At 66.0% G+C, this 56,117-nt stretch carries 51 protein-coding genes and 1 pseudogene (2 of these 52 running past the window's edge); 34 read left to right on the forward strand and 18 right to left on the reverse strand.

Translation table 11 applies throughout. The annotated features are described in order from the left end of the window. A protein-coding gene (tsf, locus tag WCE05_RS06040; protein WP_225787332.1) for a translation elongation factor Ts crosses the window boundary here: on the reverse strand, positions 1 to 588 show its 5' portion. 279 nt of this gene lie to the left of the window's left edge; the window shows 588 of its 867 coding nt (coding positions 1-588); it begins with the start codon at positions 586 to 588; the stop codon falls past the left edge of the window. A gap of 189 nt (positions 589 to 777) precedes the next feature. Beyond that, positions 778 to 1,515, reverse strand: coding sequence for a 30S ribosomal protein S2 (gene rpsB, locus WCE05_RS06045; protein WP_084854358.1), 738 nt, complete (start codon positions 1,513 to 1,515; stop codon positions 778 to 780). Between the two features lie 347 nt (positions 1,516 to 1,862). On the opposite strand from rpsB, the gene map reads away from it, so the two are divergent. The 3 genes from map to dapC are packed head-to-tail and all read left to right on the forward strand — an operon-like array spanning position 1,863 to position 6,605. Next, entirely contained in the window at positions 1,863 to 2,645 is a 783-nt protein-coding gene (map, locus tag WCE05_RS06050) for a type I methionyl aminopeptidase (protein WP_225787331.1), read from the forward strand. Positions 2,646 to 2,683: 38 nt separating this feature from the next. Beyond that, entirely contained in the window at positions 2,684 to 5,386 is a 2,703-nt protein-coding gene (locus WCE05_RS06055; protein WP_368815599.1) for a [protein-PII] uridylyltransferase, read from the forward strand. Between the two features lie 22 nt (positions 5,387 to 5,408). Then, positions 5,409 to 6,605, forward strand: coding sequence for a succinyldiaminopimelate transaminase (dapC, locus tag WCE05_RS06060; RefSeq protein ID WP_225787329.1), 1,197 nt, complete (start codon positions 5,409 to 5,411; stop codon positions 6,603 to 6,605). Between the two features lie 33 nt (positions 6,606 to 6,638). On the opposite strand, the gene WCE05_RS06065 is transcribed toward dapC, so the two are convergent. Further along, positions 6,639 to 8,285: a Na+/H+ antiporter gene (locus tag WCE05_RS06065; protein ID WP_253079935.1), complete on the reverse strand. Its 1,647-nt coding sequence runs from the start codon at positions 8,283 to 8,285 to the stop codon at positions 6,639 to 6,641. 284 nt (positions 8,286 to 8,569) lie between these two features. Between WCE05_RS06065 and WCE05_RS06070 the strand changes: the two are divergent. The 5 genes and pseudogenes from WCE05_RS06070 (at position 8,570) to WCE05_RS06090 (ending at position 12,032) form a co-directional block, all read left to right on the forward strand. Continuing rightward, positions 8,570 to 8,805, forward strand: a pseudogene (locus WCE05_RS06070) (HigA family addiction module antitoxin). Positions 8,806 to 8,916: 111 nt separating this feature from the next. Beyond that, positions 8,917 to 9,264, forward strand: a complete 348-nt coding sequence (locus WCE05_RS06075; protein ID WP_225787462.1) for an ArsC family reductase — start codon at positions 8,917 to 8,919, stop codon at positions 9,262 to 9,264. Positions 9,265 to 9,306: 42 nt separating this feature from the next. Then, positions 9,307 to 10,341 (forward strand): 2,3,4,5-tetrahydropyridine-2,6-dicarboxylate N-succinyltransferase, encoded by a 1,035-nt coding sequence (gene dapD, locus WCE05_RS06080; RefSeq protein WP_225787327.1) that lies wholly within the window; start codon positions 9,307 to 9,309, stop codon positions 10,339 to 10,341. A 78-nt stretch (positions 10,342 to 10,419) separates the two neighbouring features. Continuing rightward, positions 10,420 to 11,625: a cysteine desulfurase gene (locus tag WCE05_RS06085; RefSeq protein WP_368815600.1), complete on the forward strand. Its 1,206-nt coding sequence runs from the start codon at positions 10,420 to 10,422 to the stop codon at positions 11,623 to 11,625. Then, on the forward strand, positions 11,622 to 12,032 hold the full coding sequence (locus tag WCE05_RS06090) for a SufE family protein (protein ID WP_225787325.1): 411 nt from the start codon (positions 11,622 to 11,624) through the stop codon (positions 12,030 to 12,032). Before WCE05_RS06085 ends, WCE05_RS06090 begins: the two co-directional genes overlap by 4 nt. Before the next feature lie 113 nt (positions 12,033 to 12,145). Here the strand turns inward: WCE05_RS06090 and tcdA are convergent, their stop codons facing one another. Then, positions 12,146 to 12,967: a tRNA cyclic N6-threonylcarbamoyladenosine(37) synthase TcdA gene (gene tcdA, locus WCE05_RS06095; protein ID WP_225787324.1), complete on the reverse strand. Its 822-nt coding sequence runs from the start codon at positions 12,965 to 12,967 to the stop codon at positions 12,146 to 12,148. Positions 12,968 to 13,241: 274 nt separating this feature from the next. On the opposite strand from tcdA, the gene WCE05_RS06100 reads away from it, so the two are divergent. The 4 genes from WCE05_RS06100 (at position 13,242) to WCE05_RS06115 (ending at position 18,326) form a co-directional block, all read left to right on the forward strand. Continuing rightward, entirely contained in the window at positions 13,242 to 15,833 is a 2,592-nt protein-coding gene (locus WCE05_RS06100; RefSeq protein ID WP_225787323.1) for a glycosyltransferase, read from the forward strand. A gap of 133 nt (positions 15,834 to 15,966) precedes the next feature. Continuing rightward, positions 15,967 to 17,118 (forward strand): succinyl-diaminopimelate desuccinylase, encoded by a 1,152-nt coding sequence (dapE, locus tag WCE05_RS06105; RefSeq protein WP_225787322.1) that lies wholly within the window; start codon positions 15,967 to 15,969, stop codon positions 17,116 to 17,118. Further along, complete coding sequence (locus WCE05_RS06110; RefSeq protein ID WP_225787321.1) at positions 17,118 to 17,930, forward strand: putative RNA methyltransferase; 813 nt, start codon at positions 17,118 to 17,120, stop codon at positions 17,928 to 17,930. The genes dapE and WCE05_RS06110 overlap by 1 nt, the downstream gene beginning before the upstream one ends. Positions 17,931 to 17,948: 18 nt before the next feature. Continuing rightward, complete coding sequence (locus WCE05_RS06115; RefSeq protein ID WP_225787320.1) at positions 17,949 to 18,326, forward strand: hypothetical protein; 378 nt, start codon at positions 17,949 to 17,951, stop codon at positions 18,324 to 18,326. A 97-nt stretch (positions 18,327 to 18,423) separates the two neighbouring features. Here WCE05_RS06115 and WCE05_RS06120 read toward each other — a convergent pair whose 3' ends face one another. Further along, positions 18,424 to 18,633, reverse strand: a complete 210-nt coding sequence (locus WCE05_RS06120) for a cold-shock protein (RefSeq protein WP_225787319.1) — start codon at positions 18,631 to 18,633, stop codon at positions 18,424 to 18,426. A gap of 233 nt (positions 18,634 to 18,866) precedes the next feature. On the opposite strand from WCE05_RS06120, the gene plsB reads away from it, so the two are divergent. From plsB to WCE05_RS06135, 3 genes are all read left to right on the forward strand, one after another. Then, positions 18,867 to 21,353 carry a glycerol-3-phosphate 1-O-acyltransferase PlsB gene (plsB, locus tag WCE05_RS06125; protein ID WP_253090625.1) on the forward strand — a complete coding sequence of 829 codons (2,487 nt, stop codon included), beginning with the start codon at positions 18,867 to 18,869 and terminating at the stop codon, positions 21,351 to 21,353. Between the two features lie 75 nt (positions 21,354 to 21,428). Continuing rightward, positions 21,429 to 21,827, forward strand: a complete 399-nt coding sequence (locus WCE05_RS06130; RefSeq protein WP_225787317.1) for a YbaY family lipoprotein — start codon at positions 21,429 to 21,431, stop codon at positions 21,825 to 21,827. Between the two features lie 33 nt (positions 21,828 to 21,860). Beyond that, on the forward strand, positions 21,861 to 22,550 hold the full coding sequence (locus tag WCE05_RS06135; RefSeq protein ID WP_225787316.1) for a DUF4197 domain-containing protein: 690 nt from the start codon (positions 21,861 to 21,863) through the stop codon (positions 22,548 to 22,550). Between the two features lie 78 nt (positions 22,551 to 22,628). Here the strand turns inward: WCE05_RS06135 and WCE05_RS06140 are convergent, their stop codons facing one another. Continuing rightward, positions 22,629 to 25,694 (reverse strand): efflux RND transporter permease subunit, encoded by a 3,066-nt coding sequence (locus tag WCE05_RS06140; protein ID WP_225787315.1) that lies wholly within the window; start codon positions 25,692 to 25,694, stop codon positions 22,629 to 22,631. Between the two features lie 6 nt (positions 25,695 to 25,700). Further along, the gene (locus tag WCE05_RS06145; protein WP_225787314.1) at positions 25,701 to 26,801 is read right to left on the reverse strand and encodes an efflux RND transporter periplasmic adaptor subunit; all 1,101 of its coding nucleotides are present in this window, start codon (positions 26,799 to 26,801) and stop codon (positions 25,701 to 25,703) included. Between the two features lie 169 nt (positions 26,802 to 26,970). Between WCE05_RS06145 and WCE05_RS06150 the strand changes: the two genes are divergently transcribed. The 8 genes from WCE05_RS06150 (at position 26,971) to WCE05_RS06185 (ending at position 34,493) form a co-directional block, all read left to right on the forward strand. After that, positions 26,971 to 27,615 (forward strand): TetR/AcrR family transcriptional regulator, encoded by a 645-nt coding sequence (locus WCE05_RS06150; protein ID WP_317235041.1) that lies wholly within the window; start codon positions 26,971 to 26,973, stop codon positions 27,613 to 27,615. Positions 27,616 to 27,718: 103 nt separating this feature from the next. Continuing rightward, positions 27,719 to 28,814 (forward strand): peptide chain release factor 2 gene (gene prfB / locus WCE05_RS06155; protein ID WP_225787312.1). Its coding sequence is split into 2 segments (ribosomal slippage): positions 27,719 to 27,790 and positions 27,792 to 28,814, totalling 1,095 coding nucleotides; the frame shifts between segments, so codons are not numbered across the junction. A gap of 123 nt (positions 28,815 to 28,937) precedes the next feature. Next, complete coding sequence (lysS, locus tag WCE05_RS06160) at positions 28,938 to 30,440, forward strand: lysine--tRNA ligase (RefSeq protein WP_253079931.1); 1,503 nt, start codon at positions 28,938 to 28,940, stop codon at positions 30,438 to 30,440. Positions 30,441 to 30,673: 233 nt separating this feature from the next. Beyond that, complete coding sequence (locus tag WCE05_RS06165; RefSeq protein WP_368815601.1) at positions 30,674 to 31,378, forward strand: TetR/AcrR family transcriptional regulator; 705 nt, start codon at positions 30,674 to 30,676, stop codon at positions 31,376 to 31,378. 46 nt (positions 31,379 to 31,424) lie between these two features. After that, entirely contained in the window at positions 31,425 to 31,973 is a 549-nt protein-coding gene (locus WCE05_RS06170; protein WP_225787309.1) for a hypothetical protein, read from the forward strand. A 24-nt stretch (positions 31,974 to 31,997) separates the two neighbouring features. Further along, positions 31,998 to 33,275, forward strand: a complete 1,278-nt coding sequence (locus WCE05_RS06175; RefSeq protein ID WP_225787308.1) for a flavohemoglobin expression-modulating QEGLA motif protein — start codon at positions 31,998 to 32,000, stop codon at positions 33,273 to 33,275. Further along, entirely contained in the window at positions 33,247 to 34,170 is a 924-nt protein-coding gene (locus tag WCE05_RS06180) for an alpha/beta hydrolase (RefSeq protein ID WP_225787307.1), read from the forward strand. Before WCE05_RS06175 ends, WCE05_RS06180 begins: the two co-directional genes overlap by 29 nt. Beyond that, positions 34,167 to 34,493: a hypothetical protein gene (locus tag WCE05_RS06185; RefSeq protein ID WP_225787306.1), complete on the forward strand. Its 327-nt coding sequence runs from the start codon at positions 34,167 to 34,169 to the stop codon at positions 34,491 to 34,493. The genes WCE05_RS06180 and WCE05_RS06185 overlap by 4 nt, the downstream gene beginning before the upstream one ends. 142 nt (positions 34,494 to 34,635) lie before the next feature. Here the strand turns inward: WCE05_RS06185 and WCE05_RS06190 are convergent, their stop codons facing one another. The 3 genes from WCE05_RS06190 to WCE05_RS06200 all read right to left on the reverse strand — a co-directional run bounded on the left by WCE05_RS06190 (position 34,636) and on the right by WCE05_RS06200 (position 36,499). Further along, positions 34,636 to 35,424 (reverse strand): OmpA family protein, encoded by a 789-nt coding sequence (locus WCE05_RS06190; protein ID WP_225787305.1) that lies wholly within the window; start codon positions 35,422 to 35,424, stop codon positions 34,636 to 34,638. A gap of 50 nt (positions 35,425 to 35,474) precedes the next feature. Then, on the reverse strand, positions 35,475 to 35,888 hold the full coding sequence (locus tag WCE05_RS06195) for a DUF4398 domain-containing protein (protein WP_225787304.1): 414 nt from the start codon (positions 35,886 to 35,888) through the stop codon (positions 35,475 to 35,477). Between the two features lie 263 nt (positions 35,889 to 36,151). Beyond that, positions 36,152 to 36,499, reverse strand: a complete 348-nt coding sequence (locus WCE05_RS06200; protein WP_225787303.1) for a pilin assembly protein — start codon at positions 36,497 to 36,499, stop codon at positions 36,152 to 36,154. A gap of 229 nt (positions 36,500 to 36,728) precedes the next feature. Here WCE05_RS06200 and ppc point away from each other — a divergent pair, with 229 nt between their 5' ends. From ppc to WCE05_RS06235, 7 genes are all read left to right on the forward strand, one after another. After that, positions 36,729 to 39,356: a phosphoenolpyruvate carboxylase gene (ppc, locus tag WCE05_RS06205; RefSeq protein WP_225787302.1), complete on the forward strand. Its 2,628-nt coding sequence runs from the start codon at positions 36,729 to 36,731 to the stop codon at positions 39,354 to 39,356. A 257-nt stretch (positions 39,357 to 39,613) separates the two neighbouring features. Continuing rightward, positions 39,614 to 40,264: an adenylate kinase gene (adk, locus tag WCE05_RS06210; RefSeq protein ID WP_253079928.1), complete on the forward strand. Its 651-nt coding sequence runs from the start codon at positions 39,614 to 39,616 to the stop codon at positions 40,262 to 40,264. A gap of 87 nt (positions 40,265 to 40,351) precedes the next feature. Then, entirely contained in the window at positions 40,352 to 41,026 is a 675-nt protein-coding gene (gene tsaB, locus WCE05_RS06215; protein ID WP_225787300.1) for a tRNA (adenosine(37)-N6)-threonylcarbamoyltransferase complex dimerization subunit type 1 TsaB, read from the forward strand. A gap of 130 nt (positions 41,027 to 41,156) precedes the next feature. Beyond that, positions 41,157 to 41,444: a hypothetical protein gene (locus WCE05_RS06220; protein WP_225787299.1), complete on the forward strand. Its 288-nt coding sequence runs from the start codon at positions 41,157 to 41,159 to the stop codon at positions 41,442 to 41,444. A 3-nt stretch (positions 41,445 to 41,447) separates the two neighbouring features. Next, positions 41,448 to 42,317 carry a DUF72 domain-containing protein gene (locus WCE05_RS06225; RefSeq protein WP_253102023.1) on the forward strand — a complete coding sequence of 290 codons (870 nt, stop codon included), beginning with the start codon at positions 41,448 to 41,450 and terminating at the stop codon, positions 42,315 to 42,317. A gap of 30 nt (positions 42,318 to 42,347) precedes the next feature. Continuing rightward, positions 42,348 to 43,178 (forward strand): oxaloacetate decarboxylase, encoded by an 831-nt coding sequence (locus WCE05_RS06230; protein ID WP_368815602.1) that lies wholly within the window; start codon positions 42,348 to 42,350, stop codon positions 43,176 to 43,178. A gap of 6 nt (positions 43,179 to 43,184) precedes the next feature. Then, positions 43,185 to 43,874, forward strand: a complete 690-nt coding sequence (locus WCE05_RS06235; RefSeq protein WP_368815603.1) for an extensin family protein — start codon at positions 43,185 to 43,187, stop codon at positions 43,872 to 43,874. Positions 43,875 to 43,876: 2 nt separating this feature from the next. Here WCE05_RS06235 and WCE05_RS06240 read toward each other — a convergent pair whose 3' ends face one another. After that, positions 43,877 to 44,497: an energy transducer TonB gene (locus WCE05_RS06240; RefSeq protein WP_225787295.1), complete on the reverse strand. Its 621-nt coding sequence runs from the start codon at positions 44,495 to 44,497 to the stop codon at positions 43,877 to 43,879. A gap of 94 nt (positions 44,498 to 44,591) precedes the next feature. Between WCE05_RS06240 and WCE05_RS06245 the strand changes: the two genes are divergently transcribed. Then, positions 44,592 to 45,374 carry a class I SAM-dependent methyltransferase gene (locus WCE05_RS06245; protein WP_225787294.1) on the forward strand — a complete coding sequence of 261 codons (783 nt, stop codon included), beginning with the start codon at positions 44,592 to 44,594 and terminating at the stop codon, positions 45,372 to 45,374. Positions 45,375 to 45,553: 179 nt separating this feature from the next. On the opposite strand, the gene WCE05_RS06250 is transcribed toward WCE05_RS06245, so the two are convergent. Further along, entirely contained in the window at positions 45,554 to 46,279 is a 726-nt protein-coding gene (locus tag WCE05_RS06250) for a tellurite resistance TerB family protein (RefSeq protein WP_225787293.1), read from the reverse strand. Between the two features lie 197 nt (positions 46,280 to 46,476). Here WCE05_RS06250 and WCE05_RS06255 point away from each other — a divergent pair, with 197 nt between their 5' ends. Then, positions 46,477 to 47,901: a gamma-aminobutyraldehyde dehydrogenase gene (locus WCE05_RS06255; protein ID WP_368815604.1), complete on the forward strand. Its 1,425-nt coding sequence runs from the start codon at positions 46,477 to 46,479 to the stop codon at positions 47,899 to 47,901. A gap of 65 nt (positions 47,902 to 47,966) precedes the next feature. Here the strand turns inward: WCE05_RS06255 and WCE05_RS06260 are convergent, their stop codons facing one another. The 3 genes from WCE05_RS06260 to WCE05_RS06270 all read right to left on the reverse strand — a co-directional run bounded on the left by WCE05_RS06260 (position 47,967) and on the right by WCE05_RS06270 (position 51,605). Further along, positions 47,967 to 49,073 (reverse strand): NADH:flavin oxidoreductase/NADH oxidase, encoded by a 1,107-nt coding sequence (locus WCE05_RS06260; RefSeq protein ID WP_253079924.1) that lies wholly within the window; start codon positions 49,071 to 49,073, stop codon positions 47,967 to 47,969. Between the two features lie 249 nt (positions 49,074 to 49,322). Next, positions 49,323 to 51,032: a single-stranded-DNA-specific exonuclease RecJ gene (gene recJ, locus WCE05_RS06265; RefSeq protein WP_368815605.1), complete on the reverse strand. Its 1,710-nt coding sequence runs from the start codon at positions 51,030 to 51,032 to the stop codon at positions 49,323 to 49,325. Between the two features lie 30 nt (positions 51,033 to 51,062). After that, entirely contained in the window at positions 51,063 to 51,605 is a 543-nt protein-coding gene (locus WCE05_RS06270; protein ID WP_225787286.1) for a YaeQ family protein, read from the reverse strand. Positions 51,606 to 51,839: 234 nt separating this feature from the next. Here WCE05_RS06270 and WCE05_RS06275 point away from each other — a divergent pair, with 234 nt between their 5' ends. Together WCE05_RS06275 and WCE05_RS06280 are read left to right on the forward strand one after the other, a co-directional pair. Further along, entirely contained in the window at positions 51,840 to 53,039 is a 1,200-nt protein-coding gene (locus WCE05_RS06275) for a CaiB/BaiF CoA-transferase family protein (RefSeq protein ID WP_225787285.1), read from the forward strand. Positions 53,040 to 53,055: 16 nt separating this feature from the next. Next, complete coding sequence (locus WCE05_RS06280; RefSeq protein WP_368815606.1) at positions 53,056 to 53,937, forward strand: TIGR02285 family protein; 882 nt, start codon at positions 53,056 to 53,058, stop codon at positions 53,935 to 53,937. A 149-nt stretch (positions 53,938 to 54,086) separates the two neighbouring features. On the opposite strand, the gene WCE05_RS06285 is transcribed toward WCE05_RS06280, so the two are convergent. The 3 genes from WCE05_RS06285 to thrC form a co-directional block, all read right to left on the reverse strand. Continuing rightward, positions 54,087 to 54,368, reverse strand: a complete 282-nt coding sequence (locus WCE05_RS06285; protein ID WP_225787284.1) for a DUF3509 domain-containing protein — start codon at positions 54,366 to 54,368, stop codon at positions 54,087 to 54,089. 77 nt (positions 54,369 to 54,445) lie between these two features. Next, the gene (locus tag WCE05_RS06290; protein ID WP_368815607.1) at positions 54,446 to 54,886 is read right to left on the reverse strand and encodes a histidine kinase; all 441 of its coding nucleotides are present in this window, start codon (positions 54,884 to 54,886) and stop codon (positions 54,446 to 54,448) included. Between the two features lie 166 nt (positions 54,887 to 55,052). Then, positions 55,053 to 56,117 carry the 3' portion of a threonine synthase gene (gene thrC / locus WCE05_RS06295; RefSeq protein ID WP_253079920.1) on the reverse strand. Its footprint extends 345 nt past the window's final position, so only the last 1,065 of its 1,410 coding nucleotides appear in the window; its start codon lies off the right edge, out of view; the stop codon is at positions 55,053 to 55,055.

Genomic DNA, 56,117 nt, shown 5'->3' on the forward strand with positions numbered 1-56,117 from the left:
TTCCTTTTCCTTGGCAACCAGCTCTTCGGAAACGTCTTCCGGACGAACGACTTCCGGCTTCGAGGCCGCCACGTGCATGGCGATCTTCTTGGCCAGTTCTTCGTCGCCGCCTTTCAGGACGACCAGGACACCGATGCGGTGGCCGTGCAGGTAGGAACCGATCACGTCACCCTGGACAGCGGTCAGGCGACGGATGTTGACGTTCTCGCCGCACTTGGCGACCAGGGCTTCACGCGCCGATTCACGCGAGGCGATCAGCGGAGCGGCGTCGGTCAGGTTCTGCTCGAACGCTTCGTTCAGGCTGTCCTTGACGAAGCCTTTGAAGTCGTCCTGCAGGGCCAGGAAGTCGGTCTGCGAGTTGACTTCGATGATCAGGCCACGGCCGCCTTCGGCGCGAACGGCGATCGAACCTTCGGCAGCGATGTTGCCGGCCTTCTTGGCGGCCTTGATGGCGCCGGAGGCGCGCATGTCGTCGATGGCCTTCTCGATGTCACCGCCGGCAGCAACCAGTGCTTTCTTGCACTCCATCATGCCCTGGCCGGTACGCTCACGCAGTTCCTTGACCAGCGCTGCAGTAATTTCTGCCATTTCAAAATCCTCGTTGGATAGGTTTTCAACCATTCCACCCGCGCGCGGCGGGCGTTCAATTCTGCGAATCACTGCCTTCATGCCAGCGAAGCACGATGATGCGGCGCTCTTTCTGACAGCAGGATTTCAAGGTGGCAAAAAGGGGGCCAAGCCCCCTTTTCGCGTGCCAAGTCAGACGCTAGGCGTCAATCACTCGGCAGCTGGTGCAGCCGCTTCTTCAGCGTAAACTTCGGTGCCGCCGGCAACGTTGTTGCGGCCGCGGATGACCGCGTCGGCCATCGAAGTCATGTACAGCTCGATGGCGCGGATGGCGTCGTCGTTGCCTGGGATGACGTAGTCAACGCCTTCCGGGCTGCTGTTGGTATCGACAACGCCGATGACCGGGATACCCAGCTTGTTGGCTTCGGTGATGGCAATGCGCTCGTGCTCGACGTCGATCACGAACAGTGCGTCCGGCAGGCCGCCCATGTCCTTGATGCCGCCCAGGCTGCGATCCAGTTTTTCCAGGTCGCGGGTACGCATCAGGGCTTCTTTCTTGGTCAGCTTGGCGAAGGTGCCGTCTTCGGCCTGGGTTTCCAGGTCGCGCAGACGCTTGATCGAAGCGCGGATGGTCTTGTAGTTGGTCAGCATGCCGCCCAACCAGCGGTGGTCAACGTATGGCGAACCGCAACGAGCAGCCTGCTCGGCGACGATCTTGCCGGCGGAACGCTTGGTGCCGACGAACAGGATCTTGTTCTTGCCCTGGGCCAGGCGCTCGACGAACGACAGGGCGTCGTTGAACATCGGCAGGGTTTTTTCCAGGTTGATGATGTGGATCTTGTTACGAGCGCCGAAAATGAACTTGCCCATTTTCGGGTTCCAGTAACGGGTCTGGTGGCCGAAGTGCACACCGGCCTTCAGCATATCGCGCATGTTGACTTGGGACATGATAGTTCCTTGATAAGTCGGGTTGGGCCTCCACGTATCCCAATGACCAACCCGCGAACCCAGCGAGTTCGGGGCACCCAGGTCATCGTGTCGACACGTGTGTGGGTTTGGGCTTGCGGGGGACCTCCCCCGAAAGCGGCGCATTTTATACCACAGACCGCGGGCGAACGGAACCCGGATGGTGCTTCGTCCGTCAGCGGCTTTTGCAGCATGCCGGCAATCGCGCCAGAATGCTCTCGGTAGACACCGGATTTGCCGGTTTATCCCGACAGATGGGCGCCTCGCTCTGGTAGAATCCGGCCTTTCCCGTTCGTTCGCGCCCTTCCCGGCGCCGTAGAGAGCCTGTAATGACCGTCACCATCAAGACCGCAGAAGACATCGAGAAGATGCGCATCGCCGGCCGCCTGGCCGCCGAAGTCCTCGAGATGATCGAGGAACACGTCAAGCCCGGTGTCACCACCGAGGAACTGGACCGCCTGTGCCACGACTACATCGTCAACGTCCAGCAGGCCATTCCGGCGCCGCTGAACTACAAGGGCTTCCCCAAGTCGATCTGCACCTCGATCAACCATGTGGTCTGCCACGGCATCCCCAATGAGAAGCCGCTGAAGAAAGGCGACATCATCAACATCGACGTCACCGTGATCAAGGACGGCTACCACGGCGACACCAGCCGCATGTTCTACGTCGGCGAGGTGCCGGAGTGGGCCGAGCGCCTGTGCAAGGTCACCCAGGAGTGCATGTACAAGGCCATCGAACTGGTCAAGCCGGGCTGCCGCCTGGGCGACATCGGCGAGGTGATCCAGAAGCACGCCGAGAAGAACGGCTTCTCGGTGGTCCGCGAGTTCTGCGGCCATGGCATCGGCAAGGTGTTCCACGAGGAGCCGCAGGTCCTGCACTACGGCAAGGCCGGCACCGGCATGGAACTCAAGGAAGGCATGACCTTCACCATCGAGCCGATGATCAACCAGGGCAAGGCCGACACCAAGGTCCTGGGCGACGGCTGGACCGCCATCACCAAGGACCGCAAGCTCTCGGCCCAGTGGGAACACACCATCCTGGTGACCGCCAGCGGCTACGAGATCTTCACCCTGCGCAAGGACGACACCCTTCCACGCATTTCGGCCTGAGCCAGCCCCGGGCAGACCAACGACAGGAACGCGACCCGATGACCCAGGTGGATCCGGAGCTGTTCGACCGTGGCCAGTTCCAGGCGGAACTGGCGCTCAAGGCGAGCCCTATCGCCGCCTTCAAGAAAGCCATCCGCCAGGCCGGCGCGGTGCTCGACAGGCGTTTTCGCGAAGGCGGCGAGATCCGCCGGCTGATCGAGGACCGCGCCTGGTTCGTCGACAACATCCTGCAACAGGCCTGGAACCAGTTCGACTGGTGCGACCAGGCCGGTATCGCCCTGGTCGCCGTCGGCGGCTACGGCCGTGGCGAGCTGCACCCCTGGTCGGACATCGACCTGCTGATCCTGCTGGACGCCGCCGAGCATGAGCAGTACCGCGAGGCCATCGAGCGCTTCCTCACCCTGCTCTGGGACATCGGCCTGGAAGTGGGCCAGAGCGTGCGCACCGTCCAGGAGTGCGCCGAACAGGCCCGCGCCGACCTGACGGTGATCACCAACCTGATGGAAAGCCGTACCATCGCCGGCCCCGAATCGCTGCGCCAGCGCATGCTGGAAGTGACCAGCACCGAGCACATGTGGCCGAGCAAGGAGTTCTTCCTGGCCAAACGCGCCGAACTCAAGGCCCGCCACCACAAGTACAACGATACCGAGTACAACCTCGAGCCCAACGTCAAGGGCTCCCCGGGCGGCCTGCGCGACATCCAGACGGTGCTGTGGGTGGCCCGTCGCCAGTACGGCACCCTGAACCTGCATGCCCTGGCCGGCGAGGGCTTCCTGCTGGAAAGCGAGAACGAGTTGCTGGCCTCTTCGCAGGCCTTCCTCTGGCGCGTGCGCTATGCCCTGCACATGCTCGCCGGGCGTGCCGAGGACCGCTTGCTGTTCGACCACCAGCGCAGCATCGCCGCGCTGCTGGGCTACAGCGACGAAAACCCCAAGCGCGCCATCGAGCAGTTCATGCAGCAGTACTACCGGGTGGTGATGAGCATCAGCCAGCTGTGCGACCTGATCATCCAGCACTTCGAGGAAGTCATCCTCGCCGACGACGACAGCGGCACCACCCAGCCACTGAATGCGCGCTTCCGGCTCCACGACGGCTATATAGAAGCGGCTCACCCGAACGTCTTCAAGCGCACCCCATTCGCCATGCTGGAGATCTTCGTGCTGATGGCCCAGCACCCGGAGATCAAGGGCGTGCGCGCCGACACCGTGCGCCTGTTGCGCGAACATCGGCACCTGATCGACGACAGGTTCCGCCACGATATCCGCAATACCAGCCTGTTCATCGAGCTGTTCAAATGTGAGATCGGCATCCACCGCAACCTGCGCCGGATGAACCGCTACGGCATCCTCGGCCGCTATTTGCCGGAGTTCGGCCTGATCGTCGGGCAGATGCAGCACGACCTGTTCCACATCTACACGGTCGACGCCCACACCCTCAACCTGATCAAGCACCTGCGCAAGCTGCAGTACACGCCGGTCTCGGAGAAGTTTCCGCTGGCCAGCAAGCTCATGGGCCGCCTGCCCAAGCCCGAGCTGATCTACCTGGCCGGCCTGTACCACGATATCGGCAAGGGCCGCCAGGGCGACCACTCCGAGCTCGGCGCGGTGGATGCCCAGGCCTTCTGCGAGCGCCACCAGTTGCCGGCCTGGGATACCCGGCTGATCGTCTGGCTGGTGCAGCAGCACCTGGTGATGTCCACCACCGCCCAGCGCAAGGACCTCTCCGACCCGCAGGTGATCAACGACTTCGCCCTGCTGGTGGGTGACGAGACGCGCCTGGACTACCTCTACGTCCTGACCGTGGCCGACATCAACGCCACCAACCCCAGCCTGTGGAACTCCTGGCGCGCGAGCCTGCTGCGCCAGCTCTACACCGAGACCAAGCGCGCCTTGCGCCGGGGCCTGGAAAACCCGCTGGACCGCGAGGAGCAGATCCGCCAGACGCAGAACGCGGCGCTGGACATCCTGGTCCGCGAGGGCACCGACCCGGACGACGTGGAACAGTTGTGGGCGCAACTGGGCGATGACTACTTCCTGCGCCACACCGCCGCCGACGTGGCCTGGCACAGCGATGCGATCCTCCAGCAACCGGCCGACGGCGGCCCGCTGGTGCTGATCAAGGAAACCACCCAGCGCGAGTTCGAGGGCGGCACGCAGATCTTCATCTATGCCCCCGACCAGCACGACTTCTTCGCCGTGACGGTGGCCGCCATGGACCAGCTCAACCTGAACATCCACGACGCGCGGATCATCACCTCCAGCAGCCAGTTCACCCTAGACACCTACATCGTGCTGGACAACGACGGCGGCGCCATCGGCGACAACCCGCAGCGGGTCAAGGAGATCCGCGAAGGCCTGACCGAGGCCCTGCGCAACCCCGAGAACTACCCGACCATCATCCAGCGCCGGGTGCCGCGCCAGCTCAAGCACTTCACCTTCGCGCCCCAGGTGACCATCCTCAACGATGCCCAGCGGCCGGTGACCATCCTCGAGATCACCGCCCCCGACCGCCCGGGCCTGTTGGCGCGGCTGGGCAAGATCTTCCTGGAGTTCGACCTGTCGCTGCAAAACGCCAAGATCGCCACCCTCGGCGAGCGTGTGGAAGACGTGTTCTTCATCACCGACGCCGACAACCAGCCGCTGTCCGACCCGCAACTGTGCAGCCGCCTGCAGGAGGCCATCATCCAGCAGCTGCAACCCAGCCCGGCCAGCGAACCCAGCACCACCCGCGTGACTTTCTAACGATTGACGAGACCTTGCGCCGATGAACCATGCCTTGACCCAGCTTCAGCCCTACCCGTTCGAGAAACTCCGCGCCCTGCTGGGCAGCGTGAAGCCGGCTGCGGACAAACGCGCCATCGCCCTCTCGATCGGTGAACCGAAGCACGAATCGCCCGCCTTCGTGGCCCAGGCCATGGCCGACAACCTCAAGCAACTGGCGGTCTACCCGAGCACCATCGGCCTGCCCGCCCTGCGCCAGGCCATCGGCCAGTGGTGCGAGCGGCGCTTCGGCGTGCCGGCCGGCTGGCTCGACGCCGAGCGCCATATCCTGCCGGTCAACGGCACCCGCGAGGCACTGTTCGCCTTCACCCAGGCCGTGGTCAACCGTGCCGATGACGGCCTGGTGGTCAGCCCCAACCCGTTCTATCAAATCTATGAAGGCGCGGCCCTGCTGGCCGGCGCCACCCCGCACTACCTGCCATGCCTGGCGGACAACGGCTTCAACCCGGACTTCGACGCCGTGCCGGCCGAGGTCTGGCAGCGCTGCCAGATCCTCTTCCTGTGCTCCCCGGGCAACCCCACCGGCGCCCTGGTGCCGATGGACACGCTCAAGAAACTGATCGCCCTGGCTGACGAGCACGACTTCGTGATCGCCGCCGACGAATGCTACAGCGAGCTGTACTTCGACGAGGACGCACCGCCGCCCGGCCTGCTGAGCGCTTGCGCGGCGCTTGGCCGCAGCGACTTCAAGCGCTGCGTGGTGTTCCACAGCCTGTCCAAGCGCTCCAACCTGCCAGGGCTGCGCTCGGGCTTCGTGGCCGGTGACGCCGAGATCATCAAGCCGTTCCTGCTGTACCGCACCTACCATGGCTGCGCCATGCCGGTGCAGACCCAGCTGGCCAGCATCGCCGCCTGGCAGGACGAAGCCCACGTGCGCGAGAACCGCGACCAGTACCGGGCCAAGTTCGACGCCGTGCTGGACATCCTCCAGCCGGTCATGGACGTGCAGCGCCCGGATGGCAGCTTCTACCTGTGGGCCAAGGTGCCGGGCAGCGACGCCGACTTCGCCCGCGACCTGTTCGAGGCTGAGCATGTGACAGTGGTGCCGGGCTCTTACCTGTCGCGCGAGGTGGATGGGGTCAACCCGGGGGCCGGGCGCGTGCGGATGGCACTGGTCGCGCCACTGGCCGAGTGCATCGAGGCGGCCGAGCGGATTCGTGACTTCCTGAGCGAGCGCTGATGCCTCGGGGGCCGCTTTGCAGCCCCCGGCGATCTACCTGACCTGCCCCAGGTTCGCCTCGCTCATGTCCAACTCCCCGAGCACCTGGCGCACCACCTCGTCCCCGACCAGATGCTGGCGGTGCAGGTTGTAGAGCTCCAGGCGCTGGGCCCGCAACGCGCGTATGCGCAGGCGGCGCTCCAGTTGATCCATCTGCTCGGCCAGGGCCCGCGCCTCGGCGCTGTCGTTGTAGCTGGCCAGCTCATCGCGATACTCGGCCATCAGGCGCGCCTTGAGTTCGGTGGCCAAGGTCGCCTGGGCCGCATCCTGGGGGGCATTGGCATCGATGACCTCCTCGGCCTCCAGGGCGTGGATGGCCGCCTCCGCCGTACGTCGCCAGGCGTCCTGGACTTCCTGGCGCAAGCGCTCGTCCGGGCTCTTGGTCACGCCGCGCAACAACAGCGGCAAGGCGAGGCAGGCACTGACCAGCGACATCAGGATCACCCCAGCCGCGATGAAGATCAGCAGGTCACGCTCGGGGAACGCCTTACCGGCACCGATCAGCAACGGCACCGACATCACACCGGCCAGGGTCACCGCTCCCCGCACCCCGCCGAGGGTCAGCAGCAGGCAGGAGCGTGTGGTCGGCAACAGCACCAGGTCCGGCTTGCCACGCCAACGCCGGATGACACCAATCGCACGCCAGATGCTCTGTACCCAGACGAAGCGCAACAGCACCAGCGCCATGAAGATCGCCACCACGTCCAGGCAGCGCCAGGCCAGCGTCGGCCACAACGAGGTCTCGTGGCTGACCACCGCCTTGATGATGTCTGGCAGTTGCAGGCCCAGCAGCAGGAAGATCAGGCCGTTGAAGGCGAACTCCAGCAACGACCAGACACTGCGGTTGAGCAAGCGCGTACTGGTCTGCCGCGGCAACAGGTCGAGCCAGCTCTGCATCATGCCGGCAGCCACCGCAGACAGGATGCCGGATACGCCCAGGCGCTCGGCCACCACGTAGGCGGCGAACGGCAGCAGCAGCATGAACACCACATGGGTCGCCGGGTCGTCCCAGCCACGGGCGATCATCCAGGCCCGCAGGCGACCGACCAGCCAGCTCAGGGCGACACCGACAGCCAGGCCGCCGAGCGCCACCAGGACGAAGGTCAGGCTCGCTTCGGCGAGGGAGAACACCCCGGTGATCGCCGCTGCCAGAGCGAACTTGAAGGTCACCAGGCCCGAGGCATCGTTCATCAACGCTTCGCCCTGGAGCATGTGCATCAAGGGCGTGGGCAAACGGTCCTGGGTAATGGCCGAGACCGCCACGGCATCGGTGGGCGACAGTACCGCCGCCAGGGCGAAGGCCACCGCCAGGGGGATGCTCGGCAGCAACCAATGGATGAAGTAGCCTGCGCCGACCACGGTGAACAGCACCAACCCCACCGCCAGCGCCACCACCGGCCCGCGCAGGCGCCACAACTCGCGCTTGGGCATGCGCCAGCCATCGGCGAACAGCAGCGGCGGCAGGAACAGGAAGAGGAACAGCTCCGGGTTCAGGGTCACATGCAGGCCCAGGGTCGGCCAGGCCAGCAAGGCGCCGGCGGCGATCTGCACCAGCGGCAGGGGCAACGGGATCATCCGCCCGACCAGTTTCGACACGCTTACCAGCGTCAGCAAGATAAGGACGGTATAGGCTGACTGCATCGGCAAAGCTTCCTGTGTGATCCGAACAAAGCGACAGCGGGGCGAATCATCGCCATTGAAACAATATGTTAGCGATGTCCCGGGAAGAAGGAACGCTGCACGAAAGTCGCAGCTGGCTGAAGAATATGTAACACAATACTACCCGCACCTGATTGACCCGCCTGACCAAAGCTCGTCCACTGGCACGCTGGCGGCGCCCCATCAACGCTCAATGGCACCTGGGCTGTCTATGGGCCGTGAGGGCCGGAAGACGTTGAAATTGTCGATTACCACTGAGGTGCATCATGCTCAAGAACGGCATGCGTCCAATACATCCTGGCGAAATCCTGCGCGAAGAGTTCCAGCGGGAGATGGGTTTCAGCGCGGCGGCATTTCGGCCGACATGGCGCTACGGCTATCCATTTGCCTGAACACCACTGCGCAATTCTGGCTCGACTTGCAAATGGCCTATGACCTGCGCAAGGTCGAGCAGGAGCATGGCGTGCAAATCCTGCGAACCGTGCACCCCCTGGTCGCCTGACCTGGCTGCGCCAGCCGTGGCGCTGAGGGGAACGATGTCGCATAATCCGGCGACTTATTTTCGGGAAAACAGGGGGAGGATTGGGGAAGCCAACGATCCCCGATGAATTCAATGGCTTACACTCTCTACGGCATCAAGGCCTGCGACACCATGAAAAAGGCCCGTACCTGGCTTGACGAAAAAGCCATCGGCTACCAATTCCATGACTACAAGACCCAGGGCATCGACCGCGACAGCCTCAACCGCTGGTGCGACGAGCACGGCTGGGAAGTGGTCCTCAACCGCGCCGGCACCACCTTCCGCAAGCTCGACGACGCCAGCAAGGCCGATCTCGACCAAGCCAAGGCCGTCGAACTGATGCTCGCCCAACCGTCGATGATCAAGCGCCCGGTGCTCGACCTCGGCGAGCGCACCCTGGTCGGCTTCAAGCCCGACCTGTACGCCGCGGCGCTGGCCTGAGCCCGCCTTCGCTTCAACCCCTTATTCGCATGAGGTAACTGCATGTCCACTACCCTGTTCAGCCTGGCCTTCGGTGTCGGCACCCAGAACCGCCAGGGCGCCTGGCTGGAAGTCTTCTACGCCCAGCCCCTGCTCGCCCCGAGCGCCGAGCTGGTCGCCGCCGTGGCGCCGATCCTTGGCTATGAAGGCGGCAACCAGGCCATCACCTTCAGCACCGCCCAGGCCGCCCAGCTGGCCGAAGCGGTCAAAGGCATCGATGCCGCCCAGGGCGCGCTGCTGACCCGCCTGGCCGAAAGCCACAAGCCGCTGGTCGCCACCCTGCTGGCCGAGGACGGCGCCCTGGCCTCCACTCCCGAGGCCTACCTGAAGCTGCACCTGCTGTCCCACCGCCTGGTCAAGCCCCACGGCGTGAGCCTGGCCGGCATCTTCCCGCTGCTGCCGAACGTCGCCTGGACCAACCAGGGCGCCATCGACCTGGCGGAACTGGCCGAGCAGCAGCTGGAAGCGCGCCTGAAGGGCGAGCTGCTGGAAGTGTTCTCGGTGGACAAGTTCCCCAAGATGACCGACTACGTGGTCCCGGCCGGCGTGCGCATCGCCGACACCGCCCGTGTACGCCTGGGCGCCTACATCGGCGAAGGCACCACCATCATGCACGAGGGCTTCGTCAACTTTAACGCCGGCACCGAAGGCCCGGGCATGATCGAAGGCCGCGTGTCGGCCGGCGTGTTCGTCGGCAAGGGTTCCGACCTGGGTGGCGGCTGCTCGACCATGGGCACCCTGTCCGGCGGTGGCAACATCGTCATCACCGTCGGCGAAGGCTGCCTGATCGGCGCCAACGCCGGTATCGGCATCCCGCTGGGCGACCGCAACACCGTGGAAGCCGGCCTGTACATCACTGCCGGCACCAAGGTGCAACTGCTCGACGAGCAGAACCAGTTGGTCAAAGTGGTCAAGGCACGCGAACTGGCCGGCCAGGCCGACCTGCTGTTCCGCCGCAACTCGGTTTCCGGCGCTGTGGAGTGCAAGACCCACAAGTCGGCCATCGAGCTGAACGAGGCGCTGCACGCCCATAACTGAGAACCTTCCGCGGTTCGAAGTGATAAGATCGGGTCTGGCCCTGTGCCAGGCCCGTTTTTATTTCCAGGTCTCAACACCATGTTCCAGCCCTCCCCCTGGCGTGCCGACTTTCCCGCCATCGCCGCCCTGCAACGGCAGCACCAGACCTACCTGGACAGCGCCGCCACCACCCAGAAACCCCAGGCGTTGCTCGACGCCCTGAGTCACTACTACGGCGATGGTGCAGCCAACGTGCACCGTGCCCAGCACCTGCCTGGCGCACTGGCCACCCAGGCCTTCGAAAGCAGCCGCGACAAGGTCGCTGCCTGGCTCAATGCCGCCGATGCACGGCAGGTCATCTTCACCCATGGCGCCACCTCGGCACTGAACCTGCTGGCCTATGGCCTGGAAGCGCACCTGGAGGCCGGCGACGAGATCGCCGTCAGCGCCCTGGAACACCATGCCAACCTGCTGCCCTGGCAACAGCTGGCCCGGCGGCGCAACCTGCGCCTGGTGGTGCTGCCGCTGGACGAGCACGGGCGTATCGACCTGGACCAGGCCCTGCAACTGATCGGCCCACGTACCCGCGTGCTGGCAGTCAGCCAGTTGTCGAACGTGCTCGGTACCTGGCAGCCCCTGCCAGCGCTGCTGACCCACGCGCGGGCCCAGGGCGCCCTGACCGTGGTCGATGGCGCCCAGGGCGTGGTCCATGGCCGCCATGACGTGCAACAGCTGGGCTGCGACTTCTATGTGTTCTCCAGCCACAAGCTGTACGGCCCCGAGGGCGTCGGTGTGCTGTATGGCCAGCGACAGGCGCTGGAGAAGCTACGCCATTGGCAGTTCGGGGGCGAAATGGTGCAACTGGCCGACTACCACAGCGCGAGCTTCCGCCCCGCGCCGCTGGGCTTCGAGGCCGGCACCCCGCCGATCGCCGGGGTCATCGGCCTGGGGGCGACCCTCGATTATCTCGCCAGCCTCGACGCCCAGGCCGTGGCCAACCATGAAGCCAGCCTGCACCAGCAGTTGCTGCGCGGGCTCGCCGACCGCGAGGGTGTCCGCCTGCTCGGCACGCCCCAGGCGGCCCTGGCCAGCTTCGTCGTCGAGGGCGTGCACAACGCCGACATCGCCCACGTGCTGACCGAGCAGGGCATCGCCGTGCGCGCCGGGCACCATTGCGCCATGCCGCTGCTCAAGGGGCTGGGGCTGGAAGGGGCGATCCGCGTGTCGCTGGCCCTGTACAACGACAGCGACGACCTGCAGCGCTTCTTCGAGGCTCTCGACCAGGGCCTGGAGCTGCTGCGATGAGCCTGCCGGAAGCGGCCAGTCAAGCGCTGGAAAGCTTCGCGCAGGCCCGTGGCTGGGAACAGCGCGCGCGCCTGTTGATGCAGTGGGGCGATTGCCTGGCGCCGCTGGAGGATTCGGAAAAGACCGAGGCCAACCGTGTGCATGGCTGCGAGAGCCTGGTCTGGCTGGTGGCCGAGCAGCAGGACGGCCAGTGGCGTTTCAAGGCCAGCAGCGATGCCCGCCTGTTGCGAGGCCTGCTGGCCTTGCTGCTGGTACGGGTGCAAGGGCTGGACAGCGCGCAGTTGGCGCAGGTCGACCTGGGCGGCTGGTTCGCTTCATTGGGGCTGGAGCGACAGCTCTCGCCCTCGCGCAGCAATGGCCTGCATGCGGTGCTGCAGCGCATGGCGGAATTGGCATCCGGCCATTGAGTCGGTGGTGAATCCATTCGCGGGCGGGCCGCAATGCCAGACAAGTCAAGCAGCCCCAAGGACAGCTGAAAAGCTTGAGAGCTGACCCTCACAGGAACCTGACGGTCGCCCCCTCACTCGGCCGCTGGTACCGCCTTCACCCGCTCCGACGGCCGCCGGGCGCCGCCCACCAGTTTTTCCACCGCCTTGCTCGCCGCGACCATGCCGAAGGTCGCGGTGACCATCATCACCGCACCGAAGCCCCCGGCACAGTCCAGGCGCACGCCCTCGCCGACGAAGCTCTTCTGCAAACACACGCTGCCATCGCCCTTGGGGTAGCGCAGTTGCTCGCTGGAGAACACGCAAGGCACACCGTAGTTGCGGCTGACATTGCGCGAGAAGTTGTAGTCGCGGCGCAAGGTGGAACGCACCCGCGAGGCCAGCGGGTCATTGAAGGTCTTGTTCAGGTCGCCGATCTGTACCTGGGTCGGGTCGATCTGCCCGCCAGCGCCACCGGTGGTGACGATGGTGATCTTGCGGCGCCGGCACCAGGCGATCAGCGCGGCCTTGGCCATCACGCTGTCGATGCAGTCGATGACGCAGTCCATCTGCTCGGTGATGTACTCGACCATGGTGTCGCGGGTGACGAAGTCGGCCACCGCATGCACACGGCAGGCCGGATTGATCGCCCGCAGGCGCTCGGCCATGACCTCGACCTTGGGCCGGCCCACCTGGCCATCCAGGGCATGAGCCTGACGGTTGGTGTTGCTGACGCAGACGTCGTCGAGGTCGAACAGGGTGATCTCGCCCACACCGCTGCGCGCCAGGGCCTCTGCCGCCCAGGAGCCGACGCCGCCGATGCCGACGACGGCCACATGGGCCTGCTGCAGGCGCTGCAACCCCTGGTCGCCGTACAACCGGGCGACGCCAGCGAAGCGTGGATCTTCTGTGCTCATCTTCATACCCCGCGAAAAACGGCGCGCATTATATGCCAGTGGAGCCGCTGCGCGCCCCTTTCGCGACACAAGGGCCACCACCTGACGCAGCCGAGCGCCCCGAATTGGTAAAGAATCCGCCAATCCTGTTTTAATGTCCCACCCAATAATCGGACCTGGACGACAACCGAGCGGGCCCAGACCTCATCTTCAGCCGACCATCCATCCCACTACCGGCACCTGGCAAGCGAAGGACCCACGCCCCGCTCCTCTCCTCGGAACCTCGAATACACGTATGTCATCACGCAAATTCGGTCTCAACCTGGTGGTGGTGCTGGCCATCGCCGCGCTGTTCACCGGCTTCTGGGCATTGGTCAACCGCCCTGTCTCGGCCCCCGCCTGGCCCGAGCAGATCTCCGGCTTCTCCTACTCACCGTTCCGCCTCGGGCAAAGCCCGCAGAAGGGGCAGTTTCCGAGCGAGGCGCAGATCCGCCAGGACCTGGAGCAGTTGAGCGGGTTGACCGACAGCATCCGCATCTACACCGTCGAAGGTAGCCAGGCACAGATCCCGCGCCTGGCCGAGGAGCTTGGCCTGCGGATTACCCTGGGCGTGTGGATCAGCCCGGACCTGGAGCGCAACGAGCGCGAGATCGCCAAGGCCATCGAGCTGGCCAACACCTCACGCAGCGTGGTACGGGTCGTGGTGGGCAACGAGGCGCTGTTCCGCGAAGAGATCACCCCCGAGGCGCTGATCCAGTACCTGGACCGGGTACGCGCCGCCGTCAAGGTACCGGTGACCACCAGCGAGCAATGGCACATCTGGAAGGCGAACCCGCAACTGGCCCGGCACGTCGACCTGATCGCCGCGCACATCCTGCCCTACTGGGAGTTCGTGCCGATGCAGGACGCCGTGCAGTTCGTCCTCGAACGCACCCGCGAGCTCAAGCAACAGTTCCCACGCAAGCCGCTGCTGCTGTCGGAAGTCGGCTGGCCGAGCAATGGCCGCATGCGCGGCGGCGCCGATGCCACCCAGGCCGACCAGGCGATCTACCTGCGCACCCTGCTCAGCACGCTCAATCGTCGGGGCTACAACTATTTCGTCATCGAAGCCTACGACCAGCCCTGGAAAGCCAGCGACGAAGGCTCGGTGGGCGCTTACTGGGGCGTGTTCAACGCCGAACGCCAGCAGAAATTCAACTTCGAAGGCCCAGTGGTGGCGATCCCGCAGTGGCGCGCCCTGGCCGTGGCCTCGGTGGTGCTGGCGATGATCGCCCTGGCGGTGCTGCTGATCGACGGCTCGGCCCTGCGCCAGCGTGGCCGCACCTTCCTCACCTTCATCACCTTCCTCTGCGGCTCGGCCCTGGTGTGGATCGCCTACGACTACAGCCAGCAGTACAGCACCTGGTTCAGCCTGACCGTCGGATGCCTGCTGGCCCTGGGCGCCATCGGCGTGTTCATCGTCCTGCTCACCGAAGCCCATGAACTGGCCGAGGCGGTGTGGATCAGGAAACGCCGCCGGGAGTTCCTGCCGGTGCAGGCCGATACCGCCTACCGGCCCAAGGTCTCGATCCACGTGCCCTGCTACAACGAACCGCCAGAGATGGTGAAGCAGACCCTCGACGCCCTCGCCGCCCTCGACTACCCCGACTACGAAGTGCTGGTGATCGACAACAACACCCGGGACCCGGCCGTGTGGGAGCCGCTCAAGGCGTATTGCGAGCGGCTCGGCGAACGCTTCAGGTTCTTCCACGTGGCGCCCCTGGCCGGTTTCAAGGGGGGCGCGCTGAACTACCTGATCCCGCATACCGCCAAGGACGCCGAAGTGATCGCGGTGATCGACTCGGACTACTGCGTCGACCGCAACTGGCTCAAGCACATGGTGCCGCACTTCGCCGACCCGAAGATCGCCGTGGTGCAATCGCCCCAGGACTACCGCGACCAGCACGAAAGCACCTTCAAGAAGCTGTGCTACAGCGAGTACAAGGGGTTCTTCCATATCGGCATGGTCACCCGCAACGACCGTGACGCGATCATCCAGCATGGCACCATGACCATGACCCGCCGCTCGGTCCTGGAAGAACTGGGCTGGGCCCAGTGGTGCATCTGCGAGGACGCCGAGCTGGGCCTGCGGGTCTTCGAGCGGGGCTATTCGGCCGCCTACGCCCACCACAGCTACGGCAAGGGCCTGATGCCCGATACCTTCATCGACTTCAAGAAACAGCGCTTGCGCTGGGCCTACGGCGCCATCCAGATCATCAAGCACCACGCCGGGGCGCTGCTGCGCGGCGAGGGCAGCGAGCTGACCCGTGGCCAGCGCTATCACTTCCTGGCCGGCTGGCTGCCATGGATCGCCGATGGCATGAACATCTTCTTCACCGTCGGTGCCCTGCTCTGGTCGGCGGCGATGATCATCGTCCCGCACCGGGTCGACCCACCGCTGATGATCTTCGCCATCCCGCCGCTGGCACTGTTCTTCTTCAAGGTCGGCAAGATCATCTTCCTCTACCGCCGCGCCGTGGGCGTCGACCTCAAGGACGCCTTCGCCGCCGCCCTGGCGGGGCTGGCGCTGTCGCACACCATCGCCAAGGCGGTGCTGTATGGCTTTTTCACCAGCAGCATGCCGTTCTTCCGCACGCCGAAGCATGCCGACAGCCACGGCCTGCTGGTGGCGATCGCCGAGGCCCGCGAGGAACTGTTCATCATGCTCCTGCTGTGGGGGGCGGCGCTGGGCATCTATCTGGTCCAGGGCTTGCCCGGCACGGACATGCGCTTCTGGGTGACGATGCTGCTGGTGCAGTCGCTGCCGTACCTGGCGGCGCTGGTGATGGCCTTGCTGTCGTCGCTGCCCAGGCCGGCGACCAAGGCAGCCGAGGCCAAGGCGGCCTGATACCGGGGCCGCTTCGCGCCCCATCGCCGGCTTGCCGGCGATGGGCTGCAGCCCAATGTCCCGTGCCCGCCGGCACCGTTTGATATAAGATAACGCCCCTGTTTCCCGCCCTGCCTTGCCCCCGGAGTCCTTCATGACGGCCCCAGCCGAGCTCTCGCCCACCCTTCAACTGGCCTGCGACCTGATCCGTCGCCCCTCGGTCACCCCCGTCGACGCCGACTGCCAGGCCCAGATGATGCAGCGCCTGGAGGCCGTCGGCTTCCAGCTCGAGCCGATGCGTATCGAGGAGGTCGACAACTTCTGGGCCACCCATGGCACCCAGGACGGTCCGGTGCTGTGCTTCGCCGGCCACACCGACGTGGTTCCCACCGGCCCCGTGCAGGCCTGGCAGCATGAGCCGTTCGACGCCTTGATCGACGCCGAAGGCATGCTCTGCGGCCGTGGCGCCGCCGACATGAAGGGCAGCCTGGCGTCCATGGTGGTGGCCAGCGAGCGCTTCGTGCGCGACTACCCCAACCACCGTGGCAAGGTCGCCTTCCTGATCACCAGCGACGAGGAAGGCCCGGCCCACCACGGCACCAAGGCCGTGGTCGAGCGCCTGGCCGCGCGCAACGAGCGCCTGGACTGGTGCATCGTCGGCGAACCGTCGAGCACCAGCCTGCTCGGCGACGTGGTCAAGAACGGCCGCCGCGGCTCGCTCGGCGCCAAGCTGACCGTACGCGGCAAGCAGGGCCACGTGGCCTACCCGCACCTGGCGCGCAACCCGATCCACCTGGCCGCGCCGGCCCTGGCGGAATTGGCCGCCGAGCACTGGGACGAGGGCAACGCCTTCTTCCCGCCGACCAGCTTCCAGATCTCCAACCTCAATTCGGGAACCGGTGCGACCAACGTGGTGCCGGGCGAACTGACCGCGCTGTTCAACTTCCGTTTCTCCACCGAGTCGACGGTCGAAGGCCTGCAGCAACGGGTCGCGGCGATCCTCGACAAGCACCAGCTCGACTGGTCGATCGACTGGGCGCTGTCGGGCCTGCCGTTCCTCACCGAGCCGGGTGAACTGCTCGATGCGGTGTCGTCGAGCATCACGGCGGTCACCGGTCGCCAGACCCAGCCGTCCACCAGCGGCGGCACCTCCGATGGCCGCTTCATCGCCACCCTGGGTACCCAGGTGGTGGAGCTCGGCCCGGTCAACGCCACCATCCACCAGGTCAACGAGCGCATCCTGGCCAGCGACCTCGAGCTGCTGACCGAGATCTACTACCAGACCCTGGTACGGTTGCTCGCCTGATGCTCGCCTGCCCTCTCTGCCAGGCCGCCCTGACCCGGCTCGACAACGGTGTGCTGTGTCCGGCCGGGCACCGCTTCGACCGGGCCCGCCAGGGCTACCTGAACCTGCTGCCGGTACAGCACAAGAACAGCCGCGACCCAGGCGACAACCAGGCCATGGTCGAGGCGCGCCGGGACTTTCTCGACGCCGGCCACTACGCACCGGTGGCACGCCGCCTGGCCGAACTGGCCGCCGAGCGCCAGCCCGGCAGTTGGCTGGACATCGGCTGCGGCGAAGGCTACTACACAGCGCAGATCGCCCAGGCCCTGCCCGGCAGCGACGGCTATGCCCTGGACATCTCCCGGGAGGCGGTCAAGCGCGCCTGTCGCCGCGCCCCGGCGGTGACCTGGCTGGTGGCGAGCATGGCCCGGGTCCCCCTGGTCGATGCCAGCTGCGACTTCATCGCCAGCGTGTTCAGCCCGTTGGACTGGCAGGAAGCCAAGCGGCTGCTCAGCCCCGGCGGCGGCCTGCTGCGGGTCGGCCCGACCAGCGGTCACCTGATGGAACTGCGCCAGGTGCTCTACGATGAAGTGCGGCCCTACGCCGACGACAAGCACCTGGCCCTGGTGCCCGAGGGCATGGCCCACGCCCATGGCGAGGTGCTGGAGTTCACGCTGGCCCTGGCGGCGCCCAAGGCCCGTGCCGACCTGTTGGCCATGACCCCGCACGGCTGGCGAGCCAGTGCCCAGAAACGGGCGCGGGTGATCGACCAACCCGAGCCGTTCGAGGTCACCGTATCCATGCGCTATGACTATTTCGTGCGCCAAGACTGAGCACACCCGGAGCCCTTTATGCGCCAACCCGATATCGAGATCTACCTGAAGGACACCGACGTCGACCACAAGCAGATCGCCGCGTGGCTCGGCCAGGCATTGGGCCCTTGCAGCGAGTGGCAGCAGAAAGGCCAGACCTGGAAGTGCACGGCCGGTAACATTCCAGTCACCTGGGTACCCAAGGCTGTAGGGAAATGGAACAGCCTGTTCCTGGAAAGCGACCAGACCCCATGGGACGACGACATCGCCTGCGCGCGCGCCGCCTATGCCGCACTGGGCGTCGAAGTGCGCTGCGCGCCGGGCAGTTGGGTCGAGGAAGATGGGGAAGAAGATGCCGATCGCTGGATCCGCATCAGCGCCGACGGTGAACAGGAAATCACCTGGCGCACGGGTTGAAGCTGCAAGCTCAAGCTGCAAGACAGATCGCATCAAGCTGCAAGTCACACGGTCAACTTGCAGTTTGAAGCTTGTGGCTTGCAGCCCGGAGCGCGCCTCAGAGGCCGACTACGTCCTCGGCTTGCAGGCCTTTCTGGCCCTGCACCAGGGCGTATTCCACCCGCTGTCCTTCGACCAGGGTACGATGCCCCTCACCGCGGATCGCCCGATAGTGGACGAACACATCCGCACCACCTTCGCGCTGAATGAAGCCATAGCCTTTGGCATCGTTGAACCACTTCACATTCCCAGTCTCACGAGACGACATCTGAACTACTCCGGATTTTTATTTTGAAGATCGCCGTGCAGGCACAGGGTCATCGCCCCATGCCGACGCAGCTTGCCGAAATATCCTGCAAGCTGCGGACCGAGTATATGACAGGGAACAAAAAAATTTCATGACTGGGGCGCTAATTGGCGGATTTTGCCGAACTTGCGCGGATACGGCAGACTAACTGGCTGGAATATCACCCGAAAAATCTCATCCAGGGCACACACCCCATGACCCGTTCCCCCCTGCGCCGCCTGATCTTCGGCGCCTTGCGTCGCCTGTTGTACCTGTGGGTGCGCTCCGAGACCATCAACCAGTCCTCCCTGACCCTGCAGCTCGACCGTGGTCGCCCGGTGTTCTACGCCCTGCCCTCGCCGTCGCTCACTGACCTGGCCGTGCTGGACCGCGAATGCACCAAGGCGGGGCTGCCACGCCCGGTCCTGCCCGTCGCCGTGGGCTCGCTGCAGGAGCCGGCAGGCTTCTTCTACCTGACGCCCGACCCTGACTGGCTGGGCCGCCACGACAAACGCGGTGCGCCACCGACTCTCGAACGCCTGGTCGCCGCGGTGAGCCAGCACGCCGAGGAAGACGCGCAGGTCATCCCGGTCAGCGTGTTCTGGGGCCAGTCGCCGGCCAGCGAGTCGAGCCCGTGGAAGCTGCTGTTCGCCGACAGCTGGGCGGTGACCGGGCGCCTGCGCCGCCTGCTGACCGTGCTGATCCTGGGGCGCAAGACCCGAGTGCAGTTCTCCGCACCGATCCACCTGCGCGAGCTGGTGCAGCACAACAAGGGCCATGAGCGCACCGTGCGCATGGCCCAGCGCCTGCTGCGGGTACACTTTCGCAACCTCAAGACCGCGGTGATCGGCCCGGACATCTCCCACCGGCGCAATCTGGTCAAGGGCCTGGTGCACGACCCACTGGTACGCCAGGCCATCGCCGACGAGGCCGAACGGGCGCAGATCCCCTACGCCAAGGCCGAAGCCCAGGCGCTGCGCTATGGCAACGAGATCGCCTCCGACTACACCTACACCGCGATCCGCTTCCTCGAAGTGGTGCTCAGCTGGTTCTGGAACAAGATCTACGACGGCATCAAGGTCAACCACATCGAGCAGGTACAGGGCATCGCGCCGGGCCACGAGGTGATCTACGTGCCCTGCCACCGCAGCCACATCGACTACCTGCTGCTGTCCTACCTGCTGTTTCGCAACGGCCTGACGCCACCGCACATCGCCGCCGGCATCAACCTCAACATGCCGGTGATCGGCGGCCTGCTGCGCCGTGGCGGGGCCTTCTTCATGCGCCGCACCTTCAAGGGCAACCCACTGTACACGGCGGTATTCAACGAATACCTGCATACCCTGTTCACCAAGGGCTTCCCGGTGGAGTACTTCGTCGAGGGCGGGCGCTCGCGCACCGGGCGCATGCTGCAGCCACGCACCGGCATGCTGGCGATCACCCTGCGCAGCTTCCTGCGCTCGTCACGTACACCGATCGTCTTCGTACCGGTGTACATCGGCTACGAGCGAGTGCTGGAGGGCCGCACCTACCTGGGAGAACTGCGCGGTGCGAGCAAGAAGAAAGAGTCGATCTTCGACATCTTCAAGGTCATCGGTGCGCTGAAGCAGCGCTTCGGCCAGGTCTACGTCAACTTCGGCGAGCCGATCCGCCTGGCGGGCTTTCTCGACCAGCAGCAACCCGGCTGGCGTGAGCAGGTGCTGGCCCCGCAGTTCCGTCCGGCCTGGCTCAACGAGACCACCACGCGCCTGGGCGAGACCGTGGCCCGGCACCTGAACGAGGCGGCGGCGATCAACCCGGTCAACCTGGTGGCCCTGGCGCTGCTCTCCACCAGCCGCCTGGCCCTGGACGAGCGGGCTTTGACCCGGGTCCTGGACCTGTACCTGGCCTTGCTGCGCCAGGTGCCCTACTCGCCCCACACCACCCTGCCCGAAGGCGACGGCAAGGCGCTGATCGAGCACGTGCGGCGCATGGACCTGCTGGCCGAACAGACCGATGCCCTGGGCCGCATCCTCTACCTGGACGAAGCCAACGCGGTGCTGATGACCTACTACCGCAACAACGTCCTGCACATCTTCGCCCTGCCGGCCCTGCTGGCGAGCTTTTTCCAGAGCAGCTCGCGGATGAGCCGCGAACTGGTCGGCCAGTACGTCCGGGCGTTGTATCCCTACCTGCAGGCGGAACTGTTCCTGCGCTGGGCACCGGAACAGCTCGACGAGGTCATCGATCAATGGCTCGAGGCGCTGGTCGGCCAAGGCCTGCTGCGCTTCGAGAACGGCGTCTACCTGCGCCCGGCGCCCAGCTCCCGGCAGTTCGTCCTGCTGACCCTGCTGGCCCGTGCCATCACCCAGACCTTGCAGCGCTTCTACATGGCCACGTCGCTGTTGCTCAACAGCGGCCAGCACAGCCTGACCGCCGAGGAGCTGGAAGACCTGAGCGTGATGATGGCCCAACGCCTGTCGATCCTGCATGGCCTGAATGCCCCCGAGTTCTTCGACAAGACCCTGTTCCGCCACTTCATCCAGACCCTCGTCCAACAGGGCGTGCTGCGCCCGGACGGCAACGGCAAGCTGGGTTACCACGACAAGCTCGGCGAACTCGCCGAAGGCGTGGCCAAGCGCGTGCTGTCGGCGGAACTGCGCCTGTCGATCCGCCAGGTGGCGCTGCACCGCGAGGAAACCCTGGAAGCCGTGGCCAGCTGAGGCTTCGCCCCGGGCGAAAATCCGTTAAAGTCCTTGGGTTGGCCAAAAGCCGGCCCCAAGGACACCGGAGATTCCATGAAAAAACTCTTCATGCTGTGTTGCGCATCCCTGCTTGCAGCCTGTTCCAGCCATACCCCGTCGAACCAGGCCAGCCTGGAGGGCGAAGTCTTCTACCTGCAACGCATGGCCCTGCCGCCGAGCGCGACCTTGAGCGTGAGCCTGCAGGACGTGTCGCTGATGGACGCCCCGGCGGTGACCCTGGCCAGCCAGGCCGGCCCGGTCAAGGGCAATGTCCCGCTGCCGTTCCACCTCACCTACGACCCGGCCCAGGTCAAGCCCGGCCACCGCTACGCGGTCAGCGCACGCATCGAGCTGGACGGTAAGCTGCTGTTCATCAATACCGAGCACCATGGCGTCAAGCTCGACGGCAGCGACCCGCAGCCGGTGCGGATCAAGGTCGATCCGGTGCGCTGACCCCTGTTCATGTTCAACCATAAGGAAATCCCCATGATTCGCTCCTCCCTGCGCCTCACCACCCTGTGCGCCGGCCTGCTGCTGTCGGCCAGCGCCCTGGCCCTGTCGCTCGGCGACCTGACCCAGAAGGACGCCACCGGTGGCCTGAAGGACGCCCTCACCCAAGGCACCCAGATCGCCGTCAAGCAACTGAGCACGCCGGGTGGCTTCAACGACAACCCGGACGTGCGCATCGAGCTGCCGGGCAACCTCGGCAAGGCTGCCAAGGCCATGAAGATGTTCGGCAAGGGCGAGCAGGTCCAGGCCCTGGAAGACAGCATGAACAAGGCCGCCGAGGCCGCCGTGCCACAGGCCCAGACGATCCTCGTCGACGCGGTGAAGAAGATGACCGTGACCGATGCCAAGGGCATCCTCAGCGGCGGTGAAGACGCCGCCACCCAGTACCTGAACAAGAGCAGCCGCGAAGAGATTCGCGCCAAGTTCCTGCCGATCGTCAAGCAGGCCACCGACAAGGTCGGCCTGGCCCAGCAATACAACAACTTCGCCGGGCAAGCGGTGGCCCTCGGCGTGGTCGACGCCAAGAGCGCCAACATCGAGAACTACGTGACCGAGAAGGCCTTGGACGGCCTGTTCGAGATGATCGCCAAGCAGGAGCAGAGCATTCGCCAGAACCCAGCCGAGGCGGCGACCAGCCTGGCCAAGAAGGTCTTCGGAGCACTCTGACGCAGCCGCGGCTGCAAGCTGCAAGCTGCAAGCAAGAGCGAGACCGCGCCGCGATCCGCTTTTACTTGCAGCTTGCAGCTACCCCTTCCGCACCCTGAACCACGCCGCATATAGCGCCGGCAGGAACAGCAGGGTCAGCACCGTGGCCACGATCAGCCCCCCCATGATCGCCACCGCCATCGGCCCGTAGAACACGCTGCGCGACAGCGGGATCATCGCCAGCACCGCCGCCAGGGCAGTCAGCACGATGGGCCGGAAACGCCGTACCGTGGCCTCGATGATCGCCTGCCAACGCTCCAGGCCGCTGGCGATGTCCTGTTCGATCTGGTCCACCAGGATGACCGAGTTGCGCATGATCATCCCCGCCAGGGCGATGGTGCCGAGCATGGCGACGAAGCCGAACGGCTGGCGGAACACCAACAGGAACAGGGTCACGCCGATCAGCCCCAGCGGCGCGGTGAGGAACACCATCACCGTGCGCGAGAAACTGCGCAGCTGGATCATCAGCAAGCTCAACACCACCACGATGAACAGCGGCATGCCAGCGTTCACCGATTTCTGCCCGCGCTCGGCATCCTCCACCGTGCCACCGACCTCCAGCAGGTAGCCATCCGGCAATGCGTCGCGCACCTGCTGCAGGGTCGGCAGGATCTGCTGCACCAGCGTCGCCGGCTGTTCCTTGCCGTAGATATCGGCGCGCACGGTGACCGTCGGCAGGCGATTGCGGTGCCAGATGATGCCTTCCTCGAAACCGTACGCCAGGGTCGCCACCTGCGACAGCGCCACGCTCTGGCCGTTGTCGGTGGGCACGGCCAGGCTGCCCAGGTTGCCCAGCTCGCTGCGCTCCTGCGGGGTGCCGCGCAGGAGAATCTCGATCAGTTCGTTGTCTTCGCGGTACTGGCTGACCGTGGTGCCGGTCAGCGAGCTCTGCAGGAAACTCGACAGGTGCGCGGTGCTCACGCCCAAGGCCCGCGCCCGGTCCTGGTCGATCTCGAGGAACACCGCCTTGCTCGGCTCCTCCCAGTCCAGGTGGACGTTCACCAGGTGCGGGTTCTCGCGAACCTTGGCCGCCACCTCGCGGGCCAGGGCACGGACCTTCTCGATATGCTCGCCGGTGACCCGGAACTGCACCGGATAACCCACCGGCGGGCCGTTCTCCAGGCGCGTGACCCGTGAGCGCAGGTCGGGGAACTGCTCGTCGAGCGTGGCGATCAACCAACTGCGCAGCGTCTCGCGATCCTCCAGGCTCCTGGCCAGCACCACGAACTGGGCGAAGCTGGCGGCTGGCAACTGCTGGTCCAGCGGCAGGTAGAAGCGCGGCGAGCCGGTGCCGACATAGGCCACGTAGTTGTCGATGCCCTGCTGCTGGCGCAGCAGCGCTTCCAGGCGCTTGACCTGCTCGGCGGTGTTGCTCAGGGAGGCGCCCTCGGCCAGCTTGAGGTCGATCATCAGCTCGGGGCGCCCCGAGGCCGGGAAGAACTGCTGCGGCACGAAACGGAACAGCAGGATGCTGCCGACGAACGCGGCAATGGTCAGCACGATCACCGTCTTGCGCCGGCGCACGCACCATTCCACCACACGTCGCACACGCTGGTAGAACGGCGTGGCGTACGGGTCCGGCGCATGCGCGCCACTGCCCTGGCGCGCTGCGTGGCGCTTGGCCAGGTCGGGCAACAGCCGCTCGCCCAGGTAGGGCACGAACACCACCGCGGCGACCCAGGAAGTGAGCAAGGCGATGGTCACCACCTGGAAGATCGACCGGGTGTACTCGCCGGTGCTCGACGCCGCCGTGGCGATCGGCAGGAAACCCGCCGCGGTGATCAGGGTGCCGGTGAGCATCGGGAAGGCCGTGCTCGTCCAGGCGTAGCTGGCCGCCTTGAGCCGGTCGAAGCCCTGCTCCATCTTGATCGCCATCATCTCCACGGCGATGATCGCATCGTCCACCAACAGGCCCAGCGCCAGTACCAGGGCGCCGAGGGAGATCTTGTGCAGGCCGATGCCGAAGTAGTGCATGGCCGCGAAGGTCATGGCCAGCACCAGCGGGATCGCCAGCGCCACCACCAGGCCCGTGCGCAGCCCCAGGGAGAAGAAACTCACCAGCAGGACGATGGCCAGGGCCTCGACCAACACCTGGACGAACTCGCCGACCCCGGCCTTGACCGCCGCGGGCTGGTCCGACACCTTGCGCAGTTCCATGCCCGCCGGCAGGTTGCGCGCCAGGCGGGCGAACTCCGCCTCCAGGGCCTTGCCCAACACCAGGATGTCGCCGCCGTCCTTCATCGACACCGCCAGGCCGATGGCATCCTCGCCCATGAAGCGCATGCGCGGCGCGGGAGGGTCGTTGAACCCCCGGTGCACCTCGGCGACATCGCCGATGCGCAAGGTGCGGTCGCCGACACGGATTGGGAACTGGCGGATCTGCTCGACACTGTCGAAACGCCCGCTGACCCGCAGCTGCAGGCGCTCGCTGGCGGTCTCGAAGAACCCTGCGGTGCTGACCGCGTTCTGCTCCTGCAGCGCCTGCTGCACCGCCTGCAGGGGCACACCGAGGGTGGCCAGCTTGATGTTTGACAGTTCGATCCAGATCTTCTCGTCCTGCAAGCCGACCAGCTCGACCTTGCCCACGTCCTTGACCCGCTGCAGCTGGATCTGGATGCGATCGGCGTAGTCCTTGAGCACGGCATAGTCGAAACCGTTGCCGGTCAGCGCGTAGATATTGCCGAAGGTGGTGCCGAACTCATCGTTGAAGAACGGCCCCTGGATCTCCGGCGGCAAGGTGTGGCGGATGTCCGCGACCTTCTTGCGGATCTGGTACCAGAGCTCGGGGATGGCATCGGAGTGCAGGGAATCGCGGGCCATGAAGGTCACCTGGGACTCGCCAGGCCGGGAGAACGAGACGATCCGCTCGTATTCGCCGGTTTCCATGAGCTTCTTCTCGATGCGCTCGGTGACCTGGCGCGAGACCTCCTCGGCGGTGGCCCCTGGCCACAGGGTGCGGATGACCATGGCCTTGAAGGTGAAGGGGGGATCCTCGCTTTGCCCCAGCTTGGTGTAGGACATGGCACCGACCGCCGCCAGCAGGATCATCAGGAACAGCACGATCTGGCGGTTGCGCAGCGCCCAGGCGGAAAGGTTGAAACCCATCGGGACTTACTCCTTGGCCGCCAGGTTCACTTCACGGTTGCTACGGTCCACAGGCCGCACCTGCTGGCCTTCGCGCAGCACATGACCACCGGCGGCGACCACCCAGTCGTCCGCCGCCAGACCCTCCAGCACCGGCACGCTATCGGCACCGTAGGGGCCGAGGCGAACCACCGCGCGCTCCAACCGACTGTCTTTGTTCACCCGCCAGACATAGGCCTGGCCCTGCTCGGCGGTGACGGCCGAGAGCGGTACCGACAACGGCGAGCGTTCGGCATGGGCGATGAATACCCGGGCGCTCTGGCCCAGTTCGGCCGGCGCCTTGGCCGAGGTGAAGGCGATGCGCGCGGCGAAGGTCCGCGAGCGTGGGTCGGCCGCCGGCGACAGCTCGCGGATGCGCCCTTCGTAGCGCTGGTTGGGGTGCGACCACAGCTCCACGCTGACCGTCTGCCCCACGGCAAAACGGGCGAACTGCTGCTCCGGCAGGCCGATGGCCACCTCACGCTCACCGTCGGCGGCCAGGGTGAACACGGTCTGCCCGGCCGCCACCACCTGGCCGACCTCGACCTGGCGCTTGGCGATGACACCTGCCTGGGGGGCGCGCAGCACGGCGTATTCGGTCTGGTTGCCGGCGACTTCGAACTCCGCACGGGCCTGCTTCAGGCGCGCCAGCCCCGCGCGGTAGAGGTTCTCGGCATTGTCGAACTGGGAACGGCTGACCATCTGCCGCTCGAGCAGCTTCCGGTAGCGGTCACGCTCGGTACGCACCAGCGCCAGGTTGGCCTCGGCGGCAGCCAGTTGGGCGCGGTTGGCCTCCAGTTGCAGGCGCACGTCCTGTGGGTCGAGCTCGGCCAGCGGCTGGTCGGCCTTGACCCGCTGCCCCTCCTCCACCAGGCGCTTGCTGACCTTGCCGCCGATGCGGAAGGCCAGCTCCGGCTCGAACCGCGCCCGTACCTCGCCCGGGTAGCTGTCGGCAGAGGCACCGGTTGGCTGGGGCTGGACCACCAGCGCCGGACGTGGGGCGGCCGGTGCCGCGGTTTCCTGGCCACAGGCGGCCAGCAGCAGGGCCACGGCGGCGGACAGAGCGATGGGCAAGGCATGACGCAACATGGTGAATGACCTTTCGCAAGGAACGCATCGAATATTTATACTGGCGAGTATATTAAGTCAGGGAAGCGGGGTGTGGAAGCAGGCACAGCGGCGAAAACGCAACGACGTCGCGACATCCAGAGCAGCGGTATGGCCCACGACCCGGTAAGATGGTCGCTCCTCCAACCAGATACGGATTCCAATGCCCAACGACGCACCCATCGGCCCCGGCCGGCCCAAGGACCTGGCCAAGCGCGAGGCCATCCTCGAAGCGGCCAAGACGCTGTTCCTCAGCCTTGGCTATGCCAACACCAGCATGGATGCGGTCGCTGCGGCGGCAGGTGTTTCGAAGCTCACCGTCTACAGCCACTTCACCGACAAGCAGACCCTGTTCGGTTCGGCGGTCATGGCGACCTGCCAGACCCAGTTGCCCGACCTGATCTTCGAACTGCCCGAAGGCGTGCCGCTGGAGCAGGTGTTGCTGAACATCGCCCGGGGGTTCCACGCGCTGATCAGCAGCGACGAGTCGGTCAAGCTGAGCCGGCTGATCATTGCCCTGGGCAGCCAGGACCCAGGGTTCGGCCAGTACTTCTGGGAAGCCGGGCCCAAGCGGGTGCTGGGTGAAATGGAGGCATTGCTGCGCTGCGTCGGCGAGCGGGGGCTGTTGCGCATCGACAACCCGTGGCGCGCGGCCGAGCATTTCTTCTGCCTGGTCAAGGGGGCGCCGGACTATCGCCTGCTGCTGGGCTGCGCGCCGCCCCTGCAAGGAGATGAGGCCGAGGCGCATGTGCGGGAAGTGGTCGGGTTGTTCATGCGGGCCTATCGAATCCAGTAGCCCGCAGCAGCGGCGGCACGGGACAAGTGGGGGTGGGAGGCACCCCTCATACTCGGTTATACTCGCGGGCTTTTCACCGAATTCGCACGAGAGCCGCGCACCCATGGAAATCCAACCGATCCTGAACACCATCAAGGACCTTACCGAGCGTTCCCAGTCCATTCGGGGGTATCTTTGACTACGATCAAAAAGCTGACCGCCTGATCGAAGTCAACCGCGAACTGGAAGACCCTGCCGTCTGGAGCAAGCCCGAATATGCCCAGGGGCTGGGCCGCGAGCGCGCCATGCTGGCGCAGGTCGTCGAGACCCTGGACAAACTGTCCGGCGGCCTGGCCGACTGCAAGGACCTGCTCGACATGGCCGTCGAGGAAAATGACGAAGGCGCCGTAGGCGACGTCGTGACCGAGCTGGAGGGCCTGGAAGAACGCCTGGCACAGCTTGAGTTCCGTCGCATGTTCAGCGGCGAGATGGACATGAACAACGCCTACCTGGACATCCAGGCCGGCTCCGGTGGTACCGAGGCGCAGGACTGGGCCAACATCCTGCTGCGCATGTACCTGCGCTGGGCCGACAAGCGCGGTTTCGACGCCACCATCATGGAACTGTCCGAGGGTGAAGTCGCCGGTATCAAGGGCGCCACCGTGCACATCAAGGGCGAATACGCGTTCGGCTGGCTGCGTACCGAGATCGGCGTGCACCGCCTGGTGCGCAAGAGCCCGTTCGACTCCGGTGCCCGTCGCCATACCTCGTTCTCGGCGGTGTTCGTGTCGCCCGAGATCGACGACAAGGTCGAGATCGAGATCAACCCGGCTGACCTGCGCATCGATACCTACCGCTCCTCCGGTGCCGGTGGCCAGCACGTAAACACCACCGATTCGGCAGTGCGTATCACCCACGTGCCGACCAACACCGTGGTCAGTTGCCAGAACGAACGCTCCCAGCACGCCAACAAGGACACCGCCATGAAGATGCTGCGGGCCAAGTTGTACGAGATGGAGATGCAAAAGCGCAACGCCGCCTCGCAGGCGCTGGAAGACAGCAAGTCGGATATCGGCTGGGGCCACCAGATCCGCTCCTACGTACTCGATGACTCGCGTATCAAGGACCTGCGTACCGGCGTCGAGCGCAGCGACTGCCAGAAGGTCCTGGATGGCGACCTCGACCAATACCTGGAAGCGAGCCTCAAGCAGGGGCTTTGAACCGCACACCGATACCGCGATGCAAGCTACGGCCCGTTCCCCGAGCGGGCCTGCCCAGGCCACCGAAGCGCCGCGATCCCTGCCTGGCAGGGGCAACGAACCCGTGATGGAAAGATTGACGACATGAGCGACCTCAACACCGCACCGCAAGACCTGCAACAGGAAGAAAACGCCCTGATCGCCCTGCGCAAGGAAAAACTTGCCGCCGAGCGCGCCAAGGGCCAGGCCTTCCCCAACGACTTCCGCCGCGACAGCTATTGCGACGACCTGCAGAAGCAGTACGTCGACAAGACCAAGGAAGAGCTGGAAGCTGCAGCGATCCCGGTCAAGGTCGCCGGCCGCATCATGCTCAACCGTGGCTCGTTCATGGTCATCCAGGACATGACCGGGCGCATCCAGGTCTACGTCAACCGCAAGACCCTGCCGGAAGAAACCCTGGCCGCGGTCAAGACCTGGGACCTGGGCGACATCATCAGCGCCGAAGGCACCCTGGCCCGTTCCGGCAAGGGTGACCTGTACGTCGAGATGACCGACGTGCGCCTGCTGACCAAGTCGCTGCGCCCACTGCCAGACAAGCACCACGGCCTGACCGACACCGAGCAGCGCTACCGCCAGCGCTACGTCGACCTGATGGTCAACGAGGACACCCGCAAGACCTTCCGCGTGCGTTCCCAGGTGATCTCGCACATCCGCAACTTCCTGGCCAAGCGTGACTTCCTCGAAGTCGAGACGCCGATGCTGCAGACCATCCCCGGCGGCGCCGCGGCCAAGCCGTTCGAGACCCATCACAACGCCCTGGACATGGCCATGTTCCTGCGCATCGCGCCGGAGCTGTACCTCAAGCGCCTGGTGGTCGGCGGCTTCGAGAAGGTGTTCGAGATCAACCGCAACTTCCGCAACGAAGGCGTCTCGACCCGGCACAACCCCGAGTTCACCATGCTCGAGTTCTACCAGGCCTATGCCGACTACAAGGACAACATGGACCTCACCGAGGAGCTGTTCCGCGAGCTGGCGCAGTTGGTCCTGGGCAGCACCGACGTGCCGTACGGCGACAAGGTGTTCCATTTCGGCGAGCCATTCGCCCGCCTGACCGTGCTCGAGGCCATCCTCAAGTACAACCCGGACATCACCGAGGCCGACCTGCAGGACGTCGACAAGGCCCGTGAAATCGCCAAGCGAGCCGGCGCCAAGGTGCTGGGCCACGAGGGCCTGGGCAAGCTGCAGGTGATGATTTTCGAGGAGTTGGTGGAGAGCAAGCTGGAGCAGCCGACCTTCATCACCGAGTATCCGTTCGAAGTCTCGCCGCTGGCCCGTCGCAACGACCAGAATCCGAGCGTCACCGACCGTTTCGAGCTGTTCATCGGTGGCCGCGAGATCGCCAATGCCTACTCCGAGCTCAATGACGCCGAGGACCAGGCCGAGCGCTTCATGGCCCAGGTGGCCGAGAAGGACGCCGGCGACGACGAAGCCATGCACTACGACGCCGACTTCGTCCGCGCCCTGGAGTACGGCATGCCGCCGACCGCCGGCGAAGGCATCGGCATCGACCGCCTGGTGATGCTGCTGACCAACTCGCCATCGATCCGCGATGTGATCCTGTTCCCGCACATGCGTCCACAGGCCTGAGCATCCTGAACAAGCCGCCTTTCGAGGCGGCTTTTCTTTGGGCGGCAAGCGACAAGCTGCACGCCACAGGAAAGCGCCATTCGGCATGCACCGCGCCGGTCAGTTAAGATTTCCAGCTGTCATTTGGGGCCGCTTCGCTGCCTGGCTGCGCACAGGCTTTTTCTTGTAGCTTGACGCTTGCAGCTTGCATCCCACCGCTTCCACTTTCAGAGGTACCCGACGTGACACCCGCAATGGCCCAACAAGGCGCGGCAGGCGTGGCCACCGCCGTCGCCGAAAGCGTGCAGTACCAAGGGCGCAAGACCGCCCGCCAGGGCAGCGAACAGCGCCGCCAGCAGATTCTCGACGCCGCCATGCGCATCGTCGTGCGCGATGGCGTGCGTGGCGTGCGCCACCGGGCGGTGGCCGCCGAGGCGGGAGTGCCACTATCGGCCACCACCTACTACTTCAAGGACATCGAGGACCTGCTCACCGATACCTTCGCCCAGTACGTCGAGCGCAGCGCCGCGTACATGGCCAAGCTGTGGGCCAATACCGAGGTGGTATTGCGCCAGTTGCTCGCCCAGGGCGACGGCAGCCCGCAGTCGCGTGCACGCTTGGCCGACGAGGTGGCACGCATGACCGCCGACTACGTCAGCCGCCAGTTCCACAGCCGCCGCGACTTCCTCATGGCCGAACAGGCCTTCCGCCAGGAGGCGCTGCTGTGCCCGCGCCTGGCCGAGCTGGTGTGTGCCCACGAGCAGATCCTTCTGCAGGGTGCGCAGCAGATGCTCCAGGTCGTCGGGTCGCGCCATCCCGAGCAGGATGCCCAGATGTTGACGGCGATAATCGAGCAGATGGAATATCAGTGCCTGCTCAAGGACGCGAATTCTCAAGCCGATGGGCAGATGCTCGCTATCCTTACCCGGTACCTGCATCTGGTGCTGGCATCGGCCTGAGCTGCGAGCGGCCCGGGCTGGCCCCGACCTTTTCAAGGAGAACCCGATGAAAGCCTGGCGTGTGGTGTTGTTGACCTTGTCATTCCTGCTGCTGGGCGGCTGTCTGGTGACCTTCCACGAACCCTTGCCCAGCAACCAGGCCGCGCCCAGGGAACTGCTCGGCAAATGGAGCAGCAAGGACGCCTGGGGCGAGCCCCTGACACTGGCCATCAGCCGCAGCGGCGCCGATGCCTACCGGGCAGTGGCCACGGCCAAGGGCAAGGCCCCCGAGGAATACGTCTTCACCGTCTCCCGCCATGGCAACCGCTGGTACCTGTCGGCAGGCGTGCCCAAGCGCCTGGGTGGCAACTTCCTGATCGGCGGTTTCGAAGTGATCGACGGCAAGGAACTGGTGGTCTACAACCTCGATGTCGACCAGGTCCAGGAGGCGGTGGGGCAGAAGGAACTGAGCGGGCGCAGCACCGAGGGGCTGGAGGACAACGGCCCGGGCGTGCTGATCGACAGCCCGGCGGAGCGGGTCCTGGCCTACCTGGACGATCCGGCCAATTCCGACCTGTTCGTCGAAGTGGCGCGTTTCCAGCGCGTGGGCAGATAAGCGATCCGAGCAAGGAGTCCCGGGGTGGACGAGTACCAGCAGACCATACGCACGCTGTCCGATCGCATCGTCGCGGCGCAGACCCCCATCCGCGTACTCGATGCGGTGAAGTGGGACGACAACATCCGCCAGGGCTTCCTCAAGGCCAAGGGCAAGGAGCCGCCGGCGGTGGACCGTGCCTACTACCAGGGGCGGCCCCTGTCGTTCGACTCCGCCGCGGTGAAGTCGGAATTCCAGAGCATCGAGCGTGACATCACCCGCCAGCTCGGCCAGTTCAATCCGGTCGGCCAGATCATGCGGCGGATGTGCAAGGAGTACCGCATGGTGGTGCGCATGCTCGAGGCGCGCGGCACCGAAGACTTCGGCCTGATCTCCCAGGAGCTGTATGGCGCGGCCTCCGATGCCTTCCATGCCGGCGACCCGACGCTCGCCGACCTGGGCCTGATGCTCTCGGACTACCTCAACAACATCGACGGCCGCGGCGACCTCAAGGACGAGCCGAAGAACCTGACCGCCAAGGAAGCCGTGGAGATCCTCCAGCGACGGCTGAACAAGGTGTTCGGCGAGGCCGAAGAGACCATCCGCGTGTTCGAGTCCGACGGCATCGTCGCCGATGCCGCGGCCGGTGCCGACTACATCAAGGTGCGCGCCGACGCCCTGTTCAACAATCGCGACGTGCGCGCCCTGGAGGTGCACGAGGGGTTGGTGCACGTGGGCACCACCCTCAACGGCCTCAACCAGCCGATCTGCACCTTCCTGGCCAAGGGGCCGCCCTCCTCGACCGTGACCCAGGAGGGCCTGGCCATCCTCATGGAGGTGATCGCCTTCGCCTCCTACCCCAGCCGCCTGCGCAAGCTGACCAACCGCACCCGGGCCATCCACATGGTCGAGGAAGGCGCGGACTTCCTGCAGGTCTACGAGTTCTTCCGTGGCCAGGGCTTCGAGATGGCGCAGAGCTACAGCAACGCGAGCCGGGTGTTCCGTGGCTCGGTGCCCGATGGCCTGCCGTTCACCAAGGACTTGTCCTACCTCAAGGGCTTCATCATGGTTTACAACTACATTCAGTTGGCCGTGAAGAAGGGCAAGCTGGAGCAGATCCCCCTGTTGTTCTGCGGCAAGACCACCCTGGAAGACATGCGTACCCTGCGCCAGCTGGTCGAGGAAGGCCTGGTGGAGCCGCCCAAGTACCTGCCGGAGCAGTTCCGCGACCTCAATGCGCTGTCGGCCTGGATGTGCTTCTCCAACTTCCTCAACCACCTGAGCCTGGACCGTATTGAAGCCGACTACGCGAACATTCTCTGACGCCTGCCGCGGCCTGTGCCTGGGGCTGCTGTTGCTCGGCGTGGGCGGCTGCAGCAGCCTGCTGTTCTACCCGGAACCGGGCCAGCCGTTCACCCCCGAGAAGGCGCGCCTGGCCTTTCGCGAGGTGTCGCTGGTCACCGCCGACGGCGTGCGCCTGCACGGCTGGTGGCTACCGGCCAAGGCGGGGGTCGAGGTGAAGGGCACGGTGCTGCACCTGCACGGCAATGGCGGCAACCTGGCCTGGCACCTGGGTGGCAGCTACTGGTTGCCGGAACAGGGCTACCAGGTGCTGATGATCGATTACCGCGGCTATGGCCTGTCCCAGGGCAAGGCGCGCCTGCCGGATGTCTACCAGGACATCGCCGCAGCCCTGGACTGGCTCGACAAGGCGCCCGAGGTCGAGGGCAAGCCGCTGGTGCTGCTGGGCCAGAGCCTGGGCGGGGCCATGGCCATCCATTACCTGGCTGCCCACCCCGAACAACGCCAGCGTTTCAGTGCGCTGGTGTTCGACGGTGTGCCGGCCAGCTACCGCGAGGTGGGACGCTTCGCCCTGGGGACGTCCTGGCTGACCTGGCCGTTGCAGGTGCCGTTGTCCTGGCTGGTTCCGGACGGTGACAGTGCGATCCGCTCGATCGAGCGCCTGGACAGCCCGCCCAAGCTGTTCTTCCACAGCATCGACGACAACCTGGTGCCCATGGACAACGCCATCCGCCTGTACCAGCACGCCCCCCCGCCACGGGTGTTGCAACTGACCCGAGGTGGCCACGTACAGACCTTCGCCGACCCGACGTGGCGCCAGGTGATGCTGCGTTTTCTTGACGATCCAAGCCATTTCAACGGCCTTCGGCGCTTGGCCGAAGTCCCCAACTACCCTGACGAGAAGAACGCGCAATGAGTGAAGAACGCAACGCCATCCCGCTGATCCTGACCGCCGTCGGCAGCATCATCGTGACGGTCGGGACCCTCTGGTACTACGGCTACGTGCATTTCGCCAAGCCCGAGGATGCCCTGTTGCTGCAGGACTACACCATGCTCAAGACCATCCCCGGCGAGGACTACAAGGTCTCCCTCGCCCCCGCTCCCCAGGTCGCCCAGTGCATCGACGGCGTGCTGGTGCTGTTCGACACCCAACAGAAGGGCCTGACCGGCGTGCTGGTGGACAACCGCAAGCGGGCGATCCGCTGCATGGGGCAGGAGACGCCGCAGCAGGTGCAGTGATCGAGGTATCCCAGGCCGCTTCGCCCCCACAGGCCCCCGGCAATGCCCACGAAGCATGTGTCATGCAGAAGGCTCTGTGGGTGCGGCCTTGTGTCGCGAAAGGGCCGCAACGCGGCCCCACGCTTTCGAGGCGCTACAAGCGTCAGCGCACGTGGCTCACCGAACGCGGCTGCACCGGTTGGTTGTCGTTGGAGATGGTCACCTCCACCCGACGGTTCTGGGCACGGCCGGAGTTGGTGGTGTTATCGGCCACCGGGTATTCCTTGCCATAACCCTGGGCGACGATGCGTGCCGGATCGACCCCGGCGCGTACCAGCGCCATGCGTACACTGTTGGCACGGCGCTCGGACAGGCCCTGGTTGTAGCTGGCCGAGCCGACGCTGTCGGTGTAACCCTCGACGATCACCTTGCGCTCAGGGTTTTCCTGGAGGAACTGGGCGAGCTTGGTGATGTTGGGGAAGGCGCTGCTCTTGAGTTCGGACTTGTTGAAGTCGAACAGCACGTCGCCGAAGGTCACCAAGGTCCCGCGATCGGTCTGCTTGGCGTTGAGGCTCTCCTGCAGCTTGCGGATCTGCGCGTCGCGGGCGTCCAGGCGGGCCTGGGCGCGATGGGCAGAGGCATTCTTCAGTTCGTTCTCGGCCGAACGCAGGGCGATGGTCTGCTTGGCCACTTCGACGCGCTGGTTGGTCAGGTAGGCCAGTTGGTCGACCTTCTTCTCGTCCTCGCGGTCCAGGTAGGCCTTGTCGGCCTTGTTCAGCCAGTCCTGGGCGTCCTTGGTCTCGAGGGCCGCCAGCTTGCTGGCCTGCGGATCGCTCTGCAGCGCGGAGAAGTTGGTGCGGGCCGACTCAAGATTCGGGTTCGGGTCATGGGAGCAGGCAGCCAGGCCTACGCTCAGGGCCAGCAGGGCGGGAATCATGACGTAGTTGCGCATAGTGTTCATCCTTTGATCGTTAGCGAAGGCTCAAGGTGGCGGGACAACGCTCATTCAGCGCTGCGCAGGCCTTCCTCACGCAAGTCCTGGACACCCTGGCGGGCATCCTGCAGGGCCTTCTCGGCCTTGGCGGCCTGCGCCTTGCGTTCGGCGACGCGGGCGTCCCACTCGGCCTGTTCGGCCAGGCGCCTGGCTTCGTCGTACTTCTTGTCGTGCATGGCGATCTCGGCCTGCTTGAACTTGTCCTGGGCCGCCTTCATTTCCACCGCTGCGAACTCGGTGCCACCGGCACTGACGGCGGAATTCACCGCGGACTGGGTGACGGCATACTGCTCGGTGGGCGGGTTGCCCGCGCAGCCGGCCAGCAGCAGGCTGCTACCCAGCGCCAGCGCAGCCAGCCTGAGCCCGCGCAGGTGAGTGGGTGAAGGTTTCAACGTGCGGGTCTTCATGGTGGTCAGCTCCATTGGATCACTCCTGATAACGACGATGTCCGTAGCACTCCATCGCTCTTTCCCTGTCATCCGCGAGCACTCAGCCGAACTGTGCACAACGCCAGGTGTGCAGGGTTTTAGCGTGATGGCTATTGGCTGTGACTGAGGCGTTTTTCGAATAGTTCAGAAAAAATCACCCAAAACGGGTGACTTTTTCTGACTGACCAGTCAGTGTTTTTTCCGGGAACTTCCAGGCCGCGCGGCGGTATCCAGGGCGCCTGGCGCGCCGCTGGAACTCAGCCCTGGTTGTCTTCGCCCGCCTTGCCCAGCGCGGCTTGCAGGTGACGCCGGGACAGGGCCAGGAAGCGTGGCGTGGGGCCGATGTCTTCGTACAACGGGTCGCCTTCTTCATCCGTGGCGATCACCTGTTGGCCCTTGACGTAGGGGAAGCTGGCCTCCAATTCCTCGAGCGCCGCGGCGACCAGTTCGCCGAGCAGCTCCTCGGTGCTGCGCTTGGGGTACATCTCGGTCAGCGCGGCCAGGCGCGCCTCGGATTCCAGGTCCAGATGCAGGACGTGCCCGGTGGGGCTCAGCCGGCCCGTGGCATCTTGTTCCCAGCGCTGGACGAGTTCGCGGATTTTCATGATGACCTCTGCACGCAACCTGAAATGAGGCATCGCCTGGGATGCCCTGCATTCACTTTAGTCGCTGAGCGCAAGCTTCGAGCGGCAAGCGAATCATGCACGGTCCGCTTTTACTTGCAGCTAGCCGCTTGTCCCCATCGCCCGGCTTGCCAGGCCGGCCCCGCTGTAGGCACTCTTGGGCAAGAGTTCCTGGGCGATGCGCGGGCCGACCGCGCCGGAGAGAGGGCCGATGACCGATATCGATGCACGCTTGCGAGAGGATGTCCACCTGTTGGGAGAGCTGCTCGGCGAAACCATTCGCCAGCAGCATGGCGATGCCTTCCTGCAGAAGATCGAGGACATCCGCCACAGTGCCAAGGCCGACCGCCAAGGCGGGGCCGAACAGTTGAGTTCGACCCTCGCCGACCTTGCCGACGACGACCTGCTGCCGGTGGCGCGGGCCTTCAACCAGTTCCTCAATCTGGCCAATATCGCCGAGCAGTACCAGTTGATCCGGCGCCGCGACGCTGGGCGCCCCGAGCCCTTCGAGGCACGCGTGCTACCTGAGCTGCTGGCGCGCCTGAAGCAGGCCGGGCACGGCGACGAGGCCCTGGCCAGGCAACTGGGCAAGCTGGACATCCAGCTGGTGCTCACCGCCCACCCCACCGAGGTGGCACGCCGGACCCTCATCCAGAAATACGACGCCATCGCCGGCCAACTGGCGGCCCAGGATCATCGCGACCTGACGCCCGCCGAGCGCGGCCAGGTGCGTGAGCGCCTGCGCCGGCTGATCGCCGAGGCCTGGCACACCGAAGAGATCCGGCGCAGCCGGCCGACCCCGGTGGACGAGGCCAAGTGGGGCTTCGCGGTGATCGAGCATTCGCTCTGGCAGGCCATTCCCAACCACCTGCGCAAGGTCGACAAGGCCCTGTTCGAGGCCACCGGCCTGCACCTGCCGCTGGAGGCCGCGCCAGTCCGCTTCGCCTCGTGGATGGGCGGCGACCGCGACGGCAACCCCAACGTGACTGCTGCGGTGACCCGCGAGGTCCTGCTGCTGGCCCGCTGGATGGCGGCCGACCTGTTCCTGCGCGACATCGACTACCTGGCCGCGGAATTGTCCATGCAGCAGGCCAGCGAGGCCCTGCGTGCACAAGTGGGCGACAGCGCCGAGCCCTACCGCACCCTGCTCAAGCGACTGCGCGAACGCCTGCGGGCTACCCGCGCCTGGGCCCAGGCTTCGCTGGGCGCCAGCCAGCCGGTCACCACCGAGGTGCTGGTGGACAACCGCGAGCTGATCGCCCCGCTCGAGCTGTGCTACCAGTCGCTGCACGCCTGCGGCATGGGCGTGATCGCCGATGGCCCGTTGCTCGACAGCCTGCGCCGGGCGGTGACCTTCGGCCTGTTCCTGGTGCGCCTGGACGTGCGCCAGGACGCTGCCCGCCACCGTGACGCGCTGTCCGAGATCACCGACTACCTGGGGCTGGGGCGCTACGCCGAGTGGGACGAGGAGCAGCGCATCGAGTTCCTCCAGGCCGAACTGAAGAACCGCCGTCCCCTGCTGCCGGCGCACTTCCAGCCCCAGGCCGAAACCGCCGAGGTGCTCGCCACCTGTCGCGAGATCGCCGCCGCACCGGCGGCGTCGCTGGGCTCCTACGTGATTTCCATGGCGGGTTCGGCCTCGGACGTGCTGGCGGTGCAGCTACTGCTCAAGGAAGCCGGCCTGACCCGGCCGATGCGCGTGGTACCGCTGTTCGAGACCCTCGCCGACCTGGACAACGCCGGCCCGGTGATGGCGCGCCTGCTCGGCCTGCCGGGCTACCGGGCCAGCCTGCGTGGCCCGCAGGAGGTGATGATCGGCTACTCCGACTCGGCCAAGGATGCCGGCACCACGGCAGCGGCCTGGGCCCAATACCGGGCGCAGGAGGAGCTGGTGCGCATCTGCCGCGAGCACCAGGTCGAACTGCTGCTGTTCCATGGCCGTGGCGGCACCGTCGGCCGTGGCGGCGGCCCGGCCCACGCCGCGATCCTGTCACAGCCGCCGGGCTCGGTGGCCGGGCGTTTCCGCACCACCGAGCAGGGCGAGATGATCCGCTTCAAGTTCGGCCTGCCGGGCATCGCCGAGCAGAACCTCAACCTGTACCTGGCCGCGGTGCTCGAGGCCACCCTGTTGCCGCCTCCTCCACCGCAACCCGCCTGGCGCGAACTGATGGACCAACTCGCCGCCGATGGCGTCAAGGCCTACCGTGGCGTGGTGCGCGAGAACCCGGACTTCGTCGAGTATTTCCGTCAGTCCACGCCAGAACAGGAATTGGGCCGCCTGCCCCTGGGCAGCCGCCCGGCCAAGCGCCGCGCCGGTGGTATCGAGAGCCTGCGCGCCATCCCCTGGATCTTCGGCTGGACCCAGACGCGCCTGATGCTACCGGCCTGGCTAGGCTGGGAGACCGCCTTGAACAACGCGCTGGCACGTGGCCAGGGCACGCTGCTGGAGCAGATGCGCGAACAGTGGCCGTTCTTCCGTACGCGCATCGACATGCTGGAGATGGTCCTGGCCAAGGCCGACGCCGAGATCGCCAAGGCCTACGACGAACGTCTGGTGCAACCGCAGCTGCGTCCGTTGGGGGTGCATCTACGCGACCTATTGTCGCAGTCGTGCCAGGTCGTGCTGGGGCTGACCGGGCAGCCGGTGCTACTGGCGCACAGCCCCGAGACCCTGAAGTTCATCAGCCTGCGCAACACCTACCTGGACCCGCTGCACCTGCTCCAGGCCGAGTTGCTGGCGCGTTCGCGCAGCCGCGAAGCCGCTCTGGACAGCCCGTTGGAGCAAGCCTTGCTGGTCACCGTGGCGGGGATCGCCGCTGGCCTGCGCAACACCGGTTGAAGTGTCGCAAGCAGGGTCGCGCCCGGGGGGCATAGGCCCTTCGAGCGAGGGAGGCGAAGCCGGTTGCGCCGGGCGCAACCCGCTCGCCCCCAGGGGGCAAGTGGCGATTTCCTGCCACCTGGCGGCGCTTGTCTGCTTGCCGGGCGCTGTGTATCTTGAGCAGCCTTTTGACCGATTTTCGGTCTCACCCGATTTTTCGGAGTTGGCCCTGAGCGCCGAATCCGTTGATTCACATAGAAAAATATGAGGAGCACAAGATGCGCGTAATTCTGCTGGGAGCTCCCGGGGCCGGTAAAGGTACTCAGGCAAAGTTCATCACCGAGAAGTTCGGTATTCCACAGATCTCCACCGGTGACATGCTGCGTGCCGCCGTCAAGGCCGGCACCCCGCTGGGCCTGGAGCTCAAGAAAGTCATGGATGCCGGCCAACTGGTCTCCGACGAGCTGATCATCAGCCTGGTCAAGGAACGCATCGCCCAGCCCGACTGCGCCAAGGGCTTCTTGTTCGACGGTTTCCCGCGCACCATTCCGCAGGCTGAAGCCATGGTCGCCGCCGGTGTCGAGATCGACGCCGTGGTCGAAATCGCCGTCGACGACGAAGAGATCGTCGGGCGCATGGCCGGCCGTCGCGTGCACCTGGCCTCGGGCCGTACCTACCACATCCAGTACAACCCGCCCAAAGTGGAAGGCAAGGACGACGTCACTGGCGAAGACCTGATCCAGCGCGACGACGACAAGGAAGAGACCGTACGTCATCGCCTGTCGGTCTACCACAGCCAGACCAAGCCGCTGGTGGACTTCTACCAGAAGCTGTCGGCCGCCAACGGCGGCAAGCCGAAGTACAGCCACATCGAAGGCGTCGGCTCGGTCGAAGCCATCACCGACAAGGTGCTGGCAGCCCTGAGCTGATTCGCCTCGCAACTTCACGACGGCCCGCTTGCGGGCCGTTGTCGTTTATACTGCCGCTCTTTCACCTCTCGCCTGGAATACCGTTCGATGACCACCTTGCTGGCCCTGGATACCGCCACCGAAGCCTGTTCCGTCGCCCTGCTGCATGACGGCAAGGTGACCAGCCACTACGAGGTGATCCCACGGCTGCATGCGCAGAAGCTGCTGCCGATGATCAAGCAGTTGCTGGCCGAGTCCGGCGTGGCCCTCAACGCCCTGGACGCCATCGCCTTCGGCCGTGGCCCAGGCGCGTTCACCGGCGTGCGCATCGCCATCGGCGTGGTCCAGGGCCTGGCGTTCGCCCTCGAGCGTCCAGTGTTGCCGGTGTCCAACCTGGCCGCGCTGGCCCAGGGCGCCCTGCGCGAGCGGGGCGCACAGCAGGTGGCCGCAGCCATCGATGCGCGCATGGACGAGGTGTATTGGGGCTGCTACCAGGCCTGCGACGGCGAGATGCGCCTGGTCGGCCAGGAGGCGGTACTGGCGCCGGAGCGGGCGGCGTTGCCGCAAGGCGCCAGCGGCCAGTGGTTCGGCGCCGGGAGCGGCTGGGGCTACGCCGAACGGCTGGGCGCTGCGGTGAATGCCAGCGACGCCAGCCTGCTGCCCAATGCCCTGGACATCCTCGGCCTGGCCGGTTTTGCCTGGGCCCGTGGCGAGGCGATCAGCGCCGAGCAGGCGCAGCCGGTCTACCTGCGCGATAATGTAGCCACGCCCAAGGCGCGTTGAGCGCTGTTCGTCGGCTATCGCCGATGACGATAAAACCTTTTGCGCGAACTGTGGTCCAGTTATCAATCGGGCATTAGCGACGGATCTCTGATGCTGCTAAATTGCCATCACTGACCCTGAGTGCCCATTCATGCGTATCGACGGCTTCTCCTCGCAGTCCTACCCGATCCGGCGCCCGCCGCGCCAGGCCCCTGTGCGCGACGAGTCGATCGAGGACGCCGAGCTGCTCGACGAAGCCGAAGCCTCCCAGCCGAACCGCGTCAATCGCCGCCCGGGCGGCCTGCCGGCGCGCCAGCAGGACATGATCTTCCCGCGTGCCCGTGACCGGCGCACCGCCACCGCCCTGGCCAGTTACCTGGCCACGGCCGGCTTCACCGACTGGGAGATGGAAGTAGAGGGGCTGGACCTGTACATTTGAGGCATGAATCCATCGCCTCTGCCTTATTTCCTCGGTTGTCCCTCCTGGAGCGAAAACGCCTGGCGCGACTACCTCTACCCCGCCGATGCCCGTCCCACCGAATACCTCGGCCTGTACAGCCAGGTCTTCAATGCCGTCGAAGGCAACACCACCTTCTATGCCCGCCCTGCCCCTGCCACGGTGCAACGCTGGGCCCAGGTCATGCCGGCACACTTTCGCTTCACCGCCAAGTTTCCGGGTGATGTCAGCCATGCGGGGGACCTGGGCGAACAGCTGGAGTCGGCGATCGACTTCACCCGCCTGCTGGCACCGCTGGGCGAGCGCGTTTCACCCTACTGGCTGCAGTTGCCGGCGCTGTTCGGCCCATCGCGCCTCGCCGAACTGAGCCACTTTCTCGACCGGATCGGCAAGCCGGTGGCCGTCGAAGTGCGCCATGGCGCCTTCTTCGCCCGTGGCGAGGAGGAGCGCCAGCTCAATCGCCTGCTGCACGAACGGGGTGTGGAGCGCATCTGCCTGGATCCGCGTGCGCTGTTCAGTTGCGCCTCGCGCGAGCCGGGCGTGTTGCATGCGCAAGCCAAGAAACCACGGGTACCGCCGCGCCCTGCGGCGTTCAGCCAGTCTCCCCAAGTGCGCTTCATCGGCCATCCGGAGCTGGAGGCCAACGAAAGCTTCCTTACCCCCTGGGTGGAAAAAGTCGCTGCCTGGATCGAGGAAGGGCGCAGCCCCTACGTGTTCCTGCACACCGCCGACAACCGCCTGGCCGCCGCCCTCGCCCAGCGTTTTCACCAGCGCCTGATGGCGCGCCTGCCTGGCCTTGCCCCGCTGCCGGAATTGCCGCGCGCTCCAGAGGTCGAACAACTGGGGCTACTCTGACGACTCCTTCATCTGCCGGAGGTTATGACCATGGATGTGCAAACCCTGCGAGCCGAAGCCTTCAAGGCACTGCACGAACGTGAAGGCACCTTCGTCATTCCCAATCCATGGGACGCAGGCTCTGCGCGGCTGCTGGCCAGCCTGGGCTTCGAAGCACTCGCCACCACCAGCGCGGGCCTGGCGTTCAGCCTGGGGCGACCGGATGCGGAAGGCGCCTTGACCCTGGACGAAACCCTGGAGAACGCCAGGGCGATCGTCGACGCCACTGCGCTGCCAGTGGCCGCCGACCTGGAAAATGGCTTCGGCGACCTGCCGCAGGACTGCGCCCTGGCCATCGCCCGTGCTGTCGAGACCGGCCTGGTGGGCGGCTCGATCGAAGATGCCACGGGGCGCAGCGATACGCCGATCTACGACTTCGCCCTGGCGGTCGAGCGGATACGCGCCGCAGTGCAGGCCGCGCGCGAGCTCCCCTTCCCCTTCACCCTCTGTGCCCGTGCCGAGAACCTGCTGCATGGGCGCCTGGACCTGGACGACACCATCCGGCGCCTGCAGGCCTATGCCGAGGCAGGCGCAGACGTGCTGTATGCCCCGGGGCTGCGCAGCGTCGATGAGATCCGGGCGGTGGTCCAGGCGGTGGCGCCAAAGCCGGTGAACGTACTGATGGGCATGCCCGGGGTGCCGCTGGGCGTGAACCAGTTGCAGGACCTGGGCGTGCGGCGCATCAGCGTCGGTTCGTCGCTGGCCCGGGCGGCATTGGGGGCATTGCGGCAGGCGGCAATGGAGATTCGCGACCAGGGCACCTTCGGTTATGGCGAGCAGGCGCTGCCGTTCGCCCAGCTCAACGACCTGTTCCGCCGCTGAGGCCGCATGCGCGCAGCGCCAGTACTGCTGGGCGGCCTGCTGTTGGTAGCGGGCCTGGCCTGGTACCTCGGCTGGCGGCCGCCTGCGTCATGGAACCCCTGGGCAGCGCTGGACGTGCGCCAGCCGCCGAACCTGCTGACGCCCTACAAGCTATCGCGCCTGCGCGACGATCCCGGCTTGTGCCGCCAGGTGCTGGCGACCTCTGCCCTGCGCTATCGCCCACAGGCGGACAGCCCGGCGACGGCCTCCTGTCCGTTGCAAAATGTCTTGCGCATCGAAGGCGGCCAGGCGCGGCTGAGCAGTAGTTTCCTGGCCTCCTGCCCGTTGGCGGTGGCTTATGCGCTGTTCGAGACCCATGGCTTGCAACCTGCGGCGCAGCGGGTGTTCGGCCAACCCGTGGTGCAGGTGGATCACCTGGGCAGCTTCGCCTGCCGCAACGTCTATCACCGCAAGCAGGGGCGCCTGAGCCAGCATGCCACGGCCGATGCGCTGGACATCAGCGGCTTTCGCCTGGGCGATGGCCAGCGCATCGTGCTGGCGCGCGACTGGCAGGGGGACGGGCAGAAGGCAGCGTTTCTACGCCAGGTGCGGGACGCTGCCTGCGACAGCTTCAACACGGTGCTGGGGCCCGACTACAACGCCGCGCACCATAACCATTTTCACCTGGACATGGGGTTCTGGCAGGTCTGCCGCTGAACTCAGGCGTGCAGGCGGACGTTGTTCAGCACCACCGGGCGCGCCCAGTGGGTGTCGAACGCCAGGTCGTTCTGCTGCTGGGCCAGGGTGGTTTCGTCGTAGGGTTCCGGGGCCTTGTCCAGCAGTTCCATCTCGAATTCGGCGATGGGCAGGAACAGCGGGCGTGGCGACGGCGCCGGCCCAGGCTCTGGGAGGGGATGGCCCTGGCTCATGACTACCGGGCGCAGCCAGCTGTTGTTCAGGTCGAGCTGGCGCTGCTGCTCGATCAGCTCGGCGGTGCTGAAGGGCTCGGGGGCCTTTTCCAGCAGTTGCGGTTCGAATTCGGCCTTGGGCAGGAACAGCGGCTCGGGCGGCTTGACCTCCCTGTCCTGCACGTCGCATGCGCGCTGGAGGCGGATCTGCGCCAGGGCCTGCACGCCACCGATCGGCTCACCGCTTCGCTCGTCGTACTGCTCCAGGGCCTGGCGGGCGGGGTCTGCCTCCTGCCCTTGCTGCTCGGCCAGGGCGCGGGCGAAAAAATCCTGCCACAGGTGGCTGACGCCCCCGAGTGCCTGGGTGTTCTGCCGACCGTAGTTGCCGACGGGCGACAGGTAGGTCAAGCCGATGGGAAGGGTTTCTGACATGGCAGTCGCGCGCGTTGTGCTCTGGCAGAATAGCGAGTACTGCGTATATCGGCCGTGGCCGGGGTTTCATTAATTTTTTCGGATGCGGGTACGGATGGTAGAGCAAGAGCAAGGCACAGGTATCAGGGTCGAGGCGTTGTCGGCTGAATTCCAGGCGCAGGCCGTGGCATGGGCCGAGCGCCTGGGCCTGCCGCTTGCGGACGATACGGCGGGTTTCGCCGTGCAGGTCGGTGCCAATGGCCTGCAGATCCAGCAACTGGGGCCGCAGGCGCCGGGGCCGGTGCGGGTGGACTTCGTCGAGGGCCAGGCGGCCCACCGGCGCCTCTATGGCGGTGGCAACGGGCAAATGATCGCCAAGGCCGTGGGCATCGCCCAGGGCATACGGCCGCAGGTGCTGGATGCCACGGCGGGGCTGGGCAAGGATGCGTTCGTCCTGGCCAGCCTCGGTTGCCAGATGACCCTGATCGAACGCCAGCCGCTGATCGCCGCGTTGCTCGAGGATGGCCTGGCACGGGCCCGGGACGACGAGGACGTGGCGGCGATCGTCGGGCGCATGCGCCTGCTCACGGGCAACGCCATCGAGCGCATGCGTGGCTGGGAGGGCGAGCCACCCCAGGTCATCTACCTCGACCCGATGTTCCCGCATCGGGACAAGAGCGCCCTGGTGAAGAAGGAAATGCGCGTGTTTCGGCCGCTGGTCGGCGATGACCTGGATGCGCCGGCGTTGCTCGAGGCAGCGCTGGCGTTGGCTTCGCACCGGGTGGTGGTCAAGCGGCCGCGCAAGGCCCCCATTATCGAGGGGCCCAAGCCTAGCCATAGCCTGGAGGGGAAATCGAGCCGGTATGACATCTACCCGAAGAAGGCGCTCAAGGCCTGATCGGGCTGGGCTTGGGGCTGCCTTGCAGCCCATCGCCGGCAAGCCCACCACACGGTTCTCTACATGGCACCCCATGTGTGAGCACCAGTGCCCCTGTGGCCGGCTTGCCGGCGATGGGGCGCGAAGCGGCCCCAATGCCGCTTAACCGACTGGCATTAGGCAAGCCCTCTATCACAGCATCACTGCCCGGCGGCAAGCCTGACCTGCTCCTCCAGCTCCTGGCGCAGGGTCGGCTCCAGGCGCAGCTGGCGTGCCAGTTCGTCCAGGTAGGCACGCTCCATGAAGTTCTCCTGGTCGACCATCATCACGCTGGCCAGGTACATCTCGGCAGCCATCTCCGGCGTCTGCGCGGCACTGGCCACCTCGGCCGGGTCCAGCGGCTTGTTCAGCTCGGCGTGCAGCCAGTGCTGCAGCTCGCGATCGTCGTCGAGCCTGACGAATTCGCCCTCGATCAAGGCACGTTCGCGCTCGTCGATGTGGCCATCGGACTTGGCGGCCGCCACCAGGGCACGCAGGACCGCCTGGCTATGCTGCTCGGCCTGGGCCGGCGGCAGGCGATCGAGGGTCCGGGGTTCCTGGGGCTGGCCTTCGCCCTGGCGCGCCTGCCAGTTGCCGTAGGCCTTGTAGGCCAGCACGCCGAGGGCGGCCAGGCCTCCGTAGGTCAGCACCTTGCCGCCGTACTTGCGCGCCTTCTTGTTGCCCAGCAGCAAGCCCATGGCACCGGCTGCCAGGGCACCGCCGCCGGCGCCCGAGAGCAGGCTGCCAAGGCCACCGCCCTTGCCCGCCTGGCCGCCGAGCAGGTCGCCAAGGCCAGGCACCTTGCCCGCCCCGCCCTTGCCTTGCTGGTTCTGCAACAGCGTCTGTCCGGACTTGAGCAGTTGGTCGAGCAGGCCACGGGTGTTCATCTGGCGTTACCTCCTGGGGAAAGGAAAACCCCAGAGTAGGCCCGGAGGCTGAATCCTCGCTTAACGCATTTGCATCCGAATGTTGCTCGATGTGTCATTTGTCGCCGGCGGCACCAGCTTCTAGTCTGGTGGATCACGGTCGTGCCGCGCCCACGTGGGTGGTCGTCGCGCGCAAACCCCCTACGGAGGATGGACGCATGCATACCCAAATGCTGATCAACGGTCGCCTGGTGGCCGGCGAAGGCCCCACCTGGACCGTGCTGAACCCGGCCCTGGGCAGCGCCCTGGCGCAGATCGGCGAAGCGACCGAAGCCCAGGTCGACGCCGCCGTGCGTGCCGCCGACCAGGCGTTCGACAACTGGTCGCAGACCAGCCCCAAGGACCGCTCCCTGGCCTTGCTGGCGCTGGCCGATACCCTCGAACGGCATGCCGAGGAACTGGCCCGGCTGGAGTCGCAGAACTGCGGCAAGCCTTTCGCCGCGGTGCTCGGCGACGAGTTACCGGCCATCGTCGACGTATTCCGCTACTTCGCCGGCGCAGCCCGTTGCCTGGGCGGCTCGGCGGCTGGCGAGTACCTGCCGGGGCACACCTCGATGATCCGTCGCGACCCGCTGGGGGTGGTCGCCTCCATCGCGCCGTGGAACTACCCGTTGATGATGCTCGCCTGGAAGGTCGCCCCTGCCCTGGCGGCAGGCAACACCGTGGTGCTCAAGCCTTCGGAGCTGACGCCCCTGACCGCCCTGCGCCTGGCAGAATTGGCCAAGGACATCCTGCCGCCAGGTGTGCTCAACATCCTGTTCGGTCGCGGCCCGACCGTGGGCACACCGCTGGTCACCCATCCCAAGGTACGCATGGTCTCGCTGACCGGCTCGATCCCCACCGGCGCGCACATCATCGGCGCCACGGCCAGCAGCGTGAAGCGCCTGCACATGGAGCTCGGCGGCAAGGCGCCGGTGCTGGTGTTCGACGACGCCGACCTGGACGCCGCCATCGAGGGTATCCGCACCTTCGGTTTCTACAATGCCGGCCAGGACTGCACCGCCGCCTGCCGCCTGTATGTGCAGGACGGTATCTACGAGCGTTTCGTCGAACGCCTGGGCGAGGCGGTGGCCAGCCTCAGGCCTGGCCTGCAGGACGATCCCGAGACCGAGCTGGGGCCGTTGATCAGCGCCCAGCACCGCGACAAGGTCGCCGGCCTGGTGCAGCGGGCCATCGCCCAACCCCACATCCGCCTGGTGACCGGCGGCAAAGCCCTGCCGGGCGAGGGGTTCTACTTCGAGCCGACGGTACTGGCCGATGCGCTGCAGGATGACGAGATCGTCCGCCACGAAGTGTTCGGCCCGCTGGTCTCGGTGACGCGCTTCAACGATGAAGCCCAGGCCCTGGAGTGGGCCAACGACTCGGACTATGGCCTGGCCTCATCGGTATGGACCCGCGACACCGGCCGCGCCCACCGCCTGGCGGCACGCCTGCAGTACGGCTGCACCTGGGTCAATACCCACTTCATGCTGGTCAGCGAAATGCCCCATGGCGGGCAGAAACACTCGGGGTATGGCAAGGACATGTCCATGTATGGGCTGGAGGACTACACCTGCGTGCGGCATGTGATGATCAGGCATTGAGCCTGGGGCTGCAAAGCAGCCCCAGTGTCACCCGGCATTGGGGCTTGCCCACAAAGGCGCCGATACTATTCCCGCAGGTCTGACTCGTGGATCGGGTTCGCCCGGCTGGTGGCCCGCTGGTATTGCGCCGGCCACGTCGCCTTGTTGCCGCCCAGGTCATCGTCGGCGTGCAACGGCCAGTACGGGTCACGCAGCAGCTCGCGGGCCAGGAAGATGATGTCGGCCTGCCCGGTGCGCAGGATATGCTCGGCCTGGGCCGGTTCGGTGATCATGCCGACAGTGCCGGTAGCGATCTCCGACTCCTTGCGTACCCGCTCGGCAAAACGGGTCTGGTAGCCAGGGCCGGTAGGGATCTCGGCATTGACCGAGGTGCCGCCGGAGGAAACGTCGATCAGGTCCACCCCGATCGCCCGCAGGCGCCGGGCCAGTTCGACGGTCTCGTCCGGATTCCAGCCATCCTCGACCCAATCGGTGGCCGATACCCGCACGAACAACGGCAACTCCTGTGGCCAGACCTTGCGCACCGCCTCGGTCACCTCCAGGGTCAGGCGGATGCGGTTCTCGAAGCAACTGCCATAGCGGTCTCGGCGCTGGTTGCTCAGCGGCGAGAGGAACTGGTGCAGCAGGTAACCATGGGCGGCATGCACTTCGGCCACCTTGAAGCCTGCGCTCAAGGCGCGGCGGGCAGCATCGGCGAATGCCTGGACGATACCGCCGATCTCATCCTCGGTCAGTTCATGGGGCACGGTGTGTTCCGGGTCGAAGGCGATCCTCGACGGGCCGACCGGCTGCCAGCCGCCCTCCTCCACGCTGACGCTGCCATGCTTGCCCAGCCAAGGCCGGTAGGTGCTGGCCTTGCGCCCGGCATGGGCCAGCTGGATGCCCGGCACGGCGCCCTGAGCGGTGATGAAGCGGGTGATGCGCTGCAACGGCGGGATCTGTGCATCGTTCCACAGGCCCAGGTCCTCTGCACTGATGCGCCCCTGCGCGGTCACGGCAGTGGCCTCGGTGAACACCAGGCCTGCGCCACCAACGGCACGGCTGCCTAGGTGCACCAGGTGCCAGTCGTTGGCCAGGCCGTCGACGGCGGAATACTGGCACATGGGGGAAACGGCGATGCGGTTGGGCAGGGTCAGCTGACGCAGGGTGTAAGGCTCGAGCAGCAGGCTCATGAGGGCACCTCCCAAGGACTCCAATGGTGATCCGGCCCGGACACTCAATTGCACGTCCCTGGCCCGGGTCCGGTCAATCTTCAGACTAGACCAGATTGGGTGGGGGAGTGGTTCCGTGGGATGTTGGGATTGAGCGCCGCCCGCCCGGCCGCATCGCACGCCATCGCTTTGGCTCGTGGCTCGACATCGAATCGTACCGGTCGCGCATAGAGCACTTTCGCAGAACCGCCGTTCCCACAGGAGTTGCCGTCAGCGCGGCTCCATGTGGGCAATCATCAGCTGTACGCTTTCATTGCCACGGAACTCGTTCACATCCAGCTTGTAGGCCAACTCGACCCAGCGCACGGTCGGGTTCGGCCACACCTCGCGGTCGATGCCGAAGGCAATGCCGTCCAGCCGCACCGAGCCACACTCGCTCTTGAGCACTACCTTCAAGTGCCGCTCGCCCACCACCCGCTGCTCGACCAACTGGAACACGCCGTGGAACAGCGGCTCGGGAAAGTGCTGCCCCCAGGGCCCGGCATGACGCAGGGCACGCGCCAGGTCCAGGTGGAACTCCTCCACCGCCAGGGTACCGTCGGACAGCAAGCGCCCGGTCAGGTCCTCCTCGCGCAGCTGGCGGCGAACCTCCTCGTCGAAGGCCTGGGCGAAAGCCGGGAAGTTGTCTGCTGGCAGCGACAGGCCGGCGGCCATGGCATGCCCGCCAAACTTGCTGATCAACTGTGGATGGCGCGCTGCCACCGCATCCAGCGCATCGCGGATGTGAAAACCCGGCACCGAGCGCGCCGAGCCCTTGAGCATGCCCTCCCCGGCATCGGCAAAGGCGATGGTCGGGCGGTGGTAGCGCTCCTTCAGACGCGAGGCGAGGATGCCGATCACCCCCTGGTGCCAGTCCGCATCGAACAGGCACAGACCATAGGGCATGGACTCTACCGGCAGGTCCTTGAGCTGGGCCAGCGCCTCGCGTTGCATGCCCTGTTCGATGGACTTGCGGTCCTGGTTCAAGGCATCCAGCTCGCGTGCCATGTCCAGGGCCTGGGCCGGATCGTCGCAGAGCAGGCATTCGATACCCAGGCTCATGTCGTCCAGGCGCCCGGCGGCGTTCAACCGCGGCCCGAGAATGAAGCCCAAGTCGGTGGAGGTGATGCGCCGATGGTCACGCCGGGCCACCTCGAGGATCGCCTTGATCCCGGGCCGGGCACGGCCGGCGCGGATACGCTCGAGGCCCTGGTGGACCAGGATGCGGTTGTTGGCGTCCAGCGGCACCACGTCGGCCACGCTGCCCAGCGCCACCAGGTCGAGCAGCTCGCCGATGTTCGGCTGCGGCTGGCTGTCGTAGCGCCCCAGGTCGCGCAGGCGCGCGCGCAGCGCCATGAGCACGTAGAAGATCACCCCGACCCCGGCCAGGGCCTTGCTCGGGAAATCGCACCCCGGCTGGTTCGGGTTGACGATGGCGTCGGCCTGCGGCAACTGCTCGCCGGGCAGGTGGTGGTCGGTGACCAGCACCTTGAGCCCGGCGGCCTTGGCTGCGGCCACCCCCTCCACGCTGGAGATGCCGTTGTCGACGGTGATCAGCAACTGCGGCTCGCGCTGCAAAGCCACCTGGACGATCTCCGGGGTCAGGCCATAGCCGTACTCGAAGCGGTTGGGCACCAGGTAGTCGACATGGGCCGCGCCCAGCAGGCGCAGGCCGAGTACGCCGACCGTACTGGCGGTGGCGCCATCGGCATCGAAGTCACCGACGATGAGGATACGCTGGCGCTGGTCGAGGGCTTCGACCAGCAACTGCACCGCAGCGTCGATGCCCTTGAGCTGCTGGAAGGGCAGCAGGCGTGCCAGGCGCTTGTCCAGCTCGGCTTCGGACTGCACGCCACGGGCAGCATACAGGCGGGTCAACAAGGGAGGCAGGTTGCCCAGGAACGGCAGGCTCGGCGGCAGGGGGCGAGGTTCGATACGCATGGGATCTTCGGCAGTCAGGTAGGGAACAGGTCAGCCACGCTCACCGAGCAGCCACTCCAGCTGCACTTCGTGCTGGCCGCGGTCGTCGGTGACGTATACCGTGCCTTCGCTGATCATCACGTCCCACTTGATCGAGCGGGGCATGTCCGTGGCCAGGGTCTCCAGCACCTCCTGGGGCACGGCGGCGATGCTGAGGTTCTTCAGGCCCTTGACCGCATCCACCACCTTGTTCTGCCACACCCGCAGGCTGCCGTAGGCCAGCAGGCTGGTGCGCTCGGTGCGACGCGAGCACCAGGTCAGGCGCTCGGCATCCGGCTGGCCGACCTCGATCCAGTGCAGGACACGGTCATCCAGGCTCTTTTCCCACAGAGCTGCTTCATCCACATCCGACAGGCCACGGCCAAACGCCAGGTTCTCGTTGTACCAGAGCGCGTAGGCCAGCAGCCGTACGGCCAGGCGTTCCTCGGTCTCCGAGGGGTGACGGGCGATGGTCTGCCTGACGTTTTCGTACACGCCGCGGTCGAGATCGGTCAGGTTCAGTTCGAATTTGTAGGTGGTGGACGGCTGGGCCATGGCGACGGGCTTCTTGCAAAGAAAAGTTGCACAGTCTAACCGATCGTGGACAGTCGCGGGGCGCTGACGGCCTTCTTCGCGGGCTTGTCCCAATGCTGGGCCTGGCAAGACATTCGGCGTCCATTCAGGGCCGCTTCGCGCCCCATCGCCAGCAAGGCAGCCCCACCCTGGCAGTACCTGCCATGCACCACCTGTGATACAACCAAGGGCCAAACCCATCGCCACGGACGCCCCATGCCCACGCCCAGCAAACCCCTCGCCGGCCTGAAAGTCATCGAGCTCGGCACCCTCATCGCCGGCCCCTTCGCTTCCCGCATCTGCGCCGAATTCGGCGCCGAGGTGATCAAGGTCGAGTCGCCCGATGGCGGCGACCCGCTGCGCAAGTGGCGCAAGCTGTACGAGGGCACCTCGCTGTGGTGGTTCGTCCAGGCGCGCAACAAGCAATCGCTGACCCTCAACCTCAAGCACCCCGAAGGCCGCGAGATCCTCAAGCGCCTGCTGGCCGAGGCCGACATCCTGATCGAGAACTTCCGCCCCGGCGTGCTGGAAAAGCTTGGCCTTGGCTGGGACGTGCTGCACGCCCTCAACCCGCGCCTGGTCATGGTGCGCCTGTCAGGCTTCGGCCAGACCGGCCCGATGAAGGACCAGCCCGGTTTCGGCGCGGTCGGCGAATCCATGGGCGGCCTGCGCTACATCACCGGCTTCGAGGACCGCCCGCCGGTGCGTACCGGGATTTCCATCGGCGACTCGATCGCCGCCCTGTGGGGCGTGATCGGCGCATTGATGGCCTTGCGCCATCGCGAAGTCAACGGCGGCCAGGGGCAGGTGGTGGACGTCGCGCTCTACGAAGCCATCTTCGCCATGATGGAAAGCATGGTCCCGGAGTTCGACGTGTTCGGCTTCATTCGCGAGCGCACCGGCAACATCATGCCGGGGATCACCCCCTCCTCCATCCACACCACCGCCGATGGCCGGCACGTGCAGATCGGCGCCAACGGCGATGCCATCTTCAAGCGCTTCATGCAGGCCATCGGCCGCGACGACCTGGCCAACGACCCTGGCCTGGCCACCAACGATGGCCGCGACCTGCGCCGCGACGAGCTCTATGGGGTGATCGACCGCTGGGCCAACGGCCTGCCACTGGCCCAGGTGATGCAAGTGCTCAACGATGCCCAGGTGCCCGCCAGCCGTATCTATTCGGCCGAGGACATGTTCAGCGACCCGCAGTTCCTGGCCCGCGAGATGTTCCTCCAGGCCCGCCTGCCGGACGGCAAGCCGTTCAGGATGCCAGGCATCGTGCCCAAGCTCTCCGACACCCCAGGCTCCAGCGAATGGGTGGGGCCGGGCCTGGGCGAACACAACGAATCCGTGCTCGGCACCCTGGGCTACGATGCCACGGCCATCGCCCGGCTGCGCGAAGCCGGCGCGATCTGATCGCGCGCAACACGCCATGCGCATGCCCGGCGGACGCCTGCTTGGCCTCCTGATCCTGCTGTGCGGGTTGCTGCCGGCCATGACCGAGGCCAAGGAGCGCCTGCTGTGGCTGGTGCGCGACCTGCCACCGTTCACCATCTTCGAAGGCTCGGAGAAAGGCCAGGGCGTGATCGACCGCATGCTACCGGAACTGATCGCGCAGATGCCCGAGTACGACCACAGCATCGTCCGGGTCAACCGTGCCCGTGGCCTCCAGATGCTCCAGAGACCCAACCTCACCTGCGACCCGACCCTGCTATGGACGCCGGAGCGGGCCAGGTTCGTGCAATTTTCCACGCCCTTTCTCGGCGTGCTGAGCAGCGGGCTGGTAGTGCGCCGCCAGGACCAGGCCCTGCTGGCGCCCTTCCTGGAGCGCGGCAAGATCGACCTCCAGCGCCTGCTGGCGCAGACCCGGCTCAAGCTCGGCATCGTCGCCGAGCGCAGCTACAGCGCACAGGTCGACGATATCCTGCGGCAATTGCCCGACAGCGCCTTCAGCCGCCACTACGGCAACGACGCCACCGCCAACCTGCTGCAGATGCAGCGCCTGGGGCGCCTGCAACTGGTGCTCGGCTACTGGCCGGAGGCGCGCTACATGATCCAGCAGCAAGGCGGATCTCTGGACGAATACGTGTTCCATCCGATCCAGGGGGTGGACCGTTACCAGTTCTTCCACGTGGGCTGCTCCGACACGCCGCTCGGACGCGAGGCCATTGGCCATATCGACCCGTTGTTGGCCACCTTGCGCCACGCCCCATTGCCCGAGCAGTATGCCCAGTGGCTGGACCCGGGCCTGCGCGAGGACTATCTGGAACAGAGCCAGCGCTTCTTCGAAGGCAAGCAGCACCCGCCCCGCTGACAGCGCTCGTGGCCGGACGGACAAAAAGAAACCCCGGATGCCGGGGAGAGCGTCCGGGGTCGAGCGAAAGCCCTGAAGGACTCCCGGGACAGCCCGCAGCACCGGAGCAGAGTGCCGTCAGCCTACCCTCACTGTGTCAGATAAAGCGCTCAGGCGAAGGTTCCCGGCAATGACTGCTGGTGCTGCAAGGCCGCGATCACACAGGGCTGCAGGCGGCCTTCGACGATCTGCAGGTCACGGTGCAGGCCATCCACCAGGTCGACCAGCAGTTGTTGCTCCTGCAATTGGCGCGGGCTTACCGCACGCCTGAGGATCACCGCCCCCTGGTTGTCGATCACTGTCAGCTGGCGCTTGCCGCTGGCGTCTGTTTCGCCGAGTTGGGCTTGGTACGGGGTCAGGGCATCATTGAGCAGTTTGCAGATTCTTTCCATCCGGCGTACTCGCTGTTCTTGGAACCTATCGGAACTGACCTTGGGGAGCGGAGGAAGTTCGTCTAGCCGCCCCCGTATCAATGAGCATGCTCAAGGCAGATGACCGTTTGAGTATCCCTTGCGCCGCATGCTCCAGGAATGGGTCGCAAGCGCCGCACGGCATCGTGCAGGGCGGCCATCGACAACGGCCAGCGCAGTTCAGCGATGACCCACAGGCCCTGTTGTCGGGCTTGCTGGGCCAGGTCCGCCTTGCCCGGTGACGGCTGGCCGACGAACAGCAGCGCGCGTGGGCGCCGTGTCTGCAGCACATGCCGGAGCAGGGCCAGGCCGCTGGCCTCGGGCATGGCATGGTCGAGGATCAGCAGGTCGGTGGCGTCTCCCTGGGCCAAGCTTGCCTGGGTATCGGGCAGGCCCTGGGTGAGGCGCACATTGAAGATGCCCAGGGCATTGCAGGCCTGGTGCAAGAGGATCCGATGGGAAGGACGTGCCTGGTGGATGAGCACGTTGAGCCGGTGCATGGGCCGCTCCTGGGGCTTCGCGCGCCCTGGTGGATAGGGGCGGTTACTCTAGGGAAGTCACCTGACGACTCATATAGGAAAAGTCTGAAACCGCAGTGGGAACGGTCTGCGGATAATGGGTGGATAGACATTGGGGCCGCGAAGCGGCCCCAATCAATCACTCGTCTTACAGCGGCTTGCCACGATTCCCGTGCTGGCTGACGAACGCCTGCACCGCTTTCAAGTCGTTGGCCAGGACCGTGCAACGCTCCTCGCGCTCGAACAGGTCGCTCAGGTGGGCCGGCAGCTCCAGGGCCTTGCCGACGCCGGCCTTCTCCACCGCTTCGGGGAACTTGACCGGGTGCGCGGTGCCCAGCACCACCATCGGCGTATCCAGGCTGCGGCGGCACTCGCGGGCGGCCTTGACGCCGATCGCGGTATGCGGGTCGAGCACTTCACCGGTACTGGCGAACACTTCGGCAATGGTCTGGCAGGTCTGCTCGTCGGTCACCGCCAGGGAATCGAACAGCTTGCGCGCTTCGGTCCAGCGGTCCTGCTCGACGCTGAAACCACCGCCCTGCTTGAAGCGTTCCATCAGCTCGGCGATGGCGGCGCCACTGCGGCCATGCAGGTCGAACAACAGGCGCTCGAAGTTGGACGAGACCATGATGTCCATCGAGGGCGACAGGGTCGGGTGCAGGGTGTCCTTGACGTACTGGTTGCCGCTCATGAAGCGGTGCAGGATGTCGTTGCGGTTGGTCGCCACTACCAGTTGGCTGATCGGCAGGCCCATGTTGCGGGCCAGGTAGCCGGCGAAGATGTCGCCGAAGTTGCCGGTCGGTACCGAGAAGGCCACCGAGCGCGCCGGGCCACCCAGTTGCAGCGCGGCGTGGAAGTAGTAGACGATCTGGGCCATGATCCGCGCCCAGTTGATCGAGTTCACCGCCACCAGGCGGGTGCCCTTGAGGAACGACTGGTCGGCGAAGCTGGCCTTGACCATTTCCTGGCAGTCGTCGAAGTTGCCTTCGATGGCGATGTTGTGGATGTTGTCGCCGAAGATCGTGGTCATCTGCCGGCGCTGCACTTCCGAGACGCGCTGGTGCGGGTGCAGGATGAAGATGTCGACGTTGTCGCAGCGGCGGCAGCCTTCGATGGCGGCCGAACCGGTGTCGCCGCTGGTGGCACCGATGATCACCACGCGCTCGCCACGCTTGGCCAGCACATGGTCGAGCAGGCGGCCGAGCAGTTGCAG

Source organism: Pseudomonas sp. I2 (assembly GCF_040984075.1).
GTDB classification, from domain to species: Bacteria; Pseudomonadota; Gammaproteobacteria; order Pseudomonadales; family Pseudomonadaceae; genus Aquipseudomonas; species Aquipseudomonas guariconensis_B.

Bases quoted from the DNA above. Each gene is read 5' to 3' on its own strand.
- rpsB (WP_084854358.1), bottom strand. From the start codon at position 1,515: ATGTCCCAAGTCAACATGCGCGATATGCTGAAGGCCGGTGTGCACTTC.
- map (WP_225787331.1), top strand. From the start codon at position 1,863: ATGACCGTCACCATCAAGACCGCAGAAGACATCGAGAAGATGCGCATC.
- WCE05_RS06055 (WP_368815599.1), top strand. From the start codon at position 2,684: ATGACCCAGGTGGATCCGGAGCTGTTCGACCGTGGCCAGTTCCAGGCG.
- dapC (WP_225787329.1), top strand. From the start codon at position 5,409: ATGAACCATGCCTTGACCCAGCTTCAGCCCTACCCGTTCGAGAAACTC.
- WCE05_RS06065 (WP_253079935.1), bottom strand. From the start codon at position 8,285: ATGCAGTCAGCCTATACCGTCCTTATCTTGCTGACGCTGGTAAGCGTG.
- WCE05_RS06075 (WP_225787462.1), top strand. From the start codon at position 8,917: ATGGCTTACACTCTCTACGGCATCAAGGCCTGCGACACCATGAAAAAG.
- dapD (WP_225787327.1), top strand. From the start codon at position 9,307: ATGTCCACTACCCTGTTCAGCCTGGCCTTCGGTGTCGGCACCCAGAAC.
- WCE05_RS06085 (WP_368815600.1), top strand. From the start codon at position 10,420: ATGTTCCAGCCCTCCCCCTGGCGTGCCGACTTTCCCGCCATCGCCGCC.
- WCE05_RS06090 (WP_225787325.1), top strand. From the start codon at position 11,622: ATGAGCCTGCCGGAAGCGGCCAGTCAAGCGCTGGAAAGCTTCGCGCAG.
- tcdA (WP_225787324.1), bottom strand. From the start codon at position 12,967: ATGAGCACAGAAGATCCACGCTTCGCTGGCGTCGCCCGGTTGTACGGC.
- WCE05_RS06100 (WP_225787323.1), top strand. From the start codon at position 13,242: ATGTCATCACGCAAATTCGGTCTCAACCTGGTGGTGGTGCTGGCCATC.
- dapE (WP_225787322.1), top strand. From the start codon at position 15,967: ATGACGGCCCCAGCCGAGCTCTCGCCCACCCTTCAACTGGCCTGCGAC.
- WCE05_RS06110 (WP_225787321.1), top strand. From the start codon at position 17,118: ATGCTCGCCTGCCCTCTCTGCCAGGCCGCCCTGACCCGGCTCGACAAC.
- WCE05_RS06115 (WP_225787320.1), top strand. From the start codon at position 17,949: ATGCGCCAACCCGATATCGAGATCTACCTGAAGGACACCGACGTCGAC.
- WCE05_RS06120 (WP_225787319.1), bottom strand. From the start codon at position 18,633: ATGTCGTCTCGTGAGACTGGGAATGTGAAGTGGTTCAACGATGCCAAA.
- plsB (WP_253090625.1), top strand. From the start codon at position 18,867: ATGACCCGTTCCCCCCTGCGCCGCCTGATCTTCGGCGCCTTGCGTCGC.
- WCE05_RS06130 (WP_225787317.1), top strand. From the start codon at position 21,429: ATGAAAAAACTCTTCATGCTGTGTTGCGCATCCCTGCTTGCAGCCTGT.
- WCE05_RS06135 (WP_225787316.1), top strand. From the start codon at position 21,861: ATGATTCGCTCCTCCCTGCGCCTCACCACCCTGTGCGCCGGCCTGCTG.
- WCE05_RS06140 (WP_225787315.1), bottom strand. From the start codon at position 25,694: ATGGGTTTCAACCTTTCCGCCTGGGCGCTGCGCAACCGCCAGATCGTG.
- WCE05_RS06145 (WP_225787314.1), bottom strand. From the start codon at position 26,801: ATGTTGCGTCATGCCTTGCCCATCGCTCTGTCCGCCGCCGTGGCCCTG.
- lysS (WP_253079931.1), top strand. From the start codon at position 28,938: ATGAGCGACCTCAACACCGCACCGCAAGACCTGCAACAGGAAGAAAAC.
- WCE05_RS06165 (WP_368815601.1), top strand. From the start codon at position 30,674: ATGGCCCAACAAGGCGCGGCAGGCGTGGCCACCGCCGTCGCCGAAAGC.
- WCE05_RS06170 (WP_225787309.1), top strand. From the start codon at position 31,425: ATGAAAGCCTGGCGTGTGGTGTTGTTGACCTTGTCATTCCTGCTGCTG.
- WCE05_RS06185 (WP_225787306.1), top strand. From the start codon at position 34,167: ATGAGTGAAGAACGCAACGCCATCCCGCTGATCCTGACCGCCGTCGGC.
- WCE05_RS06190 (WP_225787305.1), bottom strand. From the start codon at position 35,424: ATGCGCAACTACGTCATGATTCCCGCCCTGCTGGCCCTGAGCGTAGGC.
- WCE05_RS06195 (WP_225787304.1), bottom strand. From the start codon at position 35,888: ATGGAGCTGACCACCATGAAGACCCGCACGTTGAAACCTTCACCCACT.
- WCE05_RS06200 (WP_225787303.1), bottom strand. From the start codon at position 36,499: ATGAAAATCCGCGAACTCGTCCAGCGCTGGGAACAAGATGCCACGGGC.
- ppc (WP_225787302.1), top strand. From the start codon at position 36,729: ATGACCGATATCGATGCACGCTTGCGAGAGGATGTCCACCTGTTGGGA.
- adk (WP_253079928.1), top strand. From the start codon at position 39,614: ATGCGCGTAATTCTGCTGGGAGCTCCCGGGGCCGGTAAAGGTACTCAG.
- tsaB (WP_225787300.1), top strand. From the start codon at position 40,352: ATGACCACCTTGCTGGCCCTGGATACCGCCACCGAAGCCTGTTCCGTC.
- WCE05_RS06220 (WP_225787299.1), top strand. From the start codon at position 41,157: ATGCGTATCGACGGCTTCTCCTCGCAGTCCTACCCGATCCGGCGCCCG.
- WCE05_RS06225 (WP_253102023.1), top strand. From the start codon at position 41,448: ATGAATCCATCGCCTCTGCCTTATTTCCTCGGTTGTCCCTCCTGGAGC.
- WCE05_RS06230 (WP_368815602.1), top strand. From the start codon at position 42,348: ATGGATGTGCAAACCCTGCGAGCCGAAGCCTTCAAGGCACTGCACGAA.
- WCE05_RS06235 (WP_368815603.1), top strand. From the start codon at position 43,185: ATGCGCGCAGCGCCAGTACTGCTGGGCGGCCTGCTGTTGGTAGCGGGC.
- WCE05_RS06240 (WP_225787295.1), bottom strand. From the start codon at position 44,497: ATGTCAGAAACCCTTCCCATCGGCTTGACCTACCTGTCGCCCGTCGGC.
- WCE05_RS06245 (WP_225787294.1), top strand. From the start codon at position 44,592: ATGGTAGAGCAAGAGCAAGGCACAGGTATCAGGGTCGAGGCGTTGTCG.
- WCE05_RS06250 (WP_225787293.1), bottom strand. From the start codon at position 46,279: ATGAACACCCGTGGCCTGCTCGACCAACTGCTCAAGTCCGGACAGACG.
- WCE05_RS06255 (WP_368815604.1), top strand. From the start codon at position 46,477: ATGCATACCCAAATGCTGATCAACGGTCGCCTGGTGGCCGGCGAAGGC.
- WCE05_RS06260 (WP_253079924.1), bottom strand. From the start codon at position 49,073: ATGAGCCTGCTGCTCGAGCCTTACACCCTGCGTCAGCTGACCCTGCCC.
- recJ (WP_368815605.1), bottom strand. From the start codon at position 51,032: ATGCGTATCGAACCTCGCCCCCTGCCGCCGAGCCTGCCGTTCCTGGGC.
- WCE05_RS06270 (WP_225787286.1), bottom strand. From the start codon at position 51,605: ATGGCCCAGCCGTCCACCACCTACAAATTCGAACTGAACCTGACCGAT.
- WCE05_RS06275 (WP_225787285.1), top strand. From the start codon at position 51,840: ATGCCCACGCCCAGCAAACCCCTCGCCGGCCTGAAAGTCATCGAGCTC.
- WCE05_RS06280 (WP_368815606.1), top strand. From the start codon at position 53,056: ATGCGCATGCCCGGCGGACGCCTGCTTGGCCTCCTGATCCTGCTGTGC.
- WCE05_RS06285 (WP_225787284.1), bottom strand. From the start codon at position 54,368: ATGGAAAGAATCTGCAAACTGCTCAATGATGCCCTGACCCCGTACCAA.
- WCE05_RS06290 (WP_368815607.1), bottom strand. From the start codon at position 54,886: ATGCACCGGCTCAACGTGCTCATCCACCAGGCACGTCCTTCCCATCGG.